The sequence below is a fragment of the Microbacterium sp. NC79 genome, assembly GCF_019061125.1.
Taxonomy (GTDB): Bacteria; Actinomycetota; Actinomycetes; order Actinomycetales; family Microbacteriaceae; genus Microbacterium.
Genome location: NZ_JAHQYI010000001.1, coordinates 1899980 through 1956131 on the forward strand (window position 1 = coordinate 1899980; position 56152 = coordinate 1956131).

Below are 56152 nucleotides of genomic sequence, written 5' to 3' on the forward strand. Positions count from 1 at the left end.
GATGCGCATGCCGATTTGAACTCCACCAGCACCTCCCCCTCCGGAGCGTTTGCCGGCATGGCGGCACGCGCGCTTCTCGGCGATGTGCCCGCAGAGCTTGCGCTCAGCGCCGAAAACCTCACACCCGAGCGGCTCTTCGTTGCAGGCTCTCGAGCCTTGGACGATGAAGAGGCCACCTTCGTGGCCGAGTCTCCCGTTTCGCTCTTCTCCGTCGATGCGCTCCGCGAGCCGCAGACGCTTGTCGAAGCTGTCCGCGCGAGCGGCGCAAAACGCATTTATATCCATGTCGACCTCGACGTGCTGGATCCCGCTCACGTGACCGGGGTGCAGAACCCGATGCCCTTCGGTCTCGAGCCCACCGAACTCACCGCCACCATCGCCGCGCTTCGGGCCGCCTTTGACCTCTCCGGCGCCTCCCTTGCGGGCTTCGCACCCGCGACACCCGCGGCGGCCGTCGAAGACCTCGGAACCATCCTTCGCATTATTGGAGCGCTGGCAGCGGTATGACCGACCACACCGAACCGCACTGGAAATACGCCGCCGACCAGGCCGTCATCAAAGGTCGACGCATCGACCACCTCATCCCTCCGTTTCTCCTCGACACCCCCATCAGCCGCATCGGTTACTGGTGGGGTACGGCTGTCGGAATGACGTGGGGATTCCTGTGGAGCCGCGGAACCATCACGACGAGCGAAGGACTCTGGGTGTTCCGCGGGCTACCGGCGTGGGCGTTCCCGCGCGGCGGAGTCTGCGTCGGACGGTGTTTTCTGACCGGCCCTGCGGTTCCGTCGGCCGCCGTTCTCCGGCACGAACGTGTGCACATGCGTCAGTGGCAACGGTACGGATTTCTGATGCCGCTGCTGTACGCGCTTTCGGGCAGGAACGCGCTCACCAACCGATTTGAAATCGAGGCGGGGCTAGAAGACGGCAACTACGTGCCGCGGCATCACCGGGTGTGAATGCGGTCAGCCCCGAGGCTGAGACCGATCGTCAGGTGACGCGCAATATGGTCAGCTGATGCCTCGTTGAGCAGATACACGCGATTGGTGTGGTCAGCATCGCACAGCATCTCGTTGGCCCAGGCGAGCGCGGCGCGGCCGGCAAGTTCGCCATGAGCGGCATCTCGGGCGGAACGCTCGAGCCAGGTAACCGTCATCCGCGGGGGCAAATCAATCGACGCGACCTGAGACGCATCGGCAACCTCGATGAACACGCGGCCGGTGGCGCACATCGGCAGGGTGGCCGCGAGTATTTCGAGATCAAGCAGTGACGACTCATCAGCCGTAACCAAAACCTGTACACGCGCGGCACGAGCGGCTGCGCGGCGGGAAACACGGCGGATCTGGTTCGTCATAACACCATCAGTATACCTAAAAGATAGGTATGCCTTACCTCACTCGAGGAAATCTGCCCGCGCCCACCCGCGGCACCCCCACTATCGGATTGTTCGGGTTCCGCGGTCGACGAGAACGTCAACGAGTCCGGCGATTTCTTCGTCACTCAGTCCCTGCGCACGCAGGTAATCGGTTGGTGACCCAAATCGATTCGTGAGGTCAGTAAGCAGCCCCTGCATGATCCGGGCGGGCGACTGCGTGGCAAGCTCCACGATGTTCTGCGATTCGGGGTGCACCTTGCGCACGAGTTCGATCACGGCTCGATTGCGCTCTGCGGGGAGAAGCGATTCGGTACGGGCATAGTCAGCAATGATTGCCCGCTCGTCGACCCCGGCGGCAGCGAGCGTCAATGCAACCGTCACTCCGGTGCGGTCTTTGCCCACCGTGCAGTGCACCAGCACCGGCTGATCCGCGAGCACACCGCGCACCACATCGACGACCCGATCGGCGGAGTCATCGACGAGCGTTCGGTACATGTCAGTCAGCCCGAGGTTTTCCGTAAAGAAGGACGCAACGGAACCGGCAAACAGGGGCACGCGCTGAATCGGAATGTCGCCGGCACGGCTGGGCTGCTTGCGCACCTCTTCGTCATCGCGCAGGTCAATAATGCGCTTCAGGCCGAGCGCAGCGAGATCTGTCTCACCTTCGGGCGTGACGGTGGCGAGGTTTCCAGAACGGAACAACACCCCGTGGCGCGTCGCACTCCCCGCCACCGGAAGGCCACCGGTATCGCGGAAATTGACCGTGCCGTGTACGAGTGATTCGGCCATCATGACTTCACCGGTACGGGGTAACGACCCGCGATCGCCACACGGTTGAAGGCATTAATAGAGACCGCGGCCCACGAGAGTGCCGCATATTCCTTCTCGGTAAACACGGAACCAACCCGGTTGTACACGGCGTCAGGGATGCCGCCGTTATGGATGTAAGCAAAGGCCTCCGCGAGTTCCAGCGCCGCACACTCGCGCTCGGAGAACACTCCAGACTCACGCCACACCGGAATCTGACCAATCTCGTCGGGAGTCACCCCCGCAGCGATAGCGGCCTCGACGTGAATTCGAACGCAGAACGCACAACCATTGATTTGTGATGTGTGCAGCATCAACAGCTCTTTGACGCGATCCTCAATCCCGTTGTCCGCACAGATCTGAGAAACCGTAGACGAAAATGCGGCGAGGGCTTTGTAGGCGGCCGGCTCGGTCTTCGAAAGATGTACACGCGTCTCTGCCATACCCCAACTCTACGACGCTCCGCCCTCACGAGGCGCTATTGATGGTTCCGAGGGGTGAAAATTCAAGGTGACAACTGGTTTCTTGTAAAAGTATTCATAATGCGCAGCAATACGCGATTGTTTCTGTGCATTTTGCTTTTCGATTTCCGCGAGCACCGAAAACAGGTCGATAATTCAAACGATCCTATTACCGCCCCGAAAGGCACGCTGTGACGATCGAAGCAGTGAGTGAGTTTTCGTTTCTTGCCGGACAAGCACAGGCGCTTGGCGTTGACGCCGAGCCCATGACGCGCGTTGCCGTACCAGCTGGTGACGGCCGTACGGTCAGTGCCCTCAAGTACACCACCGACGAACCCATCGTCACCCTCCTCCACGGCGCGGGGCTTAACGCCCACACGTGGGACGCGACCGTCCTGAGCATGGGCCTTCCCGCGCTCGCGATCGATCTTCCCGGTCACGGTGACAGCTCGTGGCGGGACGACGCAATGTATTCGCCGAGCAACCTCGCCGACGATGTCATCGTGGCGCTCGATGCGTTGACGAGCCGGCCGCAAATCTTGGTCGGACATTCGCTCGGCGGCCTGACCGCCGCCGCTATCGCCGCGCGCCGCCCCGACCTCGTCGAGCGGATCGTTTTCGTCGACATTGTTCCGGCGCTCGATCCCCGGATGGGCCCCGCCGAGCTGCGGGCGTTCTACTCGAAGCAAGACTTTGTGTCGCGCGATGAGGCTGTCGACTACGCCATGGGTTTCGGCATGGGCGGCGACCGGGAGGGCACCGCACGCGGCGTGCTTTTCAACACGCGCATCCGTGACGACGGCAGGGTGGAGTGGAAGCACCACTTCGCTCGACTCGCACTCACCATCCTGCCTGAGGGCGCTGCCGAAGGAACTCTCGTGCAGAACGAGCAGTCGTGGCAGAACTTTGAGGCGATTACTGCACCTATGACCCTCGTGCGCGGCGCCCACGGTTACATCGATGAGTCCGCCCTGCACACATTCGCCCACCGTATTCCGCGCGCGGCCATCGAGACCCTCGACGCCGGTCACAACGTTCAAGAAACGCAGCCGGTGGCACTTGGCGCCATCATCGCCGCTACCACAGACACCGATTAGCGGGCTCGGGGCCGCGCCAATGCGTGCGCAGCTTGCCCCGGTTCCGACATTCCCCCTTACCCTTATGTCCGGAAAGGACTGACATGTTCCGTCGCACCGCAGTGTTCGCCGGCCTCGCCGCTATCGCGCTCGCGCTCAGCGCTTGCGCACCGTCTGCCCCCGCCCAGCCGTCCCCTTCGGCGACCGGCCCCTCCGCCACCGGATCGCCTGTCGCCGATGGCGAACTGGTCGTTGGCCTCGTACTCGAACCCGACAACCTCGATATCCGTCACACGTCGGGTGCCGCGCTCGAGCAGATTCTCGTCGACAACATTTACCAGGGCCTCGTGACCCGCGACGAAGAGAACAAGATCATTCCGGCGCTGGCAACGGACTATACCGTCTCCCCCGATGGGCTGACGTACACGTTCACGCTGAACGAAGGCGTCGTCTTCCATGGCGGTCAGCCACTCACCTCGGCTGATGTCGTCGCGTCGTACACCACGGTGAAGACAGACGCCACCGTGATCGGCAACCGCGAGTTCGCGAATGTCGCGACGGTGACCGCACCCGACGCGTCGACCGTTGTCATCACGCTGACGGAACCAGACATCAACTTCCTCTTTACGCTTACGACGCCTGCTGGTCTGGTTTTCTCTGCCGCAGACACCACCACGGATCTGAAGACGGCAGCCAACGGCACCGGACCCTTCCTGTTCGACTCGTGGAAGCGCAAGGACAGCATTACGTTTAAGCGCAATGACGCCTACTGGAGCGATGCCGCGCAGCTCGCCGAGGTTACCTTCGTCTACATTCCTGACTTCACCGCTGGCGTGAACGCGGCGACCACCGGCGACCTGGACGTACTCACCGCCGTTGACCCGAACCTCGCGGTGAACTTCGACGGCACCGACTTTGTCATCACGACGGGCAAGACCACTGACAAGGCGACGCTCGCGTTCAACAACAAGAAGGCTCCCCTCGATAACGTGAAGGTACGCGAGGCGCTGCGCATGGCGATCAACCACGAAGCAGTCATCACGGCTGTCGGTTCCGGCGTCGAGCAGTTCGGCCCCATCCCCGAGCTTGACCCCGGCTACGAAGACCTCTCGGACGTTGTCTCCTACGACCCTGAGGGCGCCAAGAAGCTTCTCGAAGAGGCCGGAGTCAAAGACCTCCAGCTCACGCTGACCATTCCGTCGTTCTACGGCACCACCGTCACCAAGCAGCTGGTCTCTGATTTCAATGCGATCGGCGTCACGCTCAAGATTGAGAACGTCGAGTTCCCCACGTGGCTCAACGACGTGTACACCAACCACGACTACGACCTGAGCTTCGTGCTGCACGTCGAGCCGCGCGACTTCAGCAACTGGGCAAACCCCGACTACTACTTCGGTTACGACAACAAGAAGGTGCAGCAGCTCTACGCTGACGCGCTCGCGACGACGGATGAGGCACAGTCCGAGAAGCTTCTCGCTGAGGCTGCTCGCATCGTCTCGGAAGACCACGCAGCCGACTGGCTGTACACCGGCGCAACGCTGACCGCACACCTGCCGAAGGTCACCGGCTTCCCGATGAACTCGGTTAACTCGCGTATCAACCTGGCGAACGTCGCAATCGTCGAGTGATCCGATACATCCTGACACGATCAGCCCTCCTCACCGGAGGGCTGATCGTGGCGTCCCTACTGATCTTCCTAGCGTTGCGGGTGTTGCCAGGCGACGTCGCTCAGGTGATCGCGGGGGCAGAAGGAACACCCGAGCAGGTCGCGCAATTGCGCGAAGAGCTCGGTCTCAACGAACCTCTCCCCGTGCAGTACTTCAGCTGGATCGGCGGGGTTGTGACGGGAGACATGGGCACCTCCCTCATCACCAACACCAAGGTCGTTGATGAACTGTTGGAAAAGGCCGAGGTCACGATTCCCCTGGGCCTGATGGCCATGGGCGTCGCCCTCGTTATTGCTGTGCCGCTGGGCATCCTCTCGGCGCTTCGTCGCAACAAGATGAGCGGAACCGCGTTGAGCGTTGGCGCGCAGGGAGTCGCCGCCGTGCCGGTGATTTGGGCCGGCATGGTACTCATCCTGGTCTTCTCGTTATGGCTCGGCTGGTTCCGCGCGCAGGGGTTCCCCCGCGCGGGCTGGGAGAAGCCCGGTGATGCTTTTATGGCGCTTGTGCTGCCGGCAATCACCATTGGCATCGTCGAAGGTGCCGTGCTCATGCGGTTTGTGCGCAGCGCGACGCTTGACGCTGTCACGCGCGACTTCGTTCGCACGGCTGCGGCGAAGGGGCTCACGCGCACGCAGGCGCTCTTGCGTCACGGTCTGCCGAGCGTCGGACTCTCCATCATCACGGTGCTCGGCCTTCAGGTTGCAGGCATCGTCGTGGGCGCCGTCGTGATTGAGAAGCTTTTCAACCTGCCAGGGATCGGTCGCATGCTCATTGATGATGTGGGTGCCCGTGACCTGCCCCTCGTTCAGGGCGAGCTACTCGTGCTCACCGCGGTCGTCCTCCTCATCGGCTTCGCGGTTGATATCGTCCACCGCATCCTCGACCCACGGCTTCGGGAGGCGAGCGAATGAGCACGCAACGCACCGGGTGGTTCCGCCCGCTCTGGCGTTCTGCCACCGGAAAGTTCGGCCTCATCGTGGTTACGATCGTCGTTCTCACGGCGCTTGTCTCGCTATTTTGGACTCCTTTCCCCGCCGAGCTTGCCAACGTCGATGACCGTTGGCTCGGCCCCGGCTGGCCGCACATTCTCGGCACCGATAACGGCGGGCGAGACATGCTCACCCACATCATGCTGGGCGCGCGCACCACGGTTGTCGTTGCCGTCGGCGCTGCCGTCATCTCGACGATTATCGGCATTGCGCTCGCCTGCCTTGCCACACTGACAACTCGCCTGATGCGCGAAGCCATGGCAACACTCATCGATGTGCTGCTGGCATTTCCGGTTTTGATCATCGCCGCGATGTTGGCGTCGATCGCCGGGCAGTCACTGTGGGTCGTCGTCTTTGCCGTTGGCATCGGCTTCGGCGTCAACATGGCGCGCGTCACCCGTCCAGAACTTCGCCGCGTGCTCTCCAGCGACTATGTGCTCGCCGGTAAGGCGGCAGGACTCACCACCACGCAAAACGTACTCAGGCACGTGCTGCCCAACATCGCACCGGTGTATATCGTGCAGCTGTCATGGTCGATGGGCGTCGCCGTGCTTGCCGAGGCTGGGCTCAGCTACATCGGGTTCGGGGCTTCGGCCAACGACCCTTCGTGGGGACGTCTCCTCGCCGAAACACAAGCTTTCATCAACATTCACCCGCTCGCCGTGATTTGGCCGGGCTTGGCGATCTCGCTTACCGTGCTCGCCCTGAACCTGCTCGGAGACAAGTTGCGTGAGACCACCGATCCCACCCTCAGCCGTCGCATGGTTAAGAGCATGCCCGCCCCGATGCCGACGGTGACCGCATGAGCCTCATCGTCAAGAACCTCCACGTCGAGATCCACGGCAAGACCGTGATCGAAGACATTAGTTTTGAGGTGCCAGATGGTGCCCGCGTCGGTCTCATTGGCGAATCCGGCTCAGGTAAATCGCTCACCGCCCTCGCTATTCTCGGCCTGCTGCCCGATGGTTCCGAAGTCTCAGGCAGCATCACGTGGAATGGCACCGAGCTGATCGGCATGTCTGATCGCAAACTCGCTGAACTTCGCGGCGACGAGATCGGCATCGTTTTCCAAGAGCCGCAGACCGCACTCAACCCGATTCGCACCCTGGGCCGACAAATCGCCGAGTCAATCCGTATTCACGAAAACGTGACGCGTAGCGAAGCAAAGTCCCGCGCCCTCGCCGAGGCGATCCGTGTCAAGCTGCCCGACCCGGAACGCATCGTGAAGCGGTATCCGCACCAGGTCTCTGGCGGCCAACGCCAACGAGCCGCCATCGCGATGGCGCTCGCGTGCCGCCCCAAACTTCTCATCGCCGATGAGCCGACAACGGCGCTGGACGTCACCATCCAGGCGGACATCCTCACGCTCCTGCGCTCCCTCGTCGCCGACGACGGCATGTCGCTCGTGTTCATTACCCACGACCTCGCGGTGCTCAGCCAGGTCGCCACGCATGGCGTCGTGCTGGAACACGGTCGCGTGATTGAGCATGGCCCGTTGACGGCACTGCTGACCGCACCGCAGTCCCCCATTACGCAGGGCCTCTTGCGCGATGCGCAGGCCACCCTGTGGCGGGCACCGGATGGAACCGTGGCCGATGCGACGGGAGGGGCGGCATGACGATCATCGCAAAAGATCTCACCCGTCGATACGCACGCGCCAAGGAGACACCGTTCGAAAAGCGCACGTATGCGACCGCTCTCGACGGCGTGGACTTCACAGCTGAAGACGGCGAAGCGGTTGGCATCATTGGCGAGTCCGGCTCAGGAAAATCGACCCTGATTCGATTACTGCTCGCCCTCGATACACCGACCAGCGGAACCGTCGAGATTAACGGTCGCGCCGTTGATGCACGAAAGTCTGCCCGCAGTTTGCACTGGCTTCGCCGCGAAACCGGGATCGTTTTTCAAGATCCGTATGCATCGCTTGACCCGCGCATGTCGGTCGGGCGCGCGATCGCTGAGCCGCTGTGGGCACTGGGAATTTCCGGAGATCACCGCGCCCGTGTCGCCGAGGTGCTCGAAGACGTTGATCTCGAGCCCGACATGGCTTCGCGTTTTCCGCATGAGTTTTCTGGCGGTCAGCGTCAGCGCATCGCGATCGCGCGGGCGCTCGTGCACAAGCCGTCGATCCTCGTCGGCGACGAGCCACTGTCAGCGCTTGATGTGACCGTGCGGGCGCAGATTCTGGACGTTTTGCGCACCCTGTTGGCACGAGACAACATGACGATGCTGTTTGTCTCTCACGACATCGGCGTGGTGCAGGCACTGTGTGATTCTGTCGTCGTGATGAAAGACGGCGCGATTGTCGAGCGCGGCGTGGTCGGCGACGTGTTGCAGCACCCGCGTGAGGACTACACGAAGCGCCTGCTGGCGGCGATCCCCACGATCAACGTCACCCCGTAACCCCCACGCTCCCCACTTCTCCCCAGCCTTCCCCCGCCCTTTCCCCGCGAAACACATTTTGGTCGGCGAGAAACATGCGGCCGCGCGATGTTTCGCCGACCAAAACGTGTCTCGCCGCGTGGTGGGCGGGAGGGGCGGCGCTTAGCGGGGTGGCTTGCGGGACTTGGGGAGCTCTTTTTGCATGATGATGGTTCCGAGCCACCGGTCAAACTTGAAGCCAACGCGGCCCATCCGCCCCACTTCGACAAAGCCGAGCTTCTCGTGCAGCGCGATTGAGGCTTCCGCACCCTTGTCGCTGATGACGGCCAGAATCTGACGAATCCCGGCGGCTTGGCCGCGAGCGATGAGTTCGGTCAGTAATGCGCGGCCGATGCCCTTGCCACCGGCGCTCGGACCGAGGTAAATCGAATTCTCGGTCGTGTATCGGTACGCCGATTTCGGCTTCCACTGCGAGAGCAGCGCGTAGCCAAGCACCTGCCCGCTCGGCGATACCGCAACAAGGAAGGGCAGCCCCAGTTTGCCAAGGTGCGCGAACTTGTCTTTCCATTGCGCGAGCGTCCACGTGGCTTCATCAAAAGTGACTGATGAGTTGGTCACGTAGTAGTTGTAGATTTCACGCACCGATGGCAGGTCTTCTGCCACCGCATCGCGGATCGAGAAGCCGAACTCCTCGGCCGGCTCGCTCGGCTGCAGGTGCCGGGGAAGCTTGCGAGGCTTGAGGTATTCGTCGGGTTTCATCGCTCCACTCGCCAGTCGATCGGCGCTGCCCCCTGCTGGCGCAACAGGTCGTTGACGGCGGAAAAGGGGCGGGAACCAAAGAATCCACGCGAGGCTGACAGTGGCGATGGGTGGGCGGATACGATCGCAGGCGTCTTGCCAAGCCAGCCGCGAAGGTTTTCGGCATCTTTGCCCCAGAGCACCGCGACGAGTGGTTGCTCGCGGGCCGCGAGCACGCGGATGGCGTGTTCGGTGATACGTTCCCACCCCCAGCGGCGGTGCGATCCGGCGGCACCGGGCGCGACCGTCAACACACGATTCAACATCATGACGCCCTGATCGGCCCACGCCGACAAATCGCCGTGCGACGCTGGCTCAATGCCGAGGTCGGCGTTGAGCTCTTTGTAGATGTTGCTGAGACTCCGCGGCAGTGGGCGCACATCGCGGTTGACCGCGAAAGAAAGGCCGATGGCGTGCCCGGGAGTCGGGTAGGGATCTTGCCCAACGATCAGCACGCGCACATCGGCGAGTGGGCGTTGGAAGGCGCGAAACACGTTGTCAGCGGCGGGCAGCACCTCGACACCGGCATCACGTTCGGCCTGCACCCGCGCTGAAACGGCGGCGATATCGGCGGCGACAGGTGCGAGGGCCTCGGCCCATCCGGCGTCGATTCTTCCGTCAGACGCCAACTGCTCGAGCGTTGTCACGTTACAGGCGGGGCTTCAGCTCACCACGAATCAGCACGTGCTGTGCCGCTTGAGCGACCGGGCGCATCGTAATGAGGTCGAGGTTGACGTGACCGGGGGCGTTGAGCGCGTAGCTGATGACGTCGGCCACATCGCTGGCAACGAGCGGAGCTGCGACGCCTTCGTACGTCGCTGCCACAGCCCCGGTGTTACCGCGGTTGCGGTTGAGGGTGAATTCTTCGGTGAAGACCATGCCGGGGGCAATCTCGGTGACGCGTAGTGGTTCACCGGCAAGCTCAAGGCGAAGCGCCTTCACGACCATCGACTCCCCCGCCTTCGCGGCGTTGTAGCCAGCACCGCCCTCATATGCGGTCTGGGCCGCGGTAGACGTGACAAACGCGAAGTCGGCGTGGCCGCCCGTGAGCGAGGCCCGACGCAGTTGGGGAAGAAGCGCGGCAACAAGGCGCTGCGTGCTCATCACGTTGGCCTGGAACATCCACTCCCAGTCGTCGGTGCGCGCGTCTTCGATGCGCTCCGTGCCGGCAGCACCGCCGGCGACCTGCACCAGTGCGTGAATGGTTCCGGTGCTTTCCAGATACTGCGCGAGGGCATCAACATCGGCCTGCTTTGTCAGGTCAGCGGCGAACACCGCGGCTCCCGTCTCTGCGGCGACCTGGGCGAGACGCTCCGCGCGGCGAGCCACACCCACCACATCCCAGCCGGCCTCGCGGAGCGCGACAACCGTCGCGCGGCCGATACCTGAACTTGCTCCCGTTACAACTGCACGCCTCGTCATGCCTCCACGCTACAAGGTGTGTGCGTCGATCGTGTTACGTAACATGTCCCACAACTTGGCCAGCGTGAGGTATCACCCTAATCTCGTCTGAGCGGCTCCTGTTGCCGCCCGACAACACTAGGAGTCTTCTCATGTCTGCACCCGAGAACTGGCGTTTTGAGACCAAGCAGATCCACTCTGGCGCTGCGCCAGACCCGGTCACCAAGGCTCGCGCCACCCCGATTTACCAGACCACGTCGTACGTGTTCGACAGCACCGACCACGCCGCGAACCTGTTCGCGCTTGCCGAGTTCGGCAACATCTACACCCGCATTCAGAACCCGACGCAGGATGTCGCAGAGCAGCGCATCGCAGCACTCGAAGGCGGCACCGGAGCCCTCCTCGTCTCATCGGGCCAGGCGGCAGCAACCACCGCAATCTTGAACATCGCTGGCGCTGGTGACCACATCGTCTCCTCCAGCTCGATCTACGGCGGCACGTACAACCTCTTCAAGTACACGCTGGGCAAGCTCGGCATTGAGGTCACGTTCGTGGAGAACCAGGACGACCTCGACGAGTGGCGCAACGCTGTTCGCCCGAACACCAAGCTGTTCTTCGGCGAGACGATCGGTAACCCGAAGATCAACGTGCTCGACATTGCCGGCATTGCCGCTGTCGCCCACGAGGCTGGTCTCCCACTCATCGCCGACAACACGATCGCGACACCGTACCTGATCAAGCCGTTCGAGCACGGTGCTGACATCGTGATTCACTCCGCCACGAAGTTCCTCGGCGGTCACGGCACGGTCATCGGTGGTTCCATCGTCGATGGCGGCCGCTTCAAGTGGTCAGAAAACGTCGAGAAGTTCCCGGGTCTCACGGAGCCCGACCCGTCGTACAACGGCGCAAGCTACACCGCCGCTGTTGGCGATGGCCTCGCTTTCATCATCAAGGCGCGCGTGCAGTTGCTGCGCGACCTCGGTTCAGCGATTGCTCCGGCGAGCGCATGGCAGCTCATTCAGGGCATTGAGACCCTGTCGCTGCGCATCGAGCGCCACGTGCAGAACGCGCAGGAGATCGCCGAGTGGCTCGACAACCACCCCGACGTCGCGACCGTCAACTACTCGGGTCTGCCGTCGTCGCCGTGGTACGCCGCCGCGAACAAGTACGCCCCCAAGGGTGTCGGCGCTGTGCTGTCGTTCGAACTCAAGGGCGGCGTTGACGCTGGCCGCGCGTTCGTCAACAACCTGAGCCTGTTCAGCCACCTCGCCAACATCGGTGATGTGCGCTCGCTCGTGATCCACCCGGCATCGACCACGCACTCCCAGCTGAGCCCCGAGCAGCAGCTCACCGCGGGCGTCACGCCTGGCCTCGTGCGTCTTTCGGTTGGTCTCGAGAACATCGAAGACATCAAGGCTGACCTGGAGACCGGTCTCGCCGCCGCTCGCGTGCAGATCGAGCAGACCCGCGTCTAATCCCCCCTCGCCGAACGCCCCGACCTTTCCGAAGGTCGGGGCGTTTCGCGTCCCCACCCCATACAACGCAACCCAGCCATCTCGGCCACCTCGGCAGCGCACCCAACCCAACCCAACCATCTCGGCACCGCAAGGTGCCCCAGGAAGGAGCGGCGGATGGCGGAGGGAATATTGGCGGGTCTGGCAGGCCGCCCGCAGGGCGGCCCGGAGATATTCCCGCAGCCATCCGCCGTTCCGCCCCCAGCTCAGCCACCCACCGCCCCCAACTCAGCTACTTCCGGCGAAAAACCATCCGAAAGCCAGCAGAAAGCGTGCCGAAGGCGCCCCCGAAAGTCACACTTCGCGTTTCGAGAGCAATACCGGACAGAATGGAACCATGGATTGGCAGGTTTCCGAAGACACGGTGCCGTCGGCTCCCGTAACGGAGGCTGACGCTCGATCGTTGCTGGGTCGTCCCCCGGCGACTGGAGCGTGGCGTGATGGTGATCCGGCGGGTGAGCGTCACTTCGCGACCTTCGGCACATTCCGCACCGAATCGGGTGGCCAGTTGCCGTCGTTCCGCCTTGCCTACGAGACGTGGGGTGAGTTGAACCCGGATCGTAACAACGCGATCCTGATCTTGCACGCTCTCACCGGTGACTCCCACGTGCGCGGCGATGCGAGCCGCGCACACCCAACCGCGGGCTGGTGGGAAGACATTGTGGGCCCAGGCGCCGCTATTGACACTGACAAGTACTTCGTCATCGCGCCGAATATTCTTGGCGGCTGCCAAGGCTCGACCGGCCCCTCCAGCATTGCGCCCGATGGGTACGAGTGGGCTTCGCGCTTTCCCTACCTCACGATCCGTGATCAGGTTGCCGCGCAGCGTATGCTTGCCGACCATCTCGAGATCGACCGTTTCTTTGCTGTCATCGGTGGTTCCATGGGCGGCATGCACGCGCTGGAGTGGGCCGTCACAACTCCCGATCGTGTCGCACGCCTCGCCGTGTTGTCTTCGCCCCCGCTCAACACAGCGGATCAGATCGCACTCAACTCGGTGCAGCTGGAAGCCATCGCGATCGACCCGCACTTTAACGGCGGCGAGTATTACGACGCTGGCGACGGTGAAGGCCCCAACCGAGGTCTCGCGCTCGCACGTCGCATGGCTCTGCTCAACTACCGCAGCCCATCAGAGCTCAACCAGCGGTTCCAGCGCTCGTGGCAGTCACCGGTATCGCCGTTTGGTCTTGGCGGGCGATTCGCGGTGGAGAGTTACCTCGACTTTCACGGCAACAAGTTCACCCGCCGATTCGATGCGAACAGCTATGTGATCCTCGTCGGAGCGATGGACTCCCACGATGTCGGCCGTGACCGCGGCGGCGTAGAAGACGCTCTCGCACGCGTGACGGCCACGACGCTCGTGCTCGGTATTGACAGCGACCGCCTTTTCCCCGTCGACGGTCAGCACCGCATCGCTAAGGGCATCCCCAACACGCTTGATGGCAACCAGGCTGTGGTGATCTCCAGCGATTTCGGCCACGATGGCTTCCTGATTGAACACGAAGCCGTCAGCATGCATCTGCGGCGCTTGCTCGCCGCCTAACGTTCGAGGGGCCGCTACGAGGCCCAAACTTCGTTGAGGTAGGTCCACGGCAACGCGCCGGCGACAATACGGTGACGAGGTCCGGTCGTATCCGGCCGATCCGCGTCATACTCGTAGTCGCCCTGCCAGAACAGCACCGTGGTTCCGTCACGCTTTCGCATGCGGGTGCCGTATTCGCGCGGCTGCACGTCACGCAAGTGCGTGCTCCAGGCAGCCAGCGACTCGCCACACCCGGTGAGCGCCGTCAGCGTGATGAATGTCGGCGGATACAGCGTGACACGGCCTTGTGCGTGACGCTCCAGCATGTCGATGGGACGAATCCACGTCCACTCCGCCACCTCATCGGGTGAAGGCACAAAGGTGCCTGATGACGCCAGCGCAACGAAGAACCAGGTACGAATACGCACCGCGGTGTCGGTAGGCGGCTCCCAGGTAGAAATCTGCACGAGGTTATCCGGCACGACGTCGAGTCCGGTCTCCTCCTTCGTCTCGCGAACCGCCGTTGCTTTAAGCTGATCAGCCATGGTTCCGCCAGGCACCGCATCTTCGGGGTCAACCTTGCCGCCCGGAAAGACCCAAGCGCCGGCAAACGTGCCGCGTTCGGGGCGACGGAGCATCAAAATTTCGGGGCCATCAGCGCCCTCGCGGGCGACCACAACTGTCGCCGCACGCGCCGCAATCGGAACCGGATCTGCTCCTCGTTCGCGAGCGGCCTCGGTCTGCGACATAAAAGAGCGAAGCGCGTCAGCGCCAGGAACAGCATCGGTCATGCCCCCACGCTACACGCTGCAAAATGGAGCGGTCACGCCGCCTCGACACCGACCGGGCGCGCGCATACGCACCGACCGGGCGGGTGCATACGGGTGCGGCTGGCGCCGTTCCCTACCAGCGAAGAAAGGCTGGGACCGGGGCGGAACCACGGGAGTAGGCTGGATATGCCTGCAGAGCAGGGTGCTGAGCAGGCGGGAGAGAGGAATCCTCATGCGGCTCGAGAACAAGGTCGCCATTGTCACCGGTGGCGCCGGCGGTATCGGTCAAGGAATCGTAAAGAAGTTTCTCGATGAGGGTGCGAAAGTACTTGTTGTCGATGTCATTCCTCAGGCAGACGGCGACACGCTGATCGCCGAACTCGCCACCGGCCGTGGTGCCGCGTATCTGCAGAAGGACATTTCTGTCGAGGCAAACGCCGCCGCCATCATCGCAAAGGCGCTCGAGCACTTCGGCAAGCTCGACGTGCTCGTGAACAACGCACACGCATCCAAGCAGGCACCGATTATGGACACCACGCAGGAGATGTGGGATCTCAGCTTCGGCACCGGCATGTACGCGACGTATAACCTGATGCGCGCTGCCCACCCCGAACTGAAGAAGACGCAGGGCTCGATCGTGAACTTTGCGTCAGGCGCTGGCATTAAGGGCCTGCCCAACCAGGTCACCTACGCCGCCGCTAAGGAGGCCATCCGCGCGATCAGTCGCGTCGCCGCCCACGAGTGGGCAGCAGACGGTATTCGCGTCAACCTGGTGTCGCCGGTCGCACTCACTCCCGGCATTCAGCAGTGGGCTGCGGCCTACCCTGCCGAGTACCAGAAGGTCGTCGATGGTGTGCCCCTCGGCCGCCTTGGCGACCCGAAGGATGACATCGCGCCCGTCGTTGCTTTCCTCGCAAGCGACGATGCTCGCTACCTCACCGGTCAGACGCTGATGACCGACGGTGGATCGACGATGTCGGCCTAACCAGTCAAAACACAGGGGGCTTTGCGTCACTTTGACGCAAAGCCCCCTGTTACGTTTCGTGCGGCTACTCGCCGCTCGGCTGTTCTTGCTCGTCCATCGCCTGCTCCAGACGGTCAATCTTGGCGTTGATCTCGCCCGAATAGCCGGGGCGAATGTCAGCCTTGATGACAAGCGAAATTCGCGAGCCAAATGGTTCCACCGCCGCCGCCGCGCGCTTCACGACATCGAAGACTTCATCCCACTCCCCCTCGATTTCGGTGAACATGCTGGACGTGCGGTTGGGGAGGCCAGATTCGCGCACGACGCGAACCGCGGCAGCGACAGCATCGTGAACGGAACCATCGGCACGGCCGGTACCGGAGGGAGCGACGGAGAAAGCGAGAAGCATGATGTCCTTTCGAAGGCTGATGAAGACTACGTTCTTACGCTGGCCTGTGTCAGCGTAAGAACGGGCAGCGGGCGGCGAATGGCCAGGATAGCGACGCGCGTCACCGTTGCAAACATCAGGGCGATAAGCAGCAGGTTGCGAATGGTGATGATCGTGACGACAACAACGTCGGTCTGTAAGAACAGATCGTAAAACAGCGGGTAAAGCAGGTGGGTGCAGGCCGCGATGATCACTCCGGTAATCGCGTACGGCAGCGCACGACGGCGATCCCACACCAGCCACAACACAATCGGCGCGATCAGCCAGGTCTGAAACTGCGGCGAACCCACCTTGTTAAACACGATGAATGCCAGCACGGCCGCCATCGCGAGCGGCGGCATCAGCGCCTTCGCCGAGACACCTCGATGGTGCGCAATAAGGCCAAGCGCGGCAAGCGAGACGGCCGCGAGCAACAGCATGGGCGTGAGAATGTCGGCGAGCAACTCCACGCCCGGCCCACCCACTTGGAATGTGATCAGCGCATAGTCGTACTCGATGCCGGCTCCGGGAACACCCGCGATCGCGCTCCACAGGAACGGGGTGGCAAAGACGGCCTCAGCCTGCAGTCCGCGAGAACTCTGCATCGACATGAAGCCGAACAGGAAGCTGATGCCGCCACCCAGCGCGACGATGGCCACCACCACGGCGCTGACGACGAGCGTGCCCTCGACGATGCGGCGTTTGCTGGTGAGTGACGCGAAGGCGGCCGCGAGAATCGCGCCGGTCCAGATCTTCATCCACGCAGCCATCGCCAAAAGCGCCGATGCGACGACCGGATGCGAGCGAATGAGCAGCACGCCAACGACGGCGAATGGCACCGTCACGGCGTCAAGCCGGTACAGCGCAATCGGACCAAGTGCGACGAGAAATATGATCCAGAACACGGCGGCTGCCCGGCGGGAGCGTGACCGGCCGCCACGCACCAAGTAGTGAAAAGCGATCGCGTCAAACACGAACACCACCAGCACCCAGGACCATTCGTAACCCATCACCGGCACGAAGAACTGCGCAAGAATCATCGGCATCAGCGCAAGCGGTGGGTACACCCACGGTTCGGTGACGCCCACAATCCCCTGCCCACGCATCGCGTAGGCAGACCAGGGTTGATACACATTCCACACGTCGTTGCGTGGCGAGTTCGGCTCAACCCATCCCAGCCACGCGACCAGCACGTGGGCACCAACAAACAGGGCCCACAGCGCAAGCGCCCACATCAGGCCGACGCGGACGTGCGGTTTCATGCTTCTCCGTTCAGCACGGCAGCAACCGCACCGGGTGCCGCGTCGGCAACGTCCATCGCTACGATCGGATGAGGGGTGACGGAACCACGATTCGCGGCGAGCGCACCGGCTCTTGAGTGGAGAAAGACGCCGGTAGCTGCAGCCTGTGCGGCAGCTAGGTGAGTTGTCGGCCGCGCCTGCGCGATGACCGCGCCGATCATTCCGGCAAGCACATCGCCGGTGCCCGCGGTGGACAGCCACGGCGTTTCCACGGTGACGCACCACGACTGGTCGGCGCGAGGCGCAGAAATAAAGGTCTGCGCGCCCTTCAGCACCACCACAGCCCCAAGCTCCGTTGCCATGTTTGCGACGTCAGATGCGACGTCACCCGTGAGCGACATGCCATGGTGTTGCGCGAGACGGGCAAATTCACCAGTGTGCGGCGTGATCACGGTCAACGCCTGTGGGGTGACAACAAGCTCAAGTGCACCCGCATCGGCGACCACGGGCGTCGAGCCGGTCAGCAGCTCCGTGGTTCCGGCCTCCAGGGCGTCCTGACGGGTTTGCCCAGAGCCGACGACCCAGGCGTCGCAACACCCACCTGTCGTAACCGTCTCCGGGCGCCGTGCGAGAACCAGCGCGCTCGCAGAACCGATGTACCGCACGAGACCGGCACCAGCACGCCATGCGCCTTCAACGCCAAGCACGGCCGCACCCGGGTAGGTCAGCGAGCCGGTACGCAACGCGACGACTCCGCGCGAGTACTTGTCATCTGACGCGGTTGCCGTGCGGATCACCGCGCGCGCATGTGCAGCGGTGAATGCCTCGACCCGCGTGTGCTTCATACGACCACGGTACCGCCCGTAGCGCCGCCAGAAAGCCACGGGGCTGACGAGATTTCTCTCACCAGCCCCGTGGCTTTTGATCGACTATCGGCTGGGCCGGCCACCACGCTCGGTAGCGTCTTGAACCTCACCGATGAGCTCTTCAATGATGTCTTCCAAGAACAGCACGGCGACGGTGTCACCGGCGTCATTGCGAACGCGAGCCAGGTGCTTGCTGGCTCGCCTCATCAGCGCGAGCGCGTCTTCGAGATCTGTCGTGGTTTGCACAGGCACGAGATCGTGCACACGCTTTGCCGGAATGGCACGAATGCCAGCCGGGTCACCATCCTGCGTGACCCGCAGCACGTCCTTGAGGTGCACGTATCCGACCGGAAAGCTCTGCTCATCCACGATCACGTAACGCGAGTAGCCGTACTTGGCCACGGCCCTTTCGACGTCGTTCGGAGTGGTGCTTTCACCGAGCGTGACAAGACGCTCCAGCGGAACGGCAACGTCCATCGCCTTCTTATCGGTGAACTCGACGACGTTCGACACGGTGCCGGCGGTGTCATCCAGCACACCTTCTGCACGCGACTGGTTAACGATCGTGGCAACCTCGTCGAGCGTGAATGTGGATGCGGCCTCGTTCTTCGGCTCAACGCGGAACAGGCGCAACACCGCGTTCGCGATCCAGTTCAACGTCCAAATGACGGGGTGAAACACCTTCGATATCCACACAAGCGGCGGCGCGAGCAACAGCACGGCGCGGTCAGGAACCGAGAACGCGAGGTTTTTCGGAACCATCTCGCCGAAGACCACGTGCAGGTACGAGACCAGCAACAGGGCAATCACGAACGCGATCGTGTCGACCGTGCCCGCATCCAGATTGGTCAAGCCCAGCGGGTAGGCCAGCAGGTGGTGGATCGCGGGTTCTGACACGTTCAGAATCAGCAGCGAACAGATCGTGATGCCCAGCTGGCTGGTGGCCAGCATGAGCGTTGCGTGTTCCATCGCGAACAGAGCGGTCTTCGCCGAGCGTGACCCCTTTTCCGCGAGCGGCTCAATCTGTGAGCGACGAGCCGAGATCACGGCAAACTCGGCACCGACGAAGAAGGCGTTACCGATGAGCAAAATCACCAACCAGACAATTCCCATCCAGTCGTTCATTTGCTCTCACCCCCCTGCACTTCGATTTCCCCGGTGTCGGCTGGGACAAACTTCACGCGATCAACACGGCGACCGTCCATGCGCTGCACGGTGAGGGTTCCGTCCGCCACATCGACCTGATCGCCGACCTGCGGGATACGCTCGAGCACGCTCATGATGAAGCCGCCGACGGTGTCGTACACATCACCTTCTGGCACGTGCACACCAGCGCGGTCAGCCAACTCGTCTGGCCTCAGCTCACCAGGGAACGTCATCGACTCTTTTCCACGGATCACCCCGGCGCGCATGCGGTCATGCTCGTCGAGCACTTCACCCACAATCTCTTCGACCAGGTCTTCCAGCGTGACGATGCCAGCGGTTCCGCCGTATTCATCCACCACGATGGCCATCTGATAGCCGCGCGAACGAAGCTCAGCGACAAGCACATCGAGGTGAACGGTCTCCGGAACACGCAGCGCCTCGGTACTGAGGGCCGCCGCGGGTACGCTGTCGCGCTTCTCTCGAGGCACGCCGATCGCCGCCTTGAGGTGCACGATGCCGATGATGTCATCCATCGACTCGCCGTATACCGGAAAGCGGCTGTGACCCGTGGTGCGGGCGAGAGTCACGACGTCATCCGCCGTGTCTTGCGCCGATAGCGCCTGCACGCTGGGGCGCGGCGTCATCACGTCATCTGCCGACAGCCGAGCGAACGTCAACGAACGGTTCAGCAGGCTGGCGGTATCAGCTTCGAGCACACCGGCGCTCGCCGAACGGCGCACAAGGCTGGACAGCTCTTCGGCCGAACGCGCACCGCTGAGCTCTTCTTTTGGTTCCACACCCATGGCACGAAGAATGCCGTTGGCGGAACCATTAAGCATGACAATTGCCGGCTTGAAGACGGTGGTGAAAGCGGTTTGGAAGGGCACCACGATCTTGCCCGTCTGACGAGGCAACGCCAGCGCAAAGTTCTTGGGCACCAACTCGCCAATGATCATTGACAACACGGTGGCAACGAACATGGCCACAATCGTGGCAATCGGTTGGGATACCGCGGTGGGCAGTCCCCACGACGCAAATATCGGCGCCATCAGCTTCGACATGGCCGGTTCCATCGTGTAACCGGTCAGCAGTGTGGTCAGCGTAATGCCGAGTTGTGCGCTGGAGAGGTGAGTCGAGGTGATCTTCAGCGCCGCGATCGTCATAGCGAGGCGCGTTTCACCGCGGTCGCGACGCGCTTCCAGGTCGGCACGGTCAAGGTTCACCAGGGCAAACTCACTGGCAACGAAGAGGCCGGTACCGATGGTGAGCAAGAGACCAATGGTCATTCCCAGCCAGGGCGCTAGCTCCACAGCAATTCACCCCCAACCTTCGGGGCGCAGGAACAGAGGGGCGTGTATCTACAACTGGGAGGGTCGTCCATCGTGTCCGCAAGTCTAACGGAACTTCCTGAACACGAGCTTTCGATCGATGTGTGACACCTCGCCGAGAATCACCAGCTGACGGCGAGAGATTTGCCTTCTTCATATCCCGCTGCCGATTGCAGGCCAATGCGAGCACGCTCGTGAAATTCGGGAAGCGTGCGGGCACCTGTGTACGTGAACGACGAGCGCACGCCGCTGGTGATCATGTCGAGGAGGTCTTCAACGCTCGGGCGGAGCGGATCGAGATAAATCTTTGACGAGGAAATGCCCTCGGCAAAAAGTTCTTTGCGGGCTCGCTCGTAGGCGCTCAGCCGGCCAAAGCGGGCCTGCACCGCCTTCGTCGACGCCATTCCCCACGACTCTTTGTACACGCGCCCCTGCTCATCACGGAGAAGCTCTCCAGGTGACTCAATGGTTCCGGCAAACCACGAACCAATCATGATCGACGCCGCTCCAGCCGCGAGCGCCAAAGCAACATCACGCGGGTAACGCACGCCGCCATCGGCCCAAACGTGGGCACCCATGTCTTGCGCCGCCTGCGCAGTTTCTAATACGGCTGAGAACTGCGGGCGCCCCACCGCAGTCATCATGCGCGTGGTGCACATGGCTCCTGGCCCCACGCCTACTTTCAGAATGGTTGCGCCCGCGGTCACGAGGTCGTGGACCGCATCAACGGTGACAATATTGCCTGCCACGATCGGTAGGCCGAGGTTCAAAGCAGCGACAGTCCTGATCGCTTCGACCATGCTGTGTTGGTGCCCGTGCGCGGTGTCGAGCACGAGAACGTCAACGCCCGCCGCGGCGAGCGCTTTCGCCTTCGCCGTGATGTCGCCGTTGATGCCGATGGCCGCCGCAACTGCCAATCGTCCATTCGAATCCAGCGCAGGCGGGTAGATCGTCGCACGCAACATGCTGCGTGCGCTCGCCGTTCCTACGATGACGCCGTGGCGGTTTCGCACCAGCATGATCTCGCTGTCTGTCTCATCGATTAGGTCGAACGCCGCCCGAGCGGATGTCACATCGTCAGCGTCAATCGCCGGTGCTGCGGCGGCGACGAGGTCGCCAAGTGCGGCGTCGGCCAGCACGGACGCCAACCGCTCACCCGTCACCACTCCCCGCACGTTCGCTTCGCCAAGGGGCGCATGCGGGTCACGCACAACAACGACCCCCACGCCGGACACCGCCGGAACCAGCCGGAGCGCATCGGCCGCCGTTGCCGCTTCAGACAACACGATCGGGGTATCCCACAGCGCTGGTTGCTCCTTCACCCAGCGGATTGCGGCATCAAGTTCTTGGAGTGGAACATCCTGTGGCAGCACGGCAAGCCCACCGCGACGCGCCATCGTCGCCGCCATCCGCGGCCCCGTCACCGAGTTCATGTTGGAAGCGACCAACGGGATGCGCGCCGGGGTGCCATCGGACGGTGTGAGATCCACATCCAGCCGACTCGTCACGCTTGACCGCGATGGCACCAAAAAGACGTCGCTGTACGTCAGATCGACCTGAGGCTGTTCGCCGATGAACTCCATATCATCACGGTACGCCTGAGCCGACCAGGCGTGCGCGAACCGCCGAATGCTGGGGACAACATTTCTGTTGCACCCCGATCACGCCCCGATGTTTCGGCATTGTGATCGTAACGATCAGCGCGGCGCTCAAGCACCGCCGGATCTGCGTTAGGCTTGAGGGGTCCTGCGTGTGGGCAGAAGTGTGCCCCCAGGGCTCCAGGATCATCACGACGAAAGTGGGCGATCGAGCGTGTCGAGCCAGTTGACGGGCATCGGTGCTTCGAACGATGGAGAGTTCGGGGCCAATGAATGGCTTGTCGAAGAACTCTATGAACAGTTCAAGGCAGATAAGAACTCAGTAGATAAGGCATGGTGGCCCGTTCTTGAGGCCTACCAGCCCCAGACAGGCGCAACGACTGCTCCGGCCTCTACTGCCAAAACCGCGGCCCCGGCTGCAACGGAGCCGCGCCCGATAACGGCGCCGATTCCGGTGATCGGATCACAGCCTGTAGCGAAGACGACCGCAAAGCCGGCCGCGCCACAGCCGATTCCGGCACAGGCACCGAAGTCGACGGTGGCGGAACCTGATGAGGGCGGTGACGAAGATGTCGTCACGCCGCTGCGTGGCATCTTCAAGACGATCGCCGCAAACATGGACATTTCGCTGACGTTGCCAACGGCAACGAGCGTTCGCACCATCCCGGCGAAGCTGATGATCGATAACCGCATCGTCATCAACAACCACATGGCACGTGCCCGCGGTGGCAAGGTCTCGTTCACGCACATCATCGGCTGGGCCATGATTCAGGCGCTGAAAGAGTTCCCGAGCCAGAACGTGTACTACGACGAGATCAACGGCAAGCCGTCGGTCATCGCTCCGGCACACGTTGGCCTCGGTATCGCTATCGACCTTCCGCGCCCCGATGGCACCCGCGCTCTCGTGGTTCCGTCCATCAAGCGCGCTGAGACTCTCACGTTTACCGAGTTCCTCTCCGCGTACGAAGACCTCGTCGCGCGTGCTCGTGACAACAAGCTGACGGCAGCCGACTACCAGGGCGCAACAATTTCGCTCACCAACCCTGGCGGCATCGGAACCGTACACTCGGTTCCGCGTCTCAGCAAGGGCCAGGGTTGCATCATCGGCGCCGGTGCGCTCGAGTACCCCGCAGAGTTCCAGGGCTCGTCGGAGCGTCTGCTGGCTGAGATGGCGATCGGTAAGACGATCACCCTCACCAGCACGTACGACCACCGCGTTATTCAGGGTGCTGGTTCCGGTCAGTACCTGAAGAAGGTGCACGAACTCCTGATCGGCCAGCGTGGCTTCTACGAGGGCATCTTCGCGGCGCTGCGTATTCCGTACGCACCGATCCGTTGGGCATCTGACATCAAGGTTGACCTTGCTGAGCGCGTCGACAAGCAGGCGCGCGTGCAAGACCTGATCAACGCATACCGCGTTCGCGGCCACCTGATGGCTGACGTCGACCCACTCGAGTATGTGCAGCGTTCACACCCTGACCTCGAGATCGAATCCCACGGTCTGACGTTCTGGGATCTTGACCGCGAATTCGTCGTCGGCGGCTTCGGCGGCAAGCGTGCCATGAAGCTTCGTGACGTTCTCGGTGTGCTGCGTGACTCGTACTGCCGCACCATCGGCATTGAGTACATGCACATTCAAGACCCCGAGCAGCGTGCCTGGTTCCAGGAGCGCGTTGAGGTCAAGTACCAGAAGCCGACCCACGGTGAGCAGTTGCGTGTGCTGGGCAAGCTCAACGAGGCTGAGGCTTTTGAGACCTTCCTGCAGACGAAGTATGTCGGCCAGAAGCGCTTCTCCCTTGAGGGTGGCGAATCGCTCATTCCGCTGCTTGACGAAATCCTGCAGGGTGCGGCTGCCGCCAACCTCGATGGCGCGGCCATCGGTATGGCTCACCGTGGTCGCCTGAACGTTCTGACGAACATTGCGGGCAAGACCTACGGTCACGTCTTCCGCGAATTCGAAGGCGCCGTCGCGCTTGGCAACAAGTTCGGTTCGGGTGACGTCAAGTACCACCTCGGCACCGAGGGAACGTTTGTCAGCGACAACGGCAACGCCCTGCCGATTTACCTCGCCGCTAACCCGTCGCACCTGGAAACGGTCGACGGCGTGCTCGAAGGTATTGTGCGCGCAAAGCAAGACGCGCACCCCATCGGTTCGTTCACGTGGCTGCCCGTGTTGATTCACGGTGACGCCGCGTTCGCTGGCCAGGGTGTCGTTGTTGAGACGCTGCAGATGTCGCAGCTGCGTGGTTACCGCACGGGCGGTACCGTACACATCATCGTGAACAACCAGGTTGGCTTCACGACGCTGCCGCAGGACTCGCGCACGTCGGTCTACTCGACCGACGTTGCCAAGACCATCCAGGCACCGATCCTGCACGTGAACGGTGACGACCCTGAGGCTGTCATCCACGTGGCGCAGCTCGCGTTTGAATACCGCGAGAAGTTCCACCGCGATGTCGTCATCGACCTGGTTTGCTACCGCCGCCGCGGTCACAACGAGGGCGATGACCCGTCGATGACGCAGCCGCTGATGACGAACCTCATCCAGGCGAAGAGCTCGGTTCGTAAGCTCTACACCGAGGCTCTCGTCGGTCGTGGCGACATCACCGCTGACGAGTACGAGCAGGCCAAGGCTGACTTCCAGGGCCGCCTTGAGGTGGCTTTTGCCGACACGCACGCGGCACAGACCGGTGCGATCGACATCGTCACAGAAGAGGCAGCTCCGCAGCTCGCTGGCGACCCCGAAGTGACGGGTGTTTCGAAGGAGGTCGTCGAGCTGATCGGTGACGCCTTCGCCAACAAGCCCGAGGGCTTCACGGTGCACTCGAAGCTGCAGCAGCTGCTCGACAAGCGTGTCGACATGAGCCGCAACGGCTCGATCGACTGGGGCTTCGGTGAGTTGCTCGCGTTCGGTTCGCTTCTCGTCGAGGGCACGCCGGTTCGTCTGGCAGGTCAGGATGCACGACGCGGAACCTTCGTGCAGCGCCACGCTGTGCTGCACGACCGGGCAAATGGCCAGGAATGGCTGCCCCTCGCGAACCTCTCCGAGAACCAGGGACGCTTCTTCGTCTACGACTCGCTGCTCAGCGAGTACGCGGCGATGGCGTTCGAATACGGGTACTCGGTGGAGAACGAGAAGGCTCTCGTGCTGTGGGAAGCCCAGTTCGGTGACTTCGCAAACGGCGCCCAGTCGGTCGTTGACGAGTACATCTCGTCGGCAGACCAGAAGTGGGGCCAGCAGTCGAGTGTCGTGCTGCTTCTCCCCCACGGCTACGAAGGCCAGGGCCCTGACCACTCGTCGGCCCGCATCGAGCGTTACCTGCAGCTGTGCGCACAGGACAACATGACCGTGGCTCGTCCGTCGACGCCCGCGTCGTACTTCCACCTGCTGCGTCGTCAGGCATACTCGCGCCCGCGTCGCCCGCTGATCGTCTTCACCCCGAAGGCCATGTTGCGTCTGCGTGGCGCATCCAGCCCGGTCGAAGACTTCACCAGCGGCAAGTTTGAGCCGGTGATTGACGACACCCGCGGCCTCGACAAGAACGCTGTCAAGCGTGTGCTCGTCCACTCGGGCAAGGTCCACTGGGATCTCGTCAGCGAGCTGGACAAGGCGCCGAACCCGGAAGTCGCACTCGTTCGCCTCGAGCAGTTCTACCCGGCCCCGGTCGACGAACTGCGCGCCGTGCTCGACACCTACCCGAACGCTGAGGTCGTTTGGGTTCAGGATGAGCCGGAGAACCAGGGTGCGTGGCCGTTCATTGCACTGACCGTTGCTCCTGAGCTTGGCCGCGACGTGCGCGTCGTGTGCCGCCCGGCGTCGGCTTCGCCGTCGACCGGTTCGAGCAAGGTTCACGCCCTTGAGCAGGCTGACCTGCTCAAGCGTGCGCTGAACTAACGCAGTCCAAAACGGAGGGCGAGGGCATTTATGCTCTCGCCCTCCGTCGTTTCTGCCCCGTGTGTGTCGCGAGCGGAGGAGATTGTCGTGGGAGAAGGAGATTTTCGCGACAAACTCCTTCTGCCGCGTCATTCACCTCCTCCCGCACGTGTACGGAGAACGGCTGTGCGCACGATATTCTCGTGGGATGCTCGCCGTTGTTTTGGTCAACCCGGCCGCGCGTGGCGGGTCTCCCACCGACGCGGTCGAAGTCGTACGCTCCCGCATTGGGGCGCTGGGCATCAACCGCGTTGTCACGTTAACGCCAGCGTCAGCCGCAAAGGCCGAACAAGAGCTTGCGACGCTCCTGCCCGAGACAGCACTCGTCGTCGTTATTGGCGGCGACGGAACCGTCAATATCGCCGTCAACGTGCTGGCAGGCACGCGCATCCCGCTGGGCATCGTGCCTACCGGTAGCGGCAATGACTTCGCGTCAGCCTTCGGCATCGCCGAGCTCGACACGCATGCGGCAGCAGAAGTCATCGCTGCCGGTGTGACGCGCTCGGTAGACCTCGCCGCCGTCAAGCGTCCCGATGGCACTGTGCGCCGCTTCGCGAGCGTCTTCGCCAGCGGATTCGATTCGCTTGTCAACGACCGCGCCAACAAGATTCGCTGGCCGCGCGGACACATGCGATACAACGTCGCCATCGCCATCGAGTTTTTCCTGCTCAAGCGCGTGCGCTACACCGCATCGTGGGTGGCAGCGGACGGCAGCACCGGAACCGCGGACTCGACGTTCCTGATGGCTTCCGTTGCGAACTCGGCCACCTATGGCGGCGGCATCCCGATCTCCCCCGAGTCTGACGCGACAGACGGCGCGCTAGAACTCATCCTGGTGAAACCGGCTGGCCGGCTGCGGCTGTTGAATCTCCTCAGCAAGGTATTCCAGGCAAAGCACCTCGGCGACCCGCTGTTTTCTGCGACCCGCATCACATCAGTCACGCTGAACACCTCCGATACCCGCGGGTACGCGGACGGAGACCCGGTGACCGCATTTCCGGCCGAGATTTCGGTGGAGCCAGGCGCACTCACGCTTCTTGTGCCGGCGACGTCACCGGCGCCCGCACAATCGGCATAGACTGAAAGGCTATGTCTGAACCGCGCATCGTCTATCCTCCGGAGCTTCCTGTCAGCGCCGCAAAGGAGGAGATTGCCGTAGCAATCCGCGACCACCAGGTTGTGATCGTCGCGGGTGCCACCGGATCAGGCAAGACCACCCAGCTCCCCAAAATCTGCCTTGAGCTCGGCCGCACCAAGATCGCACACACCCAACCACGCCGCCTCGCCGCCCGCACGATTGCCGAGCGCGTGGCGGAAGAACTTCAGGTCGAACTCGGAACCACGGTCGGCTATAAGGTGCGCTTCACCGACAAGGTGTCTAACGACACCGCGATTGCTCTACTCACCGACGGCATCCTGCTGAACGAGATTCACCGCGACCGGCTGTTGCGTCGCTATGACACGATCATCATCGACGAAGCCCACGAACGCTCTCTGAACGTGGACTTCTTGATGGGGTATCTGGTGCGCATCTTGCCTGAGCGCCCCGATCTCAAAGTCATCATCACCTCCGCCACCATCGACCCGGAGAGCTTCGCCCGCCATTTCGGTCGCGATGGAGTTGCTGCCCCGGTTATCGAGGTCTCCGGCCGCACCTTCCCTGTCGAGGTACGGTATCGTCCTGCAGTCGAAGACGGCGATGAGGTTGACGGCATTGTGCAGGCGCTACGCGAACTTGATGCGGAACCACGCGGTGACGTGCTGGTATTCCTGCCGGGTGAGGCCGAGATTCGCGACGCGATGGATGCCCTCAAAGGCGTGTTCAATTCGCAGACAGGGCGCACCGAGGTTCTTCCGCTCTTTGGCCGCCTGAGCGCGGCAGACCAGCACAAGGTTTTTGAGCCCTCCCAGGTCGCGGGCCTGCGTCGCCGCATTATTTTGGCGACCAACGTGGCAGAAACCAGCCTGACGGTTCCGGGTATCAAATACGTTGTGGATACCGGAACGGCCCGCATCTCCCGCTATAGCGTGCGCTCGAAAGTACAGCGCCTACCGATCGAACCGGTCTCGCAGGCATCGGCGCAGCAGCGTTCGGGCCGCGCTGGCCGAACCAGCGACGGTATCGCGATTCGCCTCTACGCGGAGGACGACTTCGAGAAGCGTCCCGCGTACACCGATCCCGAAATCCTGCGCACCAACCTCGCATCGGTCGTGCTGCAAATGTTGGCCCTGGGCTTCGGAGACATCGACGCCTTCCCCTTCCTGACGCCGCCGGACTCCCGCGGCATTAAGGCCGCACTCGACCTCCTGCTCGAGCTGGGCGCGGTCGCAGGTGACGGCACCGAGCTGACCACCATCGGAAAACAGCTCGCCCGCCTCCCCATCGAGCCGCGCTTCGCTCGCATGCTGATCGAAGCGGCTCGCACCGGTGTAAGCCGCGAAGTGCTCGCGATCGTCGCCGGAATGTCGATTCAGGATGTGCGCGAGCGCCCCGAAGAAAAGCGTGAAGAGGCCGAGCGCTTGCACGCTCGCTTCACCGACCCGACAAGCGACTTCCTCTCGCTATACGCACTGTGGTTGTACCTCGAAGAGAAGCGCTCAGTCCTCGGCTCCAGCGCCTTCCGACGCCTCTGCCGCGACGAAATGCTGAACTACGTGCGCGTTCGCGAATGGTTTGACGTGCACCGCCAGCTCGAACGCCTCACGGGCGATCTCGAGCGCGGCTCACGACGTGGCGGGCGTGGCAAACGCCGTGCCGACGCACACACGTCGAAGAGTGGAACCACGGCTGGCGTGGCGAGCGGAACCACGACCGTTGCGGAGAGCACCGGGGGCGTATCCTCTGGCGCCGCCGATCCGGATGCCGTACACCGCGCCATCCTCTCTGGCCTGCTCTCGCAAATTGGCGTGCTCGATACGCGCGCGACACAGCAGCAACAGCGCACGGCGAAACCGACCCGCCCCGTCTCGACGTATCTTGGCTCTCGCGGCGTGCGGTTCTCAATCTTCCCTGGTTCCGGTTTGCGCAAGAAGGCCCCGCAGGCAGTGATGGCGGCCGAACTCGTGGAAACGAGCCGTCTGTTTGCCCGCACCGTCGCAGCGATTGACACCGCGTGGGCAGAATCGCTTGCCGGTGTTCTCGCGCACCGCAGCGTCAGTGAACCGCACTGGTCGAAGGCGCAGGGCGCAGCGCTCGCGTACGAAAAGGTCACGCTGTTTGGTGTCGAGATTGTCGCCAAGCGCCGGGTGCAGTTTTCGCGTATTGACCGCGCATCGGCTCGCGAATTGTTCGTGAGGCACGCGCTCGTTGAGGGCGAGTGGGATCCGTCGAAGCTCCCGCAAAATCTCACCGCGTTCGTGCGCCAAAACCACGAGCTGCGTCGCCGTTTGGAAAAGCAGGAGGAGCGCGAACGCCGCCGCGATATTTTGGTCGGCGATGAGGCGGTCTTCGACTTCTACAACGCCCGCATTCCCGCCGATGTGAGCGATGTGCGCTCGTTCGAGTCGTGGTGGAAGGCGACAATCGCCCGCACCCCGAAACTGCTCACGATGCGCGAAGAAGACCTCCTCGAAGGTTCCGCGCGCGCAGGCGGCGATGAGTTTCCCTCGCGGTGGAGCCAGGGCGACCTGACGCTTTCTCTCGGCTACCGGTTTGAGCCTGGGGCGAAGGATGACGGAGTCACCGTTGTCATTCCGCTCCCTTTGCTCGCCAGCGTGAACCCGGTCGGCTTCGACTGGCAAGTGCCAGGTATGCGCGATGAGCTCATCACCGCGATCCTGCGATCGTTCCCCAAAGTGATCCGCCGCAACGTGGTTCCGGCATCTGACTGGGCAACCAAGTTTGCCGCGCAACTCGCCGCCGACGGCCCGGAAAATCATGGCGGGCGCCCCGCGAAGTCACTCGGTGAGGCGCTGGCGGCGCTCGTACAGCCGATCGCGAATCAGCGCGTCAGTGCGAGCGATATCGAGTGGGAACGGGTGCCATCGCATCTGCAAATGAACTTCCGTGCGGTTGATGCGCGTGGCCGCGCCATTGACTCTGACCGCTCCCTCGCCGCGCTACAGGAGCGTCTGGGGGACGCCGCCCGCGACAGCGTGGCAGCGCAGATTCGCAAGGCTCAGCCTTCTGGCGCGCGCGGCCGTGCCGGCGCCGAGAACGGCGCAGGTACGACAACCGTCTCGCGGTTCGCCGAACGTTCCGGAATCACGACGTGGGATCTCGGCACCCTTCCCCCGCACGTCGATACCGCGTTGGCAGGCGGCACCGTGCGTGGCTACCCCGGGCTCGTTGATGACGGCACAAGCGTTTCGGTGCGCGTGCAGACCGACCCCGCGATCGCCGACCGTCTGCACCACGCTGGCGTGCGTCGTCTGCTGCTGCTTGCACTGCCGTCACCGGCGTCATATGTGCAAGAGCATCTCACTTCGGCTGAGAAGCTCTCGCTCTCCGCCTCCCCCTACCCATCGGTGAAGGCGCTGATTGAAGATGCGCGCGCCGCCGTGATCGATCAGGTTATCGCGGCGCACGGTGCGTCTCCGATCCGCACCGAGGTGGACTTCACCGCCGTGCGCGATGCCGCGAGCACCGCGATGGTGGACGGAACCTTCCAAGCGGTGGGGCTTGCTGCCCGCATTCTCGATGCGCACCGGGCGGCGGAGCGGCTGATGAAGCAAATCACCTCCATGCCGCTGCTTGGCACGCTCAACGATGTGCGCGGTCAGCTCGCCGGCCTCGTCTACCCTGGCTTTATTTGTCGCACCGGTCTCGCCCGGTTGGCGCACTATCCGCGCTACCTCGCCGCAGTCACGCACCGTTTGGAGGCGCTACCGACCAACGCGGGGCGCGACCGGGCCTGGATGTCAGAGTGGGAGCGTGCAAACGCGCTGTTCGTCGACGCTGGCGGCGTGGTTCCGCTCGCAGATGACGCGCGCCCTGGCCTCACGCATGCCCGCTGGCTGCTTGAAGAGCTCCGTGTGAGCCTGTTCGCGCAGTCCCTCGGCACCGCAGAGCCGGTCTCGCAACAGCGCGTGCAGAAGGCCCTTGCCGGGTAGCGACGCCGCCAGCGAGACGGCGAGCCCGTAGGCTCGAAACATGTCGCACGCGATCCAGTACACCCAGCTCGGCGGGCCCGAAGTTCTCACCCTCGCGGAGGTTCCGTTTCCGGATCCCGCAGCAGGCATGGTGACGGTGCGCGTTGAGGCGGCCGGGGTGAACCCCATCGATTGGAAGCTCCGTAGCGGTCTGCGCGCCACGGAGCCGTTTGATGGCCCCCGTGGCACCGGGTCTGATGGTGCCGGAACCATTGCCGCCGTTGGTGAGGGCGTCGATGGTTTTCGCGTGGGCGACCCCGTCGCGTTCTGCAACGCGTCTGGCGCGTATGCCACCGATGTGGTGGTGAACGCGGCTCACGTGTTTGCCCGGCCGGCTGGCGTTTCGGCCGCGGCCGGCGCTTCCCTTGGCGTGCCTGCAGGAACCGCCTACCAGGTGGTCCGTTCACTGGCGATTACCGCAGACGACGTCGTGCTGGTGCATGCCGGTTCAGGGTCGGTCGGCCAGTTCGCGATTCAGTTCGCGCGACTGATGGGTGCGCGTGTGATCGCGACCGCCAGCGCGCGCCGCGCGAGCACGGTGACTGCTCTCGGCGCGACAGCGATCGAGTACGGCACCGGCCTCACCGAACGCCTTCGCGGCCTCGGCGTGGAGATCACGGCCGTCATCGATTGTGCGGGCACCGATGAGGCCATCGATACCTCGCTCGCACTCGTCGCCGACCGCACCCGCATCGTCACCATCGTGCGCGGCAAGGAGGCAGATGGCTGGGGTATTCGCGCCTTCATGGGCGGCTCGCCCCACCCGATGACCGCGCAGCAGCTGGCATGGCGCGTTGAAGCAATGCCCGTCAGCCTCGCGCTGATGGCGGCAGGTGCCCTCACCGTCGAAATTGGCGAGAATTACCCGCTCAGCCGCGCCGCCCATGCGCAGGCTGACAGCGAGGCCGGCCGCGACGGCAAACTCATCGTCACACCGTAGAGCTGCTCGTCGGCAGCGCACGGTGGCGCCGCTGTGGTCAGAGAGATTGCCCACACACTCTCGTTTATACAAGCGAAACTACTTGAATGAGAGATCTCTCATGCTCGAAGATATATACGAGATTCGTGAGAGAATGTTGGTATGGCAATCGACAATGCGAACGACGCTCCGACAGACTCGGTCGAAGCGTTCTTGTTCGCGGTTGACGCATTGCGGGAGATTCAATCCGCAATGGCGGGCCTGGCCGCGATGGAAACATCGCTGTACGCGGCCGTGTTCGCGCAGGCAGAGCAATTGACGGCGACGATGCCGTCGCCGATTACCGAGCGGGAGATGGCATTGCGCACGGCCTGCGCGGAGATTGGTGCCGCCCTCCGTGTCAGCGACCGCACGGTGCAGCGCCGCTTGTCGAATGCCTGGGATGTCACGACGAATCTTCCGCACACCTTTGAGGCACTCCAACATGGCCGCATCACGCAGGCACACGTGAATACGATCATCCGCTCAGCCGAGGGTCTCCCCGTGGGTGAAGCTCGCGAAATGTACGACGACGCTGCGGTCGAGCGCGCGGAGCAACTCTCCCCTAACCGTCTTGCGGCGGTGTTGCCTGCGGTGGCCGCACAGATTCACGAATGCGGCATTGCGGAGCGTCACCAGCGTGCCCGCCGCCACCGCCGCGTCGAAATACGCGACATCGAAGACGGCATGTCTGAACTCCTCGCCGTCCTCCCGGCCATCATCGCCCACGGCATCCACGACCGGTTAACCTCCATGGCGAAGGCGTGCGTAGCGACTGGTGCCAGCGATGGCGGGACTGACGCCAGCGGTGGCGGGACTGATGCCTGTTCGGGTGCTGGCATCGATGATGAGCGGTCTCGTGACGAGATTCGCGCCGACATCTTCGGCGATCTCCTCCTCGGTGGCGGCCCGGTCGCGAGCGGCGACGGCCTATCGGCGATATCCGCGCAGGTACAGATCAGTATTCCGGTGTTGACCGCTGCAGGCGTGTCCGACCGGGGTGCTGAACTCATCGGATCCGGGCCGCTCGACGCTGAGACGGCCCGCCACTTGGTGGGTGCCGCTTCCGGGTGGGATCGGGTCATGACCTACCCGGTAACGGGCACGATCCTGGCAGTGGATCGGTACCGGCCAAGCGAAGAAATCCGCCGCGCGTTGCGCGTGCGCGATGAGCACTGTCGTTTCCCCGGATGCCGCCAACCCGCGCACCGGTGCGACGCCGACCACAGCCTCGCCGCCGCCGAAGGCGGCGAAACCAGCCTCGAGAACCTGGCACTGCTGTGTCGCCGCCACCACGTGATGAAACACGCCGCCGCGTGGAGCATCACCCATCAGGGCCACGGCGTATTGAAGTGGACCAGCCCCAGCGGCCGCACCTACGTCGATACCCCCACACCGACGCTGCGCTTCTTCCCCACCGGCCCTGACGATCCGGGCCATGATCCGAACAATCCCGGCGCCGACGATCCGGCCCATGATCCCAACGGCCCCGGCCCCGACCCCGGCCCCGGCCCCGGCCCCGACGATCCGGACACCGGCGACCTCGGTCTCGATCCGAGCGGCCTCTGCCCCGACGATCCGAACTCCGGCGACCTAGATCTCGATCCCAGTGCCCCCGACCCCGGCGATCCGGACACCGGTGCGCCGAACGATCCCGGCCCGGATGAGCAACGAGCGCCTTAGCGAGTAGCGCGCACCCCGCTCTCGCCCAGCGTCCAGCTAAGCGGCCCCGCCCGGTTCCGCACCGGTGGCGATGGGAGCACCGGGGGTGTTCGACCAAGCGCTCCATGATCCAGGGAACAGTTCAACGTCGATCCCGGCCGACGCTGCCGCGAGCGCTGCCTGCGCTGCGGTAATGCCCGATCCGCAGTACAGCGCCAGTGGGCGACCACCGGAGACCTCATCGAATGCTGCACGAATCTCTTCCGGTGACCGCAAGGTTCCGTTTTCTGCGAGATACCGCACACCTGGCAGGTTGACGGCGCCAGGAACATGCCCCGCAATCGGGTCTAGGGGTTCCGTCTCTCCGCGGTACCGCTCGGCAACCCGCACGTCAACGAGCGTGCCGTCTTCTGGCCACACCGCAGCTTCTGCCACGCTCAATCCGACGTGCAACGACGTGATGTCGACGTCACTTGGTGCTGGCGCGACGCCCTCCCCGATCTCGAGCGCACCGTTCGCGGCACGCCACGCCCCCATCCCACCGTCAAGCACCCGCACATTGGTGAACCCGGCACCATCGAGGAGCCACCACGCACGTGAGGCGCCCATCATCGAGAAATCATCAACGATGACGATTTCGCTGTCTTTGTGCACGCCCCAGCGCCGTGCCGCCTTCTGCAGACGAGCGATGCTCGGCACGGGGTGGCGTCCGAGCTCGGGCGCACCGTGCTCAGCCAGCTCCTTATCCAGGTCGACGTATACGGCGCCGGGAATATGGCCGGCAGCGAAGTCATCGCGTCCGTCCGGTTTGTCGAGCCGATAGCGCACATCAAGCACGTGCAGAGGGTGTTCGCCTGCGAGTTCAGCGGCAAGGTCAAAAGCAGAAATTGTGACGGCCATGTCTTCATCTTGCCTGGCACTGGCATCGGCGCGCTACGCTTCGGTGATGACAGCTCTTCGGTGGGGCATTCTCGGCCCCGGTGGTATTGCCAACGCGTTTGCGAAAGATTTGCGCACCGCAGACATGACGATCGCCGCGGTAGGCTCTCGCTCCATCGAACGCGCCCAGGCCTTCGCCGATACCTACGCGATCCCCCGCGCTCACGGCAGCTACCGCGCTCTAGCCGAAGATCCCGACGTCGACATCGTCTACATTGCGACGCCGCACCCACAGCATGTCGAGCCGGCGTTACTCATGCTCGAGCATGGCAAACACGTGCTCATCGAAAAAGCATTCACCGCGAATGCCAACGAAGCGCAGCGTATTGCGGAGGCAGCCGCCCGCCATGGACTCCTGGCTCTCGAAGCCATGTGGACCCGCTACTTGCCGCATATGGCGCGCATCCGCGACATCATTGCTGCAGGCACCCTCGGCACCGTCACGGCTCTCATCGCCGACCACACGCAAAGCCTCAGCACCGATCCAGCGCACCGCATCAACAACCCGGACCTTGGTGGCGGTGCGCTCCTCGACCTCGGCGTCTACCCCATCTCATTCGCATGGGACCTCTTCGGCGAACCCGAGACGATCATGGCGGCCGGCGTGCTGGGAGCGACCGGAACCGACACCCAGGTACAGGCGACATTCACGTACGCGGGTGGTCAAGTGGCAAGCACCTTCAGTTCTTGTATCGCGCGCGGCACGAACACCGCGGCGATTATCGGCACCGAGGCCAGCATTCTGATTGACCCGGTCTGGTACACCGCGACCTCGTTCCGTGTCGTTGCGACAGACGGAACCACGATTGAGGAGTATCAATCGAGTGTTGCCGGCCGCGGAATGCAATATCAGGCGCTTGCGGCCGAAGCGCTCATCGCATCCGGTGACTTGTCTGGCGGGCTCCTACCCATCGCGGAATCCGTTGCCATCATGCGTACGCTCGACGAGATTCGCGCTCAGCTTGGTGTGGTCTATCCCACCGACGGCGCTGTTACTCGGCTCTCAGACGTGACAGACTGAGCGCATGGCTGATCCCGCGCGCGTCGCCGTTTACCTCGACTTCGACAACATCGTGATGAGTTGGTACGACCGAGTACACGGGCGCAACGCGTACAGCAAGGATCGGCAGCAGATTGCGGCTGACCCGACCGATGCCGCCATCGCCGCACGACTCGCCGCTGCTGCGATCGACGTCGGTGCCATCATCGACTACGCGGCAAGCTACGGCACGCTCGTATTGACCCGCGCGTACGCTGACTGGTCCAACCCGGTCAACGCCCACTACCGCACTCAGCTTGTTGCCCGCGCTGTCGACCTGGTCCAGCTGTTTCCGGCCGCCGCGTACGCGAAGAACGGCGCCGACATTAGGCTCGCAGTCGATGCGGTGGAAGACATGTTCCGCCTTCCCGACCTGACCCACGTCGTTATTGTCGCCGGTGATTCCGACTATGTTCCGCTCGCCCAGCGGTGCAAGCGCCTTGGCCGGTATGTACTCGGCGTCGGCGTTGCCGGTTCCACGGCAAAGTCACTTGCCGCAGCGTGTGATGAGTTCGCCACGTACGAATCTCTCCCCGGTGTCATCGAGGTTCTCGAGCCTGAACAGAAGCCGGCCCGTGCGCGCGGTTCGCGCGCATCCCGTAAGGCCGACGATCCGGATACCACCGCGAAAACACTCCTCGAGCGAGCCCTCCGCATGGGCCAAGACAAAGAGGATGCCGACTGGTTACACTCCTCAGCCGTCAAGCAACACATGCGCAGGATGGACCCATCGTTCAGCGAGAAGGCCCTCGGGTTCCGCTCTTTCTCCGACTTCGTGAAGGCCAATGAGGCCATTGCCGAGTTGGAAGAAACCGGACACGAACGCCTCGTGCGGCTACGCGAACCCGCCAGCTAGTTGTACTTCCCCAATAGGTTGTGAACACGGTCGGCGGGTGTGAGCCCTCCGAGGCTGGTGTGGGGTCTGTGGTGATTGTAACTGTGGAGCCAGGCTTGGTAGGTGGCGTTTCTCGCTGCGTCTGAGGTGTAGGTTGCCGCGTATGCCCATTCCTCAGCGAGGGTGCGGTTGAAGCGCTCGACCTTGCCATTGGTTTGTGGCCGGTAGGGTCGGGTCCGGCGGTGTTTGATCCTGTCCAGAGCGTCGGCGAAATCGTGCGATCGGTAGCAGGATCCGTTGTCGGTCATGACGGCTTGGACGGTGATCCCGGCGTTGGCGAAGAATGTGTTCGCGCGGCGCCAGAATGCGGCAGCGGTTTCTTTGCGTTCATCACCGAGGATTTCGGAGTACGCGAGTCGGGAGTGGTCGTCAACCGCGTGATGTAAGAACGCGTAGCCCATGGGGGTGCGTTTACTAGAGTTGCGGCGTCCTGCAGCGCCGAGCTTGCGCCAGCCCCCGCCGTCCGGAATGCGGCCGAGTTTCTTGATATCAACGTGAACGAGCTCTCCCGGCGTTTGTTTCTCGTAGCGCTGTGGCTTCACCTTACGAACACGAAGACCGGTTGCTTGATCAACATGGGCGAGGCTCGGCATTCCGTATCGCTCGATCACACGCCCCACCGTGGAACGGTGTAGCCCCAGGTGATACGCGATGCGGTGCGGCCCCCAACGCCGGGTGAAGCGCAACGCGACGATACGTCGCTCCGTGCGCTGGGGTAGTCGCCCCGGCGATGAACGAGGCCTGGAAGACCGGTCTTCCAGAACCTCTCCCGCACGATAGCGATGAGCCCAACGCCGCGCCGTTGCGGGTGAACACTGGAATCGATCAGCTGCTCGACGAAGCGGCCAACCTTGATCGACAACGAGAACAGCGAGGCGACGACGCCCCTCTGGAGTCAATGGTGCGTTAGCGTGAATCACGAAGACCTCCGTGGCGGATAGTGAGTGTGGTAACCCACATCCTGCCCGGAGGTCTTCGCCTATTCCAGACTCAACTGATCACAACGTCCCAGGGAAGTACAGCTAGTCGACCGCTCCGACGAGCGAGTAGACCACTCCCCGAGCTAGTCGACCGCTCCAACGAGTACATCGAGTGCGATGCCTTCGCATGAGATTCTGGTGTGCCCTTCAATGGTTCCGCTCCGGATGACGTCACCGGTTGCCCACTCGGCGTCGGTGGATACCACGACGCGCGACACCCCATTGACGAGCGTGACATGGGCGCTCAGGTCGCGAAACAAGGGGGTGAGTTGGCGTTCAACCGAGTCGATAAGCAGATCAAAGGCGAGGACACCAACAAAGGTACCGTCGACACGTACCGGTGTGGCGATCGTCATCGTGTACTCATCGCTGCAAAGGTAGTCGACGTAGGGCCCGGCGACGTGCGACGTGCCCGACATGAGCGGCACGCGGAACCATTCCAGCTCGGAGTAGTCGATGCGCTCCTTATTGACGGTCTGCGCCGCGAGAATGAGCTTGCGACGCTCTTGACCCTGCCACCAGGCCAGGTGGCTGCGTGAGTCGCTGAGCAGATCAATCGCAGCAATGAATCCCGCACCGTAGACCGGGGCGTCGATCGACTCAAAGAGCTGATCGGCGAAGGGCGCGATAAGGGCATCGAGCTTGTTTGCCGACATCGCACCACGCGAAAGCTCTGCGGCGATGTGCTCCGCAACCGGTTGCGCGATAGATTCCAGGGTGAGAATTGGCGGGCGGAAATAGTCGGCGATGATCGAGGCAGCGCGCTCAGCCGTCGCGGGTGACGTCGTCGTCATGGCGTTCTCCGGGTAGAGGTGGGTAACTGCATCGTACTGATCCAAAGCGCAGCCCACGATTTTCTATGATTCCGATTGCATCACGACGAGGTCGCGAATCGCACGAGTCACGAACTCTTCGATCGCGGTCGCGGCGGCGGCTTCGTTTGCGTCAATCACGGCGACCGCTGCATCACGCAGGTGGCCTCGCAGAGCCAGACGCGATTGCGGATTACCGTCGATAAGTCGCAAATACGGGCTCAGTTCAGACTGTAGTTTCATCTGCTCGCGGGTCAGTCGCGCCGACTGACTCAGCGCAACGAGTTCGACCTGCACATCATCGAGCGTGCGCCGCCAGGAGCCGAGATCGGTTTCGTCGGCACGGTCGATGCGGGCAATTAGAGCCTGAGCCTCGATAGGATCGGCCCGTCGTGCGGCCAGTCGCACCGCGCCAACGGTAATCGCTGCGTAGTGCACGCCCAAGTCGCGCAGCGCTAAACGCGATGACGATTGCACAGCCTGGCGAGCGAACACGAGCGGGTCAGCGCCTTCTGCGACAAAACTCCCCCCGTTACGGCCGCGCCTGGTCACGATCAGCCCGCGCTCGCGAAGAACACCAAGGGCTTCACGCACAGTGACAGGGGCGACACCCAACGTCCGAGCGAGATCTTGCTCGGCAGGCAAGCGCTCCCCTGCACGCAGATGCCCTCCGGTGATTGCCTCGGAGATGCGTCGTTCAACGAGTTCCGCGCGGCCCTCGTCACCGATGGGCAGGAACAGTGCGCCCTGCATCCGGGGCGGGGGCGCGGCCGTTCTCCCGGCGGTCGTCGAGGCTGACATCGGGTTGATTCTTTCATTCCTTTCGGTGAAAGCAGCGGATGTTGCGCGGTGTTGCCGCGAGCCAGGCCCGGGCGTGGGGCCGTCGTTCAGGCTCCGTGGGAGGCATCTGTGCTGCATGTTACGCCGCAGAAACATTTCCGCAAAGCACTTGCAATCTATCCTCTGCTTTTATATGTTTACTCACACCTTGTGATCAATGAAGTCTGAGGAGCCAGGATGCGCACCGATGCCCAGCCCACCCCCACGCCTGTAGCCGAGACGGCACACGCAGCTGTTTCGCTGAATGGCGTCACCAAGACCTTCGGTGATTTCACCGCGGTCAAAGACCTCGAACTGCAGGTGAAGAAGGGCGAGTTCCTCTCGATGCTCGGCCCCTCGGGCTCGGGTAAAACGACGGTGCTTCGCATGATCGCTGGCTTTGAAGAGGCGACAAGCGGAACCATCATGCTGGGCGATACGGACGTCACCCAGGTGCCGCCGCACCGACGCCAGGTCAACACCGTCTTCCAGGATTACGCGCTGTTTCCGCACCTGACGATCGCCGAGAACGTCGGCTACGGCCTCAAGGTGCGCGGCGTCTCGCGCGCTGAGCGCGACGCCGCCGTGGCAACTGCGCTCGAGCAGGTACGCCTCAGCGCCGTGGCGAACCGACTGCCCCACCAGCTTTCCGGCGGTCAGCGTCAGCGCATCGCCCTGGCTCGTGCGTTGATCCTCAAACCCGAAGTGCTCCTGCTCGATGAGCCGCTCGGAGCGCTCGACAAGCAGTTGCGCGAAGAAATGCAGATCGAGCTCAAGCAGATTCAGCGCGAGGTCGGCATCACCTTCATCTTCGTGACGCACGATCAGGAGGAAGCGCTCACGCTGAGCGACCGCGTCGCCGTCTTCAATAACGGCAAGATCGAGCAGATCGGCACGGCCCGCGACGTTTACGAATTTCCGCAGACCGAGTTCGTCGCGCGGTTCTTGGGGCTGTCCAACATTATTCCCGCGTCCGTCGCGTCGCCGGGTACTGACGGAACCATCAGTATCCGCCCGGAGCGCGTGCGCGTGATTCCGGCTGGTTCCGTAACAAGCGACAGCGAAGTGTCGATCGCTGGCGTGATTTCCGAAACCGTCTACACCGGCCCCACCACCCGATACATCGTCGAAGCCGACGGCGGATTCCGCATCATCGCAGAGGCACAAAATGCCCATCACCCGGCAGACCTGGCGCCCTTCGGGCGCGGCGATTCGGTTCGAGTTGCGTGGTCCACCGACCACGCAGTCACCCTGCCCTAGACCTCACAACCACACACGCAGTTCAACACCACCAAGGAGACACCATGCGTTCACGCATTTTAGCCGGCACCGCCCTCGCGGCAGCCGCAACGCTCGTCCTCGCCGGATGTTCCTCGAGCGACACGGACGGCACCGGAGGCCTCACCATTGAGGTTCCCGATGTTCCGATGATTCAAGAAAAGGGCGACTACGAAGGCGAAGTCAACATCGTCGCGTGGTCCGGCTTCGTCGAGCCTGCGTGGTCCGACGAATTCACCGAGCAAACCGGCTGCGTCGTCAACCGCAAGGTCGCGGGCACGAGCGACGAAATGGTTCAGCTCATGCAGAGCGGCGACTACGACCTCGTCTCTGCTTCGGGTGACGCCAGCCTCCGGTTGATCGTCGGCGGCGACGTCCAGCCGCTCAATCTGGAACTCATCCCGAACTTCGGCGACGACATCGTTGAGGGCATGAAGGGCCAGATCTACGACACCCTCAACGGCAAGAGCTACGGCGTGCCGATCGGTCGCGGTGCCAACATCCTCCAGTACAACTCCGATGTCGTCACGGAAGCACCCGACAGCTGGAGCGTTGCGTGGGAGTCCGACAGCCCGTATGCAGGCAAGGTCATCGCCTACGACGCGCCGATTTACATCGCTGACGCCGCGATCTACCTGATGGCAACCCAGCCTGACCTCGGCATCAAAAACCCTTACGCACTCGACCAGACGCAGCTCGATGCTGCCATCGCTCTGTTGCAAAAGCAGAACAAGATTGTCTCCGAATACTGGGCAGACCCGGCAGCACAAATCACGTCGTTCGTCGGTGGCACCACCGACCTCGGAACCTCGTGGGAGGTTTTGCGCAAGCTGACCGAAGACGACAAGTTCAAGTCGGTACTGCCGAAGGAGGGCTCCACTGGTTGGTCGGATGCCTGGATGCTCGCCACGAAGTCCGCAAACCCGAACTGCGCGTACGAGTGGATGAACTACACCTCCTCCCCTGAAGTCAACGGCGCGATCGCGATGAACTTCGGTATGGCTCCCGCCAACGCCGCGTTCTGCGAGCTGAACGACGAAGCCAAGGCGCACTGTGACTACTACAACGCCACGGACGAGGAGTACTTCAAGAAGGTCTGGTTCTGGACCACCCCGATTGAGCAGTGCATCGACGGTCGCACCGACGTCTCCTGCACCAACTTCCAGCAGTGGACTGACGCCTGGGCCAAGGTCAAGGGCTAGACATTCCCGGTGGGCGGAGGCCTCCCCTTCCGCCCACCACCCCCTTCTTTACTACAGAACGGATCGACTCATGAAACGTCGTGGACAGCTCGCCGCACTTCTGGCGTTGCCGATGGCCTGGCTGGTCGGTATCTATATCTTCTCGCTGGCGATGCTTCTCATCACGGCCTTCTGGACAACAGATTCGTTCACTTCGAAGGTCAAGCCTGGCTTTACGCTACGGAACTTCGAGCAGCTCTTCACCAACAGCGCTTACTTCTCGACTGCGCTGAAAACCCTCGGGATCGCCCTCGGTGTCACCGTGCTGTGCGTTCTCATCTCGATCCCTCTCGGAATCTTCATGGCGAAGATCGCGAAGCCGTGGCTGCGCGCCGTCCTTGCTGTTGCCATCACCATGCCGCTGTGGGCCGGCTACCTCGTGAAGATTCTCGCGATGCGCATCGCCTTCACCGAGAACGGCTTCGTGAACTGGCTCCTCGCTCCGATCGGCGGTAGCGGGCCAGGCTTCAGCGAATTCACCACAATCCTGACGCTGACCTACCTCTGGCTGCCCTACATGGCTGTTCCGGTTTACACCGCCATCCGCCAGTTGCCTGCCAACCTCTTCGATGCTTCCGCTGACCTCGGTGCAGGTGCCGGCCGCACGATCTTCACCATCGTGGTTCCGCTCATCAAACCCGCACTCATCGCCGGCTCCATCTTCACGTTCTCACTGAGCCTCGGCGACTACATTGCCGCGAAGTTCGTCGGTGGATCTACCCAGATGATCGGTAGCCTCATCGCTTTGAACATCAACCTCAACCCGCCGCTGGCCGCCGCGTTCGCCATGGTTCCGATCACCTTCGTCATCATCTACCTACTCAGCGTGCAGCGCACCGGCGCTCTGGAAAGGATGTAATCATGCTTCGCCTGTCAACCGGAGCCAAGGTCGTCCTCGGCGTCATCGTCGCCATCGTGCTGGCCTTCATGTACATTCCGCTCTTCCTGGTGGTCAGCAACTCGTTCAACGCCGCGCGCATCTCAAGCTGGCCAATTAAGGAGTTCTCGACCGACTGGTGGGCAAAAACCTTCGCAAACGAGCCGGTGCGCGATGCCCTGCTCAATTCGGTTCTTGTCGGCCTCGGCGCCACCGTGATCGCACTGATTCTCGGCACGCTTGTGGCCTACGCCCTGCAGCGCTACGAATTCTTCGGCAAGCAGACCGTCAACCTTCTCGTGGTCTTGCCGATCGCGCTGCCCGGCATTGTCACCGGTGTCGCACTCAACAACACCTTTAACCAGGTACTCGAACCCATCGGCATTCACGTTGGCTACTTCGGCATGATAATCGCGCACGCCACGTTCTGCATCGTGATGGTCTTTAACAACGTGTTTGCACGTCTGCGTCGCCTCAGCCCCAACGTGGAAGAGGCTTCACGTGACCTCGGGGCCACACCGTTGCAGACGTTCCGCCTCATCACCTTTCCGCAGTTTCGCAGCGCATTCATCGCTGGCGGTATCCTCGCATTCGCCCTCAGCTTCGACGAGGTTGTCGTGACCATCTTCACCGCTCCCCCCGGCGTCGAGACACTGCCACTGTGGATCTTCAACCAGATGGCGCGCCCGAACGAGGCGAGCATGGTGAACGTCGTCGCGACCGTTGTGATCATTGCGTCGTTTATCCCGGTGTGGGCATCGCAGCGCTTGTCGAAGGAGATCGACTAGGCCCAGACTAAGCTCGAAGCATCGACCTACGAGGGAGTCCGATGCGTACGCAGCTCAGCATCCTGACCGACGACACGACCGTTGACGTTGATCGCAGCGACACCGGTTATGACGCCTGGGTGCAAAACGCCATTCGAGCCGTCAACGCTGATGCGCAGCGCACTGCCGATACCCACCTGCTGCGCTTCCCGCTCCCGCTTGAGTGGAACATTCAGCTCTATTTGAAAGATGAATCCACCCACGTCACCGGCTCGCTGAAGCACCGGCTCGCGCGAAGCCTCTTTCTGTACGGCTTGGCGAATGGGTGGATTCGTCCTGGCGTTCCGGTCATTGAAGCATCCAGTGGTTCCACCGCCGTGTCGGAGGCGTACTTCGCTCGCCTCATCGGGGTGCCATTCATCGCCGTTGTTCCTCGCTCGACCAGTTCAGAAAAGACGCGTCTGATCGAGTTTGAAGGCGGAACCGTGCATTATGTCGACGATGCACGCACGGTATCGAGTGAATCCGTGCGCCTCGCAGCGGAGACCGGTGGTCACTTCATCGACCAGTTCACGTATGCAGAACGGGCAACGGACTGGCGCGGAAACAACAACGTCGCCGAGTCAATTTTCCGGCAAATGTCTGAAGAGCCGCACCCCGAGCCGACGTGGATCGTCACGACGGCGGGCACAGGCGGAACCTCGGCGACGATTGGCCGCTACGTGCGATACACGCAGCGCGCCACCCGCATTGCGGTCGCTGACCCGGAGAACTCGTGCTTCTTCGATGGCTGGCTGGGTGGCAACACTCAGGAGGTATGCGATACCCCTGGCCGCATTGAAGGCATCGGGCGCCCGCGCATGGAGCCGAGCTTCCTGCCCTCCGTCATCGACCGCATGATGAAGGTTCCGGATGCCGCAAGCATCGCCACAATCCACGCCCTCCAGGCACGGATGGGCCGGATGGCTGGCGGCTCGACCGGAACCGGGCTCTGGGCGGCGCTACGCATCATCGCTGAGATGCGCTCGCGTGGCGAGTCCGGAAGCGTGCTCACGCTGCTGTGTGACGGCGGCGACCGCTACGTTGACCGCTATTACAACGACGCGTGGCTTGACGCGCAGGGCATCGACACCGCACCGTATCGGGCCATGATTGATGAGCTGCTCGACGCTTAACGCGTGGCCGTCATTCGGCTAGAGCGAGAAGCCCTCCGCGTATTGCACTGTCTTCTCCCCCGCACGCACGGCAAACGGCAGGCGGTTGCGTAGCGGCGGCAGCGGGCAGTTCATTTGGTTCGAGAAGCCGCACGGCGGAATTTCCGCGGTGTTGAAGTCGAGAGTGACAGCGAGCACGTCGCCGGGCTTGAGCGCGCGACCAAGGTCAGGAAGCTGCACATACAGGAATCGACCAGCACCGTACGTCTCGGAACCGTTAGTCTTGTCAGCAAACACCAGCTGTAGGCCTGGTCCGCTCTCCAGGGGGGTGTCGAGCGCTTCGACGCGATATTCGGTTCCGTCGTGTGTGAAGACGAGATCTCCTGAGACGGCGTGCCTGCGGAGCGCGCCGCCGTCGCGAAGGTGCTCGAACGGAACCACGCGGTCGGCATCAACAAACTCGAAGCGTCCGTTAATCACCCAGCTGGGGTCGTACGGGTAGGCGTCGATGCCTTCAAACGCCTGCGCTGCAGGCGAGTCCTGCTGCCATACGCGGTACCCGTGCTGCATTTCACCGTTGTCGATGTGTGGGCGGCTGAGGCGCGTGAGTGTTGCCGTGCTAGGAAAGTCAGCGAGAGCGACGGCCTCGTCTGGGATGGCCTCGCCCGGCTGATCCCACTGCGTGAGAACAAGGGAGAGCGCGCCACGCGGCGCGGTCACCTCGGCAATGCGGTCGGCGCGAAACTGCTCGTACTGGACTTCAGCGTTACTCACGCCTCTATGTCACCACGAATGCGAAGGCCCCCGCAAACGTCGAGTCATGAGACGTTATGTCGCGGCCAGGCACACGAGTGTTAGTTCTTGCCGCCGGGAGGGCCCACGATCAGCAGAGTCGTGTAGAGCGCGACGATCGCGAGCACGATGAGTAGCGCGAGTACCCACGGACGGTTCAGGAAGAAGCGCATCCAGCGGTCGTACCAGCGGGCGTCGCGCGGATCATCGGTCTGCTCCAAACGCCACGCGCCTTCGAGCATGCCGCGGCGATGCAGCGCAATGTCGACCGGAACCGTGGCGTACGGAATCACGGCAGCGGCAATCGCGAGGACGGTAGGTCCGACCTTCCAGCGCTGGTTCATTGCGACGAGGATGGCGGTCGCACCGTACGAGAGGAAGATGAAGCCGTGAATCGCGCCACCAATGGTGACCACAATGCTGGGGGCGCCGACTGCTCGCGCAATGAGCGCGGAGATCAGGATCGTCCAGGTAATGACTTCGGCGATAGCCAACGTACGAAACAGTGTTTTTGGTGCGCGGAACACGGGTCTCCTTGAAAACGGCGGCAATCTTGCCTCCGTTAGCCTAGTGCGCACGGCTGAAAATTTGCCGACACCCTGTCGGAAACGGGTTGATGAGAAGATCCTCACCCGCGCACGACAGGTGCCGCCCGTCTATTCGTTCGTCGAGCGCTACAGCTTGGATACCATGATCAAATGCGGGACTTTTTTCGGGGCGTCCGCGACTTTGCGGGATCATTCGCATGGTTCCGTCGCACGCCCACACAAATGCGAAGTGCACTTCTCTCAGCTGTTTTCGTGTGGCTCATTGTCGCGGCAGCGGTGATCGCCTTTGCCGTGTTCCTACCGACGATCATCATCGCAATCACCCCGTTCGCGAACGAGTGGAACCCGACGTGGGCGACCATTTTCCGTGTCGGCGCGGCGCTTGGCCTGTTCGCTGCGGTGCTGTATCTGGCCACCAAGCTGTACCGCTCACTCGTCGTCATCATCGGGGAGCTGGCCTATGTGAAGCTGCGCCGTGCTGTTGCTGCGCACGTCAGTTCCGGTCTCGAGCCGCGCCGCGAAAGCACCACCCGGATGCTGGGTACTGCGATGATCGGGGTTTTCACCGGCGTTCCACTCGCGATCGTGGTGTTCTTGCTTTCGCTGATCCCGGTCGTGGGCTTTGTGCTTGGTTGGATCGTCGCTGCGGTCGCCGCTGGTCGTGACTTCGGACGAGACTTGATCGCTCCGACGCTGAATGACGAGGCGGCGCTGGCGGCCAACCGCGCTCGCATCACCGGCTTCGGTATCGCAGCGAACCTCACGATCCTCATCCCGTTTGTGGGAATGATGGCCATGCCTGTTGCCGTCGCCGGTGGCACCGCACTCGCGACACGCATTGCGGGTCCGGCCGCGACCGAGGCTTAGTCGCCTGCGGGTGCTGCCGTCGACTGACGACGTGATCGCTCCCGCAAGCCGGAGACAAACATCCACGCCGCGTAGATCGCGAGCACGCAGGCAAGCGCGGGAATGACAATCGCGCGCACATCTGACGTGACGATCTGACTCACCCACCCGAGATACGGGATCGCGTACCAGACGGTTCCGCGCACCTGCACTTCACGCACCGGATCGGGGTCAGCGTGTGGGTTCGCGTCGCCCTGCGTAATGAACAGGCGTTCGCCGTCAGCCGTGAGAAGTTGTTGGGTGACGCGGTGGGTCACGAGCGTCGGCTCACCACTTCGCAATTGGTACGTGAGCACATCGCCAGGCTGAATGTCTTCGGCCGCTGTGGGCGTGACGACGACCAGCGTGCCCGGTGGCAGCGCCGGCTCCATCGATGAGGTGACAACGGTGAGTGCGGTGCCGTTTGCCAGCCGCGGAACCACAATGGCCAGCGCCGCGATAGCCAGCACGAAGAGGAGCGCCCCAAGAGAGAGCCCGGTCAGGAGTGCACTGATCACGCCACCGCGAGCTTTTTTCGGTGAGCGCGTTGACGTGTTTCGCTCACGCAGTTCGCGGCGAGTAAGCGGAGCGATCTCAGTCATCAATCTTCGTCCGCCGTTGCCGTGCGATCGCGAACGCACCGGCGATCATGGCCGCGAACGCAGAAACGGCGATCACACTCACGTCGGCCGCACCCGTCGCCGGAAGATCCGGGGCCGCCGTCGATGGCGGGGACGGTTGCGTGGTGGCTGGTGGAGCTTCCGGATCAGGAACCACGGTGCACGCGTCTCCTGCGGCAACATCAGAGGGCAAGGAGGCGTCACTGAGAAGCGCACGCAGCTGAAAGCTCACGCTTGCTCCCTGCCCCTCATTACCCTGGTCGCCCTGGCGCTGGCCGAGCATCGCATCGACAGCCATCTCAGCCGGAAGTTGAATAACGGCACCAGGCTCAAGCACAACGTCGTTCATCATGACCAGACAACTGCCTGCATCAACCGCGTCGCTCACACGTACCTGGCTCGATTCCGTGCCGAGGTTTACGGTGACAGCCTCCGCAAAGTCGGTGTCGTTCGCCCGCACATTGATGATATCGATGCGCAGGCGTCCGGCCGTTGTTGACGCGTTCTTAATCCAGACGTCCTGGATGATCGCATCCCCCGGAACCACAGCTCCCGCCGCAGAGAAGAGATCCACTGTTGCCGAGGCGGTGAATGTGTTTCCGTCATACGACACGAGCACGAGCGGGTCGATGGGTGCCGCCGCGCTGGCTGCGGCGGGCACCATGAGGGTTGCGGCCAGGGCTACGCCCACGACGACCGCGCCGAGATGACGCCTCATCCGAAGCCCGCTTTCGCCGTGATGGTGAGGCCCGAGACGTTGATGATAATGCCGTCGTACATCACGATATTGGTGCCAGCGGCGATGACACGCAGTGAGTGGTCACCGTTACCCCACGTCACCACGGAGAAGGATTCTTGCTGCGGGTTGCTGTCCATGACATCGGCCACCCACTCCCACTTTCCGCGTCGCCACACCTGCACCACCATGTCGGTCTTGACCTGATGCGCAGTGAATCCGAGGCGAACAAACTCCACCGCCGTGACGGCGAACGTCAACGGCTCGCGAGTGAGCTTGAGTTTGGTGTCAGGGGCGTCGCAGCGAGCCGCCGGCACAGCCGTCTCGGTCTTCGCCGCAGCGACTGTCATGCAGAGTCCACTGGCCGCCGATACGAGCTGCCAGCTATTGGACGCGCCCACGCGTTGCACATACCATTGCTGACTCATAGACGTGGCGTTTGCCGCCTGCATTCGCACGGTTCCAGCCGCGTCCACGCCGAGCCGCATGCCGTAAATATGCTTCGGAGAAATCGTGACCAGGCTGCGGTCGGTGTCGTTGACCGGTGTCAGCTGGAAGCGCTGATTCGCGAAATGATTGCATCCGTGGGAAATAATCGCGGCACCGGCTGCCGTGCTCTCTCCCGTCACATCGGCGCAAAATCCGGGGTTTCCAGCGTTTGCGATGGTGAACCAGCGCGACGCGTTGGCCGCCGGAACCACGGCAGTATCAAGCGGATAAATGTCGCGAGTGCTCGCGGTTGCCGTCAGGTTTGTGCTGGCGTGCGCGGTCCATCCGCTTCCCGTCAGCACGGCGGAGAGTGTGGCATTGGCCGTCTGCGTGCCTGAAGCGTGCGCGGTGGCATTTCGCGCGGTGATCCGGGTGCGTACGCAATAGGTCTGAGTGGCGTCGACAGCCAGGGCCAGATTGCTTGTCACCGTTGTCTGAGCCCAGGTGCCCGTCACGGCCCCCGCAGGAACGGTCGCTTGAGCGGTGCACTCGACCGCCGACGACACCGGCCACACGTGTAGAGGCAACGCGCCGCCCAACGCACCGGGCGCGGAGATCGTGATCGTTGCGGTTCCGGCGGTCTGGCCATTGTTGTGCACGCTGAACGATGCGGTACTGGCCAGCACCGAATTGAAGTACGTTGCGCTCAACGTGGGAAAGTTCGTCGCGTTGACCGCGATCGAGGTGGTCTTGACCGAGCCCGTTGCCGCAACGCTTCCGGTGAAATATGCCAGCGCGCTGCCGCCGCCCACGAGAAGGGCAACGATGCCGACCCCGGCAATCAGCCCCGACCACACGCGACGATGCCACCGCCGCCGATTCGGACTAGGACCCACGCTGCACCCCGGTGATCGTGATCGCGAAGTCGACGCTCTGACCGGAGTACTGGCCAGGCGTGTTGGTGTCCAGCGTGAGCTCGAGGCAGAAGTCGGCTGTCGCCCCCGCGGGGAGCGACGTGACACCGGTCACGGCGAAACCGGGAAGATCCTTCAGGCTTCCGCCGAGTCCCGGAGCACAGCTTTCCCCCGCGTTCAAGGCGGTTAGGCGGGCATTAACGTGGGCGCCAAGCGGGGTGGTTGATGTCACCACTCCCGACGCATTGATCGACGTGGCCACTGTGCCGGTGTTCGTGATCGTGAATGGTTTCGCTTGCGCGACTGTTGGCCCGAGGTTCCACGCCCCGAGCGCAGCTTGGTCACCGTCATTGATCTTCAGGGTGAGGGTTCCTGCGCGCACCGTCGCTCCAGGCAATTCCGCATTCGCGGTCAGCAGCGCGAACGTGCCGCCCGCTGCACCCACGCCCACAACCGTTGACGCCGCCACAGCCAGTGTGGCCATCATCATCGCGCGCCGTCGCTGGCGCGCGCGCTCATGTCGCGCCGCGATACGTCGATCGCGGCGCAATCCGGTGCCCGAAGTCATCGCATCAATCGCTTTCGTCGCACGGGGGCGGGGCCATATCGGCGCGGCCCCGCGTCATGCGAGATTGGATTTACGGTGCGACGACCTGCGTGACCTGCACGGCAAAGTTGGACAGATTAACCGCGCCGAGCTTTGCGGCGTTATCCATCGGCTCTGCGGAACCATCGGTGCCCATCGGCCAGGCAAGCTCCACCGAGATCGTGACTGGGTACTCGTCCGACGTCGAACGGGAGTGGTCGATCAGGACCGTTCCCGTTGCTTCCACGTTGTTCACCTTGTAGGTTGCCGATTGTTGCAACCGCTCAGCCAATTTGCTGTCGGCCGCGTTGCCTGGCGTCGCGGGGGCAATAGCTCCGGCGGTGATCGCCGTCTCAAAAGCCAGGTTCTCGCCCTGGGCCGTGATGATGTACTCACCCGTGTAAATCAGTTTGTCACCGGGCACAATGCGCACGGTATCGATGTCGACGGAGGTCGGCGTGCCACCGTTGTGTGCAAGTTGCCACGTCGGCTCCTGCGTTTGCGAGAGCTTCAGGTTACCCGCGGTGATCGACGCGCCGCTCATCGTCACGGAGTCGTTCCAGTACGCCAGCGTCGTGCCGCCACCAATGAGCAGCGCGACAGCGGCAGCTCCGGCGAGCGCGCCCTTTGAGATTTTGTTCATGATTCCCCCGTTGTATTCGTTACTCAGTAGCACCGTGTGTGCGCGCCAATGTGCGCCGGTCTCGGAATAGCCGGGCAGGAAATTTGACGTTGATTTAATACTATTCAACACGCCGGTAAAAATATCTTGGGTGCAGTATCATCCGCATAACATTTCCGGCAATCGAATACGGGACTTTTGCGGAATTACCCCGTAGCGTCGTGGCATGGGATTCTTCCGACGCCAACCGCCGCCCCTGCCTCTTCCGGTCGCCCTCGTTGAACCGAGTCGGCCGTCGGTGTGGAACGACAACTTCGGCAAGCTCGCCACTCGGGCGCTACAGATCATGATCGTGATCGCGCTCACGGCAGGAATCATCGTGGCGATGCGCACGCTCAACGTCGTGGTGATCCCGGTGGTGCTCTCCCTCATCATCGCTTCGGCATTTGCACCCGTGATGGGATGGCTCCGCCGCCGAGGACTCTCCTCGACGTGGGCCACCATCATTGCCCTGCTCGGCATCGTCGTCGTGCTCGGCGCCGTGGTGTGGTTGATCGTCTGGCAGGTCCGCACGCAGTGGCCGATGCTTGCGGAGAAGGCCACTGAGGGGTGGAACATGTTGGTCGATTGGGCCACCCACCTCGAATTACCGTTCGTCATCACAAGCGAGCAAATCGACGAATGGCTGGCAGCCGTCGGCGATTTCCTCACCAGCGCGCAGTTTGGTTCCGGAGCCCTCGCTGGCGTCGGCGCGGTCGCGAGCTTCGTGACCGGCCTCGTCCTGATGATCGTTGTGCTGTTTTACTTCCTCCGCGATGGCCGCAGAATCTGGGAGTTCCTCCTTCGCCCGTTCCGGGGTCGCAACGAACAGCGTGCGCGTCGAGTAGGAACCAAGACCGTCGAAACGCTGGGATCATACGTGCGCGGCACGGCTGCTGTGGCAGCGGTGGATGCGATCGGCATCGGCATCTTCCTGTTCATTTTCCAGGTGCCACTGGCGCTCCCGCTTGCGGTGCTCGTCTTCCTGCTCGCGTTCATTCCCATCGTTGGCGCGACCGTCGCGGGCATTCTGGCTGCCCTGGTCGCGCTGGTCGCCAACGGCCCCATTATTGCGCTCGTCGTAATCGGCGTCGTCGTGGGCGTGAACCAGCTGGAAGGCAATTTCCTGCAGCCGGTGCTGATGGGGCGTTCGCTTAAGCTTCACTCGCTCGTGATCCTGCTCGCTCTTGCCGTCGGCACGCTGCTCGGTGGTGTCCTCGGTGCTGTACTTTCGGTTCCGATTGCCGCAGTGGCGTGGGGAATTATTCAGGTGTGGGACGGCCCGAACACCCCGGCGTCGTGGGCGCGCAAGCGAGAAACGCGCATCACGTCGTTCGAATAGACGGGCTTGTCACTCCGACTCTGCGCGCTCGGCGGTAGCGATTATCCGGTTGACCATGCCGCTGAAGATGAAGCCATGAAACGGGAGCATCGCCATCCAGTAGAGCCGCCCGGAGAGACCGCGCGGAAAGAAGACCGCGCGCTGCCGATACTCGCAACCGTCTGGCCGAGGTTCGATCGTGAACTCAAGCCAGGCCTCGCCTGGCACCTGCATTTCGGCGCGCAGCCTTAGCACGCGCTCCGGTTCCAGGTGCTCCACCCGCCACACGTCAAGAGCGTCACCGACGGTCAGCCTGCGCCGCGAACGGCGGCCCCGCGTCATACCGACACCGCCGGTGATCCGATCAAAGAGACCACGCAACGACCACAGCAGCGACGCGGAATACCAGCCGTTGGTTCCGCCAATCTGCGTCACGACACTCCATACGTCGGCGGGACTCGCCTTGGTCGTTCGCCTGCGCACATCGGTAAACACCGTGCGCCCCGCCCAATTCGGGTCACTCGGCATCGGATCGCTGGGCGCGAGGGGCACCCGAGCGTCAACCCAGCTCGTTTCGATTTCGTCCAGCTCAATGCGCCCAAGCGCGAGTCGAACGGCCCGACGATAGGGCGTCAAGCCACCCTCCGGTCGCGAAATAACATCATCGATGTCGTGGTTCTTCATGACGCAGTCGTGTTGCAGCGACTCGACAAGAGGGCGCGCAATCGCGCGCGGCACCGGCGTCACAAGCCCGACCCAGTGCGAGGCAAGCTTCGGCGTGAGCACAGGAAGCGCCGCAATGCCGCGTTGTGGCAAGCCCGCTTCGACTGCGTACCCGTTCATCATCTGCCCGTATCGCAAGACATCAGGGCCACCGATATCGAACGCGCGGTTGAGGTCGCCAGGCGCGTGCGCTGCCGCGAGCAGGTAGTAGAGCACGTCGCGTATCGCAATCGGTTGAATGAAGTTTCGCACCCACCGCGGCGCCGGCATGTATGGCAACACCTCGGTGAGGTGGCGCACCATCTCAAATGAGGCGGAGCCGGAACCAATAATCACGCCTGCTTGAAAAACCAGGGTGGGAGCGCCAGAAGCCAGCAGGATCTCACCGACCTCACGTCTCGAGGCGAGGTGGGGTGAGAGTTGCACACCATCAGGGTGCAGTCCGCCAAGGTAAACCATCCTGCGCACTCCGGCACGAGCACTCGCGGCAGCCACGGTATGCGCAATGGCGCGATCAGTTTCGGCAAACTCGCGCCCCGCGGTCATGGAGTGCACCAGGTAGTAGACAATATCCACTCCGGACATGGCGGCACTCACCGCGTCCGAATCACTCGCATCTCCGGTTGCGATCTCGACGCGGTCAGCCCACGGCAACGCCTGAACCCGGGCTCGTGATCTGGTCAGCACCCGCACCCGGTATCCGCCAGCCAGCAGACGCGGCACGATGCGACCGCCCACATAGCCGGTCGCGCCGAGAACTAAGACCCGAGGCGCAGACTCCCCCTGCGCATGCGCGGAGCGTAGTGCGGCCTCCGTTCCGCGGGGAAACGTCAAATCCCCCTCCGCGTGTTCGGGCGTCGCCCTGACTGCCATGTCACCCCTCCGGTTCGTCCTGCTTTCGCGGCACAGGCAAATCACTGCCCGCCCACTCAGAACGATCAACACTGATTGCGTTGGTCATGTCGTTGAGAAAGGCCGTCACGATGTCACGGTGCTCGCGGCTCAACCGCGAAGCGGCGTAAAAGCGGCGCGCTTGCTGCCTTCCAACCACGCGCTGGATGAGCGCCTCGGTTCGCGGAGCGACGTCGATACGCAGTGCGCGCCGATCATCAGGGTGCAATGCCCGCGTGATGTGCCCGGCGCGTTCCAATCGATTAAGAAGTTTTGTCGTGGATGCGGGCGACGTCTGCATGTGTTGCCCCAGCATCGTCGGCGTCACCAGCTCCCCCTCGCGGATCACCGTCACCAGGTAGCGCAGCGCCCTCATATCCTGAACGCTGAGCGCCATCGATTCTCGCGATGCCTCCGCGAGCTCTCGCTCGGCATCACGCAGACGCGCCAATGCATTCATGACAGCGGTGATGCCGTCGCGGTCAACAGCGGCCACATCGGGGGCTTCCACGACCGCCCCTTCGGTCGAGGCATGCACAAGAAGGTCCGCGTCGTGAACGACGTCTACCGCTTTTGTTGCTCGCTGCCGTGGGTTCATTCATCTTCCTTGTGCGTTGGAGAAACCAAGCCCAATTACTTTCCTATGGTTTACTATATCGCTAAAGCTAATAAATCACTTGACTCATGTTGCCGGAGGCGACAATGGCAGAATCGCCAGAAATGGTCGTCTTGGTGGACGACGACGGCATCCCCCGCGGTGCAATGCCAAAACGTGACGTTCACGGAGCCAACACTCCCCTTCACTTGGCGTTCTCGTGCTATATCTCCGATCCTCAGGGCCGAGTGCTCGTGACCCGGCGAGCGCTAGGTAAACAAACCTGGCCCGGCGTGTGGACAAACAGCTTCTGTGGGCACCCCGCTCCCGGCGAAGCGATGACCGATGCCGTCAAGCGGCGAGCACAGCAGGAGCTCGGGGCGTCGATCACAAACGTGACGTTGCACTTGCCAGACTTTCGTTACCGAGCTCTCGATGCTTCGGGCATCGTGGAGAACGAAATCTGCCCGGTCTTTACGGCCGAGTTATCGAGCCCGCTTGCTCCCGTGCACAGTGAAGTCAGCGAATGGGAATGGACGACGCACGCTGCGCTCGCCGACGCCGTAGCTGCCGCACCGTTTGCGTTCAGCCCCTGGCTACGAGAACAACTGCCTCTCCTGCTCCGCGCGCATGCTTTCACAGTGGGGGTGCGTGATGACCACAATGCGTGAACGGCTACGAAACCCGGAAACGGTTCAGACGGAGATCACGACGCGGTTGCACGCCCTGATGCAAGCGAAATCAACGCAGGCCGCGGCCCACGGGTCCCATTTTGCTGAGCTGTGGGCACTGACCTCACAGGCAGCCCAGGGCGGGAAGCTGTTGCGCCCGCGGCTGGTGCTCGGTGTTTTCGATGGATTTCGCGCCACCGCCGCGACCAATACCCACCCTCGTGAAACAGCAATCGACCTGGCAGCCGCGGTCGAGCTCCTGCACTTCGCGTTCCTCCTGCATGACGACCTCATCGATGAGGATCTGACGCGCCGCGGCGTGCCTAACCTCGCCGGTTCACTCGTCACAAGCGTTGCGTCCACGCAACTCCAAGGCTCTGATCCCGGCGACGAGACCCGTCGCATGCATTGGGCTCGCAGTAGCGCTCTGCTGATGGGCGACCTGATGCTGACGCTCGCCCATCAGGTATTCGCGCGTGCCCGGGTTGCTGACCCAGAACGTTCGCGCATGCTCGACCTGCTGGACACGACCGTCACCGAAACCGTCGCAGGTGAGTACATCGATGTCAGTCTTGCCGATGCCCAGATCACGCCGACCCTCCCCCTCGTACTCGACATGACACGAATGAAGACGGCGACCTACTCGTTCGAACTGCCGCTACGACTCGGAGCGATCGTCGCAGGCGCTGGCGCGCTGGCTGAGCAGCGGCTGGGCGATGTCGGCCGTCATTTGGGTATCGCGTTTCAATTGCAGGATGACCTTCTTTCGGCGTTCGAGCAGAGCGAAAGACACGGCAAAGATCAATTTTCTGATTTTCGCGAAGGTAAAGAAACCGCCCTCATTGCGTGTGCCCGACTCACTAACGAGTGGCCTCTCATCGAACGGCTCATGGGCCCAACCAACTTCTCGGAAGAGTCCGGCCGTGCGCTTCAGCAATTGCTGCACGAGTGCGGCGCTCGGGACGTCATCGAGGCGATGGTGCGTGATCAAATTGAAATTGC

At 62.8% G+C, this 56152-nt stretch carries 53 protein-coding genes (2 of these 53 cut by a window edge); 27 read left to right on the top strand and 26 right to left on the bottom strand.

Going from position 1 to position 56152, the window contains the following annotated elements; genetic code table 11:
• On the top strand, positions 1-507 hold the 3' portion of the coding sequence (locus tag KTJ77_RS08600) for an arginase family protein (protein WP_217337981.1). Its footprint begins 315 nt before the window's first position; the window shows 507 of its 822 coding nt (coding positions 316-822); the start codon falls outside the window, past its left edge; it ends in the stop codon at positions 505-507.
• The gene (locus KTJ77_RS08605) at positions 504-959 is read left to right on the top strand and encodes a Fe-S oxidoreductase (protein ID WP_217337982.1); all 456 of its coding nucleotides are present in this window, start codon (positions 504-506) and stop codon (positions 957-959) included. The genes KTJ77_RS08600 and KTJ77_RS08605 overlap by 4 nt, the downstream gene beginning before the upstream one ends.
• Here KTJ77_RS08605 and KTJ77_RS08610 read toward each other — a convergent pair.
• The 3 genes from KTJ77_RS08610 to KTJ77_RS08620 all read right to left on the bottom strand — a co-directional run bounded on the left by KTJ77_RS08610 (position 947) and on the right by KTJ77_RS08620 (position 2625).
• Positions 947-1354: an SIP domain-containing protein gene (locus KTJ77_RS08610; RefSeq protein ID WP_217337983.1), complete on the bottom strand. Its 408-nt coding sequence runs from the start codon at positions 1352-1354 to the stop codon at positions 947-949. The genes KTJ77_RS08605 and KTJ77_RS08610 overlap by 13 nt on opposite strands.
• 81 nt (positions 1355-1435) lie before the next feature.
• Positions 1436-2167, bottom strand: a complete 732-nt coding sequence (locus KTJ77_RS08615) for a tyrosine-protein phosphatase (RefSeq protein ID WP_254367401.1) — start codon at positions 2165-2167, stop codon at positions 1436-1438.
• Positions 2164-2625, bottom strand: coding sequence for a carboxymuconolactone decarboxylase family protein (locus KTJ77_RS08620; protein ID WP_217337984.1), 462 nt, complete (start codon positions 2623-2625; stop codon positions 2164-2166). The genes KTJ77_RS08615 and KTJ77_RS08620 overlap by 4 nt, the downstream gene beginning before the upstream one ends.
• Positions 2626-2834: 209 nt before the next feature.
• On the opposite strand from KTJ77_RS08620, the gene KTJ77_RS08625 reads away from it, so the two are divergent.
• The 6 genes from KTJ77_RS08625 to KTJ77_RS08650 all read left to right on the top strand — a co-directional run bounded on the left by KTJ77_RS08625 (position 2835) and on the right by KTJ77_RS08650 (position 8778).
• Positions 2835-3740, top strand: a complete 906-nt coding sequence (locus tag KTJ77_RS08625; protein ID WP_367948874.1) for an alpha/beta fold hydrolase — start codon at positions 2835-2837, stop codon at positions 3738-3740.
• 83 nt (positions 3741-3823) lie between these two features.
• Positions 3824-5347 carry an ABC transporter substrate-binding protein gene (locus KTJ77_RS08630; RefSeq protein WP_217337985.1) on the top strand — a complete coding sequence of 508 codons (1524 nt, stop codon included), beginning with the start codon at positions 3824-3826 and terminating at the stop codon, positions 5345-5347.
• A complete protein-coding gene (locus tag KTJ77_RS08635; RefSeq protein WP_217337986.1) occupies positions 5344-6297 on the top strand; it encodes an ABC transporter permease in 954 nt (317 codons plus the stop codon). The genes KTJ77_RS08630 and KTJ77_RS08635 overlap by 4 nt, the downstream gene beginning before the upstream one ends.
• Entirely contained in the window at positions 6294-7181 is an 888-nt protein-coding gene (locus KTJ77_RS08640; RefSeq protein WP_217337987.1) for an ABC transporter permease, read from the top strand. The genes KTJ77_RS08635 and KTJ77_RS08640 overlap by 4 nt, the downstream gene beginning before the upstream one ends.
• Positions 7178-7993, top strand: a complete 816-nt coding sequence (locus KTJ77_RS08645) for an ABC transporter ATP-binding protein (RefSeq protein WP_217337988.1) — start codon at positions 7178-7180, stop codon at positions 7991-7993. Before KTJ77_RS08640 ends, KTJ77_RS08645 begins: the two co-directional genes overlap by 4 nt.
• Positions 7990-8778, top strand: a complete 789-nt coding sequence (locus tag KTJ77_RS08650; RefSeq protein ID WP_217337989.1) for an ABC transporter ATP-binding protein — start codon at positions 7990-7992, stop codon at positions 8776-8778. Before KTJ77_RS08645 ends, KTJ77_RS08650 begins: the two co-directional genes overlap by 4 nt.
• A 141-nt stretch (positions 8779-8919) precedes the next feature.
• Here KTJ77_RS08650 and KTJ77_RS08655 read toward each other — a convergent pair whose 3' ends face one another.
• Genes KTJ77_RS08655 through KTJ77_RS08665 form a run of 3 tightly spaced genes read right to left on the bottom strand, consistent with a single transcriptional unit; the run spans position 8920 to position 10977 of the window.
• Complete coding sequence (locus tag KTJ77_RS08655) at positions 8920-9516, bottom strand: GNAT family N-acetyltransferase (protein ID WP_217337990.1); 597 nt, start codon at positions 9514-9516, stop codon at positions 8920-8922.
• Positions 9513-10202, bottom strand: coding sequence for a uracil-DNA glycosylase (locus KTJ77_RS08660; RefSeq protein ID WP_217337991.1), 690 nt, complete (start codon positions 10200-10202; stop codon positions 9513-9515). The genes KTJ77_RS08655 and KTJ77_RS08660 overlap by 4 nt, the downstream gene beginning before the upstream one ends.
• A gap of 1 nt (position 10203) precedes the next feature.
• On the bottom strand, positions 10204-10977 hold the full coding sequence (locus tag KTJ77_RS08665; protein ID WP_217337992.1) for an SDR family oxidoreductase: 774 nt from the start codon (positions 10975-10977) through the stop codon (positions 10204-10206).
• 131 nt (positions 10978-11108) lie between these two features.
• On the opposite strand from KTJ77_RS08665, the gene KTJ77_RS08670 reads away from it, so the two are divergent.
• Together KTJ77_RS08670 and KTJ77_RS08675 are read left to right on the top strand one after the other, a co-directional pair.
• Positions 11109-12431 (top strand): bifunctional o-acetylhomoserine/o-acetylserine sulfhydrylase, encoded by a 1323-nt coding sequence (locus KTJ77_RS08670; protein WP_217337993.1) that lies wholly within the window; start codon positions 11109-11111, stop codon positions 12429-12431.
• Positions 12432-12807: 376 nt separating this feature from the next.
• Positions 12808-14013: a homoserine O-acetyltransferase gene (locus KTJ77_RS08675; RefSeq protein WP_217337994.1), complete on the top strand. Its 1206-nt coding sequence runs from the start codon at positions 12808-12810 to the stop codon at positions 14011-14013.
• Between the two features lie 14 nt (positions 14014-14027).
• Here the strand turns inward: KTJ77_RS08675 and KTJ77_RS08680 are convergent, their stop codons facing one another.
• Positions 14028-14783, bottom strand: coding sequence for an NUDIX domain-containing protein (locus KTJ77_RS08680; RefSeq protein ID WP_217337995.1), 756 nt, complete (start codon positions 14781-14783; stop codon positions 14028-14030).
• 211 nt (positions 14784-14994) lie between these two features.
• Here KTJ77_RS08680 and KTJ77_RS08685 point away from each other — a divergent pair, with 211 nt between their 5' ends.
• Entirely contained in the window at positions 14995-15747 is a 753-nt protein-coding gene (locus tag KTJ77_RS08685) for an SDR family NAD(P)-dependent oxidoreductase (RefSeq protein WP_217337996.1), read from the top strand.
• A gap of 64 nt (positions 15748-15811) precedes the next feature.
• On the opposite strand, the gene KTJ77_RS08690 is transcribed toward KTJ77_RS08685, so the two are convergent.
• From KTJ77_RS08690 to KTJ77_RS08715, 6 genes are all read right to left on the bottom strand, one after another.
• Positions 15812-16135, bottom strand: a complete 324-nt coding sequence (locus KTJ77_RS08690) for a thiamine-binding protein (protein ID WP_217337997.1) — start codon at positions 16133-16135, stop codon at positions 15812-15814.
• Between the two features lie 26 nt (positions 16136-16161).
• The gene (locus tag KTJ77_RS08695) at positions 16162-17415 is read right to left on the bottom strand and encodes a hypothetical protein (RefSeq protein ID WP_217337998.1); all 1254 of its coding nucleotides are present in this window, start codon (positions 17413-17415) and stop codon (positions 16162-16164) included.
• Positions 17412-18239: an ADP/ATP-dependent (S)-NAD(P)H-hydrate dehydratase gene (locus KTJ77_RS08700; protein ID WP_217337999.1), complete on the bottom strand. Its 828-nt coding sequence runs from the start codon at positions 18237-18239 to the stop codon at positions 17412-17414. Before KTJ77_RS08700 ends, KTJ77_RS08695 begins: the two co-directional genes overlap by 4 nt.
• 84 nt (positions 18240-18323) lie before the next feature.
• A complete protein-coding gene (locus tag KTJ77_RS08705; RefSeq protein WP_217338000.1) occupies positions 18324-19385 on the bottom strand; it encodes a hemolysin family protein in 1062 nt (353 codons plus the stop codon).
• On the bottom strand, positions 19382-20692 hold the full coding sequence (locus KTJ77_RS08710; RefSeq protein WP_217338001.1) for a hemolysin family protein: 1311 nt from the start codon (positions 20690-20692) through the stop codon (positions 19382-19384). The genes KTJ77_RS08705 and KTJ77_RS08710 overlap by 4 nt, the downstream gene beginning before the upstream one ends.
• Positions 20693-20856: 164 nt before the next feature.
• The gene (locus KTJ77_RS08715; protein WP_217338002.1) at positions 20857-22317 is read right to left on the bottom strand and encodes a GuaB1 family IMP dehydrogenase-related protein; all 1461 of its coding nucleotides are present in this window, start codon (positions 22315-22317) and stop codon (positions 20857-20859) included.
• 229 nt (positions 22318-22546) lie between these two features.
• Between KTJ77_RS08715 and KTJ77_RS08720 the strand changes: the two genes are divergently transcribed.
• From KTJ77_RS08720 to KTJ77_RS08740, 5 genes are all read left to right on the top strand, one after another.
• Complete coding sequence (locus KTJ77_RS08720) at positions 22547-26227, top strand: multifunctional oxoglutarate decarboxylase/oxoglutarate dehydrogenase thiamine pyrophosphate-binding subunit/dihydrolipoyllysine-residue succinyltransferase subunit (protein ID WP_217338003.1); 3681 nt, start codon at positions 22547-22549, stop codon at positions 26225-26227.
• Between the two features lie 187 nt (positions 26228-26414).
• Positions 26415-27344, top strand: a complete 930-nt coding sequence (locus KTJ77_RS08725) for a diacylglycerol kinase family protein (protein WP_217338004.1) — start codon at positions 26415-26417, stop codon at positions 27342-27344.
• An 11-nt stretch (positions 27345-27355) separates the two neighbouring features.
• Positions 27356-31318: an ATP-dependent RNA helicase HrpA gene (gene hrpA / locus KTJ77_RS08730; protein ID WP_217338005.1), complete on the top strand. Its 3963-nt coding sequence runs from the start codon at positions 27356-27358 to the stop codon at positions 31316-31318.
• 40 nt (positions 31319-31358) lie between these two features.
• Positions 31359-32297, top strand: coding sequence for an NADP-dependent oxidoreductase (locus tag KTJ77_RS08735; protein ID WP_217338006.1), 939 nt, complete (start codon positions 31359-31361; stop codon positions 32295-32297).
• 141 nt (positions 32298-32438) lie between these two features.
• The gene (locus KTJ77_RS08740; protein WP_217338007.1) at positions 32439-33998 is read left to right on the top strand and encodes an HNH endonuclease signature motif containing protein; all 1560 of its coding nucleotides are present in this window, start codon (positions 32439-32441) and stop codon (positions 33996-33998) included.
• 36 nt (positions 33999-34034) lie between these two features.
• On the opposite strand, the gene KTJ77_RS08745 is transcribed toward KTJ77_RS08740, so the two are convergent.
• Positions 34035-34877, bottom strand: a complete 843-nt coding sequence (locus tag KTJ77_RS08745; RefSeq protein WP_217338008.1) for a sulfurtransferase — start codon at positions 34875-34877, stop codon at positions 34035-34037.
• A gap of 46 nt (positions 34878-34923) precedes the next feature.
• On the opposite strand from KTJ77_RS08745, the gene KTJ77_RS08750 reads away from it, so the two are divergent.
• Positions 34924-35937 (top strand): Gfo/Idh/MocA family protein, encoded by a 1014-nt coding sequence (locus tag KTJ77_RS08750; RefSeq protein WP_217338009.1) that lies wholly within the window; start codon positions 34924-34926, stop codon positions 35935-35937.
• Positions 35938-35941: 4 nt separating this feature from the next.
• On the top strand, positions 35942-36811 hold the full coding sequence (locus tag KTJ77_RS08755; protein ID WP_217338010.1) for an NYN domain-containing protein: 870 nt from the start codon (positions 35942-35944) through the stop codon (positions 36809-36811).
• Here KTJ77_RS08755 and KTJ77_RS08760 read toward each other — a convergent pair.
• From KTJ77_RS08760 to KTJ77_RS08770, 3 genes are all read right to left on the bottom strand, one after another.
• Positions 36808-37770, bottom strand: a complete 963-nt coding sequence (locus KTJ77_RS08760; protein WP_217338011.1) for an IS481 family transposase — start codon at positions 37768-37770, stop codon at positions 36808-36810. The two genes, KTJ77_RS08755 and KTJ77_RS08760, sit on opposite strands and share 4 nt — an antisense overlap.
• 143 nt (positions 37771-37913) lie before the next feature.
• Positions 37914-38669 (bottom strand): cache domain-containing protein, encoded by a 756-nt coding sequence (locus KTJ77_RS08765; protein ID WP_254367402.1) that lies wholly within the window; start codon positions 38667-38669, stop codon positions 37914-37916.
• A gap of 18 nt (positions 38670-38687) precedes the next feature.
• Positions 38688-39443 (bottom strand): FadR/GntR family transcriptional regulator, encoded by a 756-nt coding sequence (locus KTJ77_RS08770; RefSeq protein WP_217338012.1) that lies wholly within the window; start codon positions 39441-39443, stop codon positions 38688-38690.
• A 216-nt stretch (positions 39444-39659) separates the two neighbouring features.
• On the opposite strand from KTJ77_RS08770, the gene KTJ77_RS08775 reads away from it, so the two are divergent.
• The 5 genes from KTJ77_RS08775 (at position 39660) to KTJ77_RS08795 (ending at position 44799) form a co-directional block, all read left to right on the top strand.
• Entirely contained in the window at positions 39660-40721 is a 1062-nt protein-coding gene (locus tag KTJ77_RS08775) for an ABC transporter ATP-binding protein (RefSeq protein ID WP_217338013.1), read from the top strand.
• Positions 40722-40765: 44 nt separating this feature from the next.
• Complete coding sequence (locus KTJ77_RS08780; RefSeq protein WP_217338014.1) at positions 40766-41941, top strand: extracellular solute-binding protein; 1176 nt, start codon at positions 40766-40768, stop codon at positions 41939-41941.
• A gap of 70 nt (positions 41942-42011) precedes the next feature.
• Complete coding sequence (locus KTJ77_RS08785; RefSeq protein ID WP_217338015.1) at positions 42012-42839, top strand: ABC transporter permease; 828 nt, start codon at positions 42012-42014, stop codon at positions 42837-42839.
• Between the two features lie 2 nt (positions 42840-42841).
• Positions 42842-43645 (top strand): ABC transporter permease, encoded by an 804-nt coding sequence (locus tag KTJ77_RS08790; protein WP_217338016.1) that lies wholly within the window; start codon positions 42842-42844, stop codon positions 43643-43645.
• A 41-nt stretch (positions 43646-43686) separates the two neighbouring features.
• On the top strand, positions 43687-44799 hold the full coding sequence (locus KTJ77_RS08795) for a PLP-dependent cysteine synthase family protein (protein ID WP_217338017.1): 1113 nt from the start codon (positions 43687-43689) through the stop codon (positions 44797-44799).
• A gap of 18 nt (positions 44800-44817) precedes the next feature.
• On the opposite strand, the gene KTJ77_RS08800 is transcribed toward KTJ77_RS08795, so the two are convergent.
• Entirely contained in the window at positions 44818-45552 is a 735-nt protein-coding gene (locus tag KTJ77_RS08800) for a DUF1684 domain-containing protein (RefSeq protein WP_367948875.1), read from the bottom strand.
• Between the two features lie 80 nt (positions 45553-45632).
• On the bottom strand, positions 45633-46097 hold the full coding sequence (locus KTJ77_RS08805) for a DUF3817 domain-containing protein (RefSeq protein ID WP_217338018.1): 465 nt from the start codon (positions 46095-46097) through the stop codon (positions 45633-45635).
• 171 nt (positions 46098-46268) lie between these two features.
• On the opposite strand from KTJ77_RS08805, the gene KTJ77_RS08810 reads away from it, so the two are divergent.
• Entirely contained in the window at positions 46269-46985 is a 717-nt protein-coding gene (locus KTJ77_RS08810; RefSeq protein WP_217338019.1) for an EI24 domain-containing protein, read from the top strand.
• Here KTJ77_RS08810 and KTJ77_RS08815 read toward each other — a convergent pair.
• The 5 genes from KTJ77_RS08815 to KTJ77_RS08835 form a co-directional block, all read right to left on the bottom strand.
• The gene (locus KTJ77_RS08815) at positions 46982-47605 is read right to left on the bottom strand and encodes a signal peptidase I (protein WP_217338020.1); all 624 of its coding nucleotides are present in this window, start codon (positions 47603-47605) and stop codon (positions 46982-46984) included. The two genes, KTJ77_RS08810 and KTJ77_RS08815, sit on opposite strands and share 4 nt — an antisense overlap.
• A complete protein-coding gene (locus KTJ77_RS08820) occupies positions 47598-48341 on the bottom strand; it encodes an LPXTG cell wall anchor domain-containing protein (RefSeq protein ID WP_217338021.1) in 744 nt (247 codons plus the stop codon). Before KTJ77_RS08820 ends, KTJ77_RS08815 begins: the two co-directional genes overlap by 8 nt.
• The gene (locus tag KTJ77_RS08825; RefSeq protein WP_217338022.1) at positions 48338-49645 is read right to left on the bottom strand and encodes a ricin-type beta-trefoil lectin domain protein; all 1308 of its coding nucleotides are present in this window, start codon (positions 49643-49645) and stop codon (positions 48338-48340) included. The genes KTJ77_RS08820 and KTJ77_RS08825 overlap by 4 nt, the downstream gene beginning before the upstream one ends.
• A 28-nt stretch (positions 49646-49673) precedes the next feature.
• Positions 49674-50270 carry a hypothetical protein gene (locus KTJ77_RS08830; RefSeq protein ID WP_217338023.1) on the bottom strand — a complete coding sequence of 199 codons (597 nt, stop codon included), beginning with the start codon at positions 50268-50270 and terminating at the stop codon, positions 49674-49676.
• Between the two features lie 70 nt (positions 50271-50340).
• Positions 50341-50931 carry an alternate-type signal peptide domain-containing protein gene (locus KTJ77_RS08835; protein ID WP_217338024.1) on the bottom strand — a complete coding sequence of 197 codons (591 nt, stop codon included), beginning with the start codon at positions 50929-50931 and terminating at the stop codon, positions 50341-50343.
• Between the two features lie 205 nt (positions 50932-51136).
• Between KTJ77_RS08835 and KTJ77_RS08840 the strand changes: the two genes are divergently transcribed.
• Positions 51137-52291 (top strand): AI-2E family transporter, encoded by a 1155-nt coding sequence (locus KTJ77_RS08840; protein WP_217338025.1) that lies wholly within the window; start codon positions 51137-51139, stop codon positions 52289-52291.
• A gap of 9 nt (positions 52292-52300) precedes the next feature.
• On the opposite strand, the gene KTJ77_RS08845 is transcribed toward KTJ77_RS08840, so the two are convergent.
• The gene (locus KTJ77_RS08845; protein WP_217338026.1) at positions 52301-53866 is read right to left on the bottom strand and encodes an SDR family oxidoreductase; all 1566 of its coding nucleotides are present in this window, start codon (positions 53864-53866) and stop codon (positions 52301-52303) included.
• A gap of 1 nt (position 53867) precedes the next feature.
• On the bottom strand, positions 53868-54482 hold the full coding sequence (locus KTJ77_RS08850) for a MarR family winged helix-turn-helix transcriptional regulator (RefSeq protein ID WP_217338027.1): 615 nt from the start codon (positions 54480-54482) through the stop codon (positions 53868-53870).
• A gap of 104 nt (positions 54483-54586) precedes the next feature.
• On the opposite strand from KTJ77_RS08850, the gene idi reads away from it, so the two are divergent.
• Positions 54587-55150 (top strand): isopentenyl-diphosphate Delta-isomerase, encoded by a 564-nt coding sequence (idi, locus tag KTJ77_RS08855; RefSeq protein ID WP_217338028.1) that lies wholly within the window; start codon positions 54587-54589, stop codon positions 55148-55150.
• Positions 55134-56152, top strand: the 5' portion of a protein-coding gene (locus KTJ77_RS08860; RefSeq protein ID WP_217338029.1) for a polyprenyl synthetase family protein. 97 nt of this gene lie beyond the right edge of the window; 1019 of the gene's 1116 nt are visible here — the first part of the coding sequence; it begins with the start codon at positions 55134-55136; its stop codon lies off the right edge, out of view. Before idi ends, KTJ77_RS08860 begins: the two co-directional genes overlap by 17 nt.

Excerpts from the sequence above, each read along its gene's own strand:
- KTJ77_RS08795 (WP_217338017.1), top strand. The coding sequence starts at position 43,687 with ATGCGTACGCAGCTCAGCATCCTGACCGACGACACGACCGTTGACGTT.
- KTJ77_RS08790 (WP_217338016.1), top strand. The coding sequence starts at position 42,842 with ATGCTTCGCCTGTCAACCGGAGCCAAGGTCGTCCTCGGCGTCATCGTC.
- KTJ77_RS08630 (WP_217337985.1), top strand. The coding sequence starts at position 3,824 with ATGTTCCGTCGCACCGCAGTGTTCGCCGGCCTCGCCGCTATCGCGCTC.
- KTJ77_RS08740 (WP_217338007.1), top strand. The coding sequence starts at position 32,439 with ATGGCAATCGACAATGCGAACGACGCTCCGACAGACTCGGTCGAAGCG.
- idi (WP_217338028.1), top strand. The coding sequence starts at position 54,587 with ATGGCAGAATCGCCAGAAATGGTCGTCTTGGTGGACGACGACGGCATC.
- KTJ77_RS08645 (WP_217337988.1), top strand. The coding sequence starts at position 7,178 with ATGAGCCTCATCGTCAAGAACCTCCACGTCGAGATCCACGGCAAGACC.
- KTJ77_RS08755 (WP_217338010.1), top strand. The coding sequence starts at position 35,942 with ATGGCTGATCCCGCGCGCGTCGCCGTTTACCTCGACTTCGACAACATC.
- KTJ77_RS08715 (WP_217338002.1), bottom strand. The coding sequence starts at position 22,317 with ATGGAGTTCATCGGCGAACAGCCTCAGGTCGATCTGACGTACAGCGAC.
- KTJ77_RS08685 (WP_217337996.1), top strand. The coding sequence starts at position 14,995 with ATGCGGCTCGAGAACAAGGTCGCCATTGTCACCGGTGGCGCCGGCGGT.
- KTJ77_RS08605 (WP_217337982.1), top strand. The coding sequence starts at position 504 with ATGACCGACCACACCGAACCGCACTGGAAATACGCCGCCGACCAGGCC.
- KTJ77_RS08680 (WP_217337995.1), bottom strand. The coding sequence starts at position 14,783 with ATGACCGATGCTGTTCCTGGCGCTGACGCGCTTCGCTCTTTTATGTCG.
- KTJ77_RS08615 (WP_254367401.1), bottom strand. The coding sequence starts at position 2,167 with ATGATGGCCGAATCACTCGTACACGGCACGGTCAATTTCCGCGATACC.
- KTJ77_RS08770 (WP_217338012.1), bottom strand. The coding sequence starts at position 39,443 with ATGTCAGCCTCGACGACCGCCGGGAGAACGGCCGCGCCCCCGCCCCGG.
- KTJ77_RS08665 (WP_217337992.1), bottom strand. The coding sequence starts at position 10,977 with ATGACGAGGCGTGCAGTTGTAACGGGAGCAAGTTCAGGTATCGGCCGC.
- KTJ77_RS08840 (WP_217338025.1), top strand. The coding sequence starts at position 51,137 with ATGGGATTCTTCCGACGCCAACCGCCGCCCCTGCCTCTTCCGGTCGCC.
- KTJ77_RS08750 (WP_217338009.1), top strand. The coding sequence starts at position 34,924 with ATGACAGCTCTTCGGTGGGGCATTCTCGGCCCCGGTGGTATTGCCAAC.
- KTJ77_RS08700 (WP_217337999.1), bottom strand. The coding sequence starts at position 18,239 with ATGAAGCACACGCGGGTCGAGGCATTCACCGCTGCACATGCGCGCGCG.
- KTJ77_RS08610 (WP_217337983.1), bottom strand. The coding sequence starts at position 1,354 with ATGACGAACCAGATCCGCCGTGTTTCCCGCCGCGCAGCCGCTCGTGCC.
- KTJ77_RS08705 (WP_217338000.1), bottom strand. The coding sequence starts at position 19,385 with ATGAACGACTGGATGGGAATTGTCTGGTTGGTGATTTTGCTCATCGGT.
- KTJ77_RS08845 (WP_217338026.1), bottom strand. The coding sequence starts at position 53,866 with ATGGCAGTCAGGGCGACGCCCGAACACGCGGAGGGGGATTTGACGTTT.
- KTJ77_RS08830 (WP_217338023.1), bottom strand. The coding sequence starts at position 50,270 with ATGACTTCGGGCACCGGATTGCGCCGCGATCGACGTATCGCGGCGCGA.
- KTJ77_RS08820 (WP_217338021.1), bottom strand. The coding sequence starts at position 48,341 with ATGAGGCGTCATCTCGGCGCGGTCGTCGTGGGCGTAGCCCTGGCCGCA.
- KTJ77_RS08670 (WP_217337993.1), top strand. The coding sequence starts at position 11,109 with ATGTCTGCACCCGAGAACTGGCGTTTTGAGACCAAGCAGATCCACTCT.
- KTJ77_RS08785 (WP_217338015.1), top strand. The coding sequence starts at position 42,012 with ATGAAACGTCGTGGACAGCTCGCCGCACTTCTGGCGTTGCCGATGGCC.
- KTJ77_RS08620 (WP_217337984.1), bottom strand. The coding sequence starts at position 2,625 with ATGGCAGAGACGCGTGTACATCTTTCGAAGACCGAGCCGGCCGCCTAC.
- KTJ77_RS08725 (WP_217338004.1), top strand. The coding sequence starts at position 26,415 with ATGCTCGCCGTTGTTTTGGTCAACCCGGCCGCGCGTGGCGGGTCTCCC.
- KTJ77_RS08695 (WP_217337998.1), bottom strand. The coding sequence starts at position 17,415 with ATGAAACCGCACGTCCGCGTCGGCCTGATGTGGGCGCTTGCGCTGTGG.
- KTJ77_RS08675 (WP_217337994.1), top strand. The coding sequence starts at position 12,808 with ATGGATTGGCAGGTTTCCGAAGACACGGTGCCGTCGGCTCCCGTAACG.
- hrpA (WP_217338005.1), top strand. The coding sequence starts at position 27,356 with ATGTCTGAACCGCGCATCGTCTATCCTCCGGAGCTTCCTGTCAGCGCC.
- KTJ77_RS08735 (WP_217338006.1), top strand. The coding sequence starts at position 31,359 with ATGTCGCACGCGATCCAGTACACCCAGCTCGGCGGGCCCGAAGTTCTC.
- KTJ77_RS08655 (WP_217337990.1), bottom strand. The coding sequence starts at position 9,516 with ATGAAACCCGACGAATACCTCAAGCCTCGCAAGCTTCCCCGGCACCTG.
- KTJ77_RS08650 (WP_217337989.1), top strand. The coding sequence starts at position 7,990 with ATGACGATCATCGCAAAAGATCTCACCCGTCGATACGCACGCGCCAAG.
- KTJ77_RS08775 (WP_217338013.1), top strand. The coding sequence starts at position 39,660 with ATGCGCACCGATGCCCAGCCCACCCCCACGCCTGTAGCCGAGACGGCA.
- KTJ77_RS08850 (WP_217338027.1), bottom strand. The coding sequence starts at position 54,482 with ATGAACCCACGGCAGCGAGCAACAAAAGCGGTAGACGTCGTTCACGAC.
- KTJ77_RS08815 (WP_217338020.1), bottom strand. The coding sequence starts at position 47,605 with ATGACTGAGATCGCTCCGCTTACTCGCCGCGAACTGCGTGAGCGAAAC.
- KTJ77_RS08810 (WP_217338019.1), top strand. The coding sequence starts at position 46,269 with ATGCGGGACTTTTTTCGGGGCGTCCGCGACTTTGCGGGATCATTCGCA.
- KTJ77_RS08710 (WP_217338001.1), bottom strand. The coding sequence starts at position 20,692 with ATGACCATTGGTCTCTTGCTCACCATCGGTACCGGCCTCTTCGTTGCC.
- KTJ77_RS08690 (WP_217337997.1), bottom strand. The coding sequence starts at position 16,135 with ATGCTTCTCGCTTTCTCCGTCGCTCCCTCCGGTACCGGCCGTGCCGAT.
- KTJ77_RS08745 (WP_217338008.1), bottom strand. The coding sequence starts at position 34,877 with ATGGCCGTCACAATTTCTGCTTTTGACCTTGCCGCTGAACTCGCAGGC.
- KTJ77_RS08640 (WP_217337987.1), top strand. The coding sequence starts at position 6,294 with ATGAGCACGCAACGCACCGGGTGGTTCCGCCCGCTCTGGCGTTCTGCC.
- KTJ77_RS08835 (WP_217338024.1), bottom strand. The coding sequence starts at position 50,931 with ATGAACAAAATCTCAAAGGGCGCGCTCGCCGGAGCTGCCGCTGTCGCG.
- KTJ77_RS08780 (WP_217338014.1), top strand. The coding sequence starts at position 40,766 with ATGCGTTCACGCATTTTAGCCGGCACCGCCCTCGCGGCAGCCGCAACG.